This is a genomic window from Dyadobacter luteus (assembly GCF_003383615.1).
GTDB lineage: Bacteria > Bacteroidota > Bacteroidia > Cytophagales > Spirosomataceae > Dyadobacter > Dyadobacter luteus.
Window position 1 is genome coordinate 1 of sequence record NZ_QNUL01000022.1, and the last position, 57,671, is coordinate 57,671.

52 protein-coding genes and 1 pseudogene are annotated in these 57,671 nt (G+C 42.6%); 15 read left to right on the forward strand and 38 right to left on the reverse strand.

Annotated elements, in window-relative coordinates:
• Window positions 1-65 precede the first annotated feature (65 nt).
• The 4 genes from DSL64_RS21335 to DSL64_RS21350 all read right to left on the reverse strand — a co-directional run bounded on the left by DSL64_RS21335 (window position 66) and on the right by DSL64_RS21350 (window position 4,532).
• The gene (locus DSL64_RS21335) at window positions 66-2,429 is read right to left on the reverse strand and encodes a TraG family conjugative transposon ATPase (protein ID WP_115832971.1); all 2,364 of its coding nucleotides are present in this window, start codon (window positions 2,427-2,429) and stop codon (window positions 66-68) included.
• Window positions 2,430-2,485: 56 nt separating this feature from the next.
• Window positions 2,486-3,499 carry a DUF4133 domain-containing protein gene (locus DSL64_RS29330; protein ID WP_229217178.1) on the reverse strand — a complete coding sequence of 338 codons (1,014 nt, stop codon included), beginning with the start codon at window positions 3,497-3,499 and terminating at the stop codon, window positions 2,486-2,488.
• A gap of 107 nt (window positions 3,500-3,606) precedes the next feature.
• Window positions 3,607-3,909, reverse strand: coding sequence for a DUF4134 domain-containing protein (locus tag DSL64_RS21345; RefSeq protein ID WP_115833052.1), 303 nt, complete (start codon window positions 3,907-3,909; stop codon window positions 3,607-3,609).
• A gap of 107 nt (window positions 3,910-4,016) precedes the next feature.
• Window positions 4,017-4,532, reverse strand: a complete 516-nt coding sequence (locus DSL64_RS21350; protein WP_115832972.1) for a hypothetical protein — start codon at window positions 4,530-4,532, stop codon at window positions 4,017-4,019.
• An 850-nt stretch (window positions 4,533-5,382) separates the two neighbouring features.
• Between DSL64_RS21350 and DSL64_RS21355 the strand changes: the two genes are divergently transcribed.
• Window positions 5,383-6,702: an outer membrane protein assembly factor BamB family protein gene (locus DSL64_RS21355; protein ID WP_115832973.1), complete on the forward strand. Its 1,320-nt coding sequence runs from the start codon at window positions 5,383-5,385 to the stop codon at window positions 6,700-6,702.
• A 168-nt stretch (window positions 6,703-6,870) separates the two neighbouring features.
• On the opposite strand, the gene DSL64_RS21360 is transcribed toward DSL64_RS21355, so the two are convergent.
• The 4 genes from DSL64_RS21360 to DSL64_RS21390 all read right to left on the reverse strand — a co-directional run bounded on the left by DSL64_RS21360 (window position 6,871) and on the right by DSL64_RS21390 (window position 11,501).
• Window positions 6,871-7,206 (reverse strand): HU family DNA-binding protein, encoded by a 336-nt coding sequence (locus DSL64_RS21360; RefSeq protein WP_262512420.1) that lies wholly within the window; start codon window positions 7,204-7,206, stop codon window positions 6,871-6,873.
• A 168-nt stretch (window positions 7,207-7,374) separates the two neighbouring features.
• Complete coding sequence (locus DSL64_RS21365) at window positions 7,375-7,821, reverse strand: hypothetical protein (protein ID WP_115832975.1); 447 nt, start codon at window positions 7,819-7,821, stop codon at window positions 7,375-7,377.
• 2,494 nt (window positions 7,822-10,315) lie between these two features.
• The gene (locus DSL64_RS21385) at window positions 10,316-10,960 is read right to left on the reverse strand and encodes a hypothetical protein (protein WP_115832979.1); all 645 of its coding nucleotides are present in this window, start codon (window positions 10,958-10,960) and stop codon (window positions 10,316-10,318) included.
• Window positions 10,961-11,108: 148 nt separating this feature from the next.
• On the reverse strand, window positions 11,109-11,501 hold the full coding sequence (locus tag DSL64_RS21390; protein WP_147300395.1) for a hypothetical protein: 393 nt from the start codon (window positions 11,499-11,501) through the stop codon (window positions 11,109-11,111).
• A gap of 191 nt (window positions 11,502-11,692) precedes the next feature.
• Here DSL64_RS21390 and DSL64_RS28990 point away from each other — a divergent pair, with 191 nt between their 5' ends.
• Complete coding sequence (locus DSL64_RS28990; RefSeq protein ID WP_158547957.1) at window positions 11,693-11,851, forward strand: hypothetical protein; 159 nt, start codon at window positions 11,693-11,695, stop codon at window positions 11,849-11,851.
• 149 nt (window positions 11,852-12,000) lie between these two features.
• Here the strand turns inward: DSL64_RS28990 and DSL64_RS28995 are convergent, their stop codons facing one another.
• Window positions 12,001-12,141, reverse strand: coding sequence for a hypothetical protein (locus DSL64_RS28995; RefSeq protein ID WP_158547958.1), 141 nt, complete (start codon window positions 12,139-12,141; stop codon window positions 12,001-12,003).
• Between the two features lie 422 nt (window positions 12,142-12,563).
• Between DSL64_RS28995 and DSL64_RS21395 the strand changes: the two genes are divergently transcribed.
• Window positions 12,564-13,574 carry an IS110 family RNA-guided transposase gene (locus tag DSL64_RS21395; RefSeq protein WP_115832981.1) on the forward strand — a complete coding sequence of 337 codons (1,011 nt, stop codon included), beginning with the start codon at window positions 12,564-12,566 and terminating at the stop codon, window positions 13,572-13,574.
• Window positions 13,575-13,738: 164 nt separating this feature from the next.
• Here DSL64_RS21395 and DSL64_RS29580 read toward each other — a convergent pair whose 3' ends face one another.
• Window positions 13,739-13,861 (reverse strand): transposase, encoded by a 123-nt coding sequence (locus tag DSL64_RS29580; RefSeq protein WP_115832982.1) that lies wholly within the window; start codon window positions 13,859-13,861, stop codon window positions 13,739-13,741.
• Between the two features lie 195 nt (window positions 13,862-14,056).
• Here DSL64_RS29580 and DSL64_RS21405 point away from each other — a divergent pair, with 195 nt between their 5' ends.
• A complete protein-coding gene (locus DSL64_RS21405; RefSeq protein WP_147300396.1) occupies window positions 14,057-14,557 on the forward strand; it encodes a hypothetical protein in 501 nt (166 codons plus the stop codon).
• 587 nt (window positions 14,558-15,144) lie between these two features.
• Here DSL64_RS21405 and DSL64_RS29000 read toward each other — a convergent pair.
• The 7 genes and pseudogenes from DSL64_RS29000 to DSL64_RS21440 form a co-directional block, all read right to left on the reverse strand.
• The gene (locus DSL64_RS29000) at window positions 15,145-15,294 is read right to left on the reverse strand and encodes a hypothetical protein (protein ID WP_158547959.1); all 150 of its coding nucleotides are present in this window, start codon (window positions 15,292-15,294) and stop codon (window positions 15,145-15,147) included.
• Between the two features lie 532 nt (window positions 15,295-15,826).
• A complete protein-coding gene (locus tag DSL64_RS21415; RefSeq protein ID WP_115832985.1) occupies window positions 15,827-16,183 on the reverse strand; it encodes a hypothetical protein in 357 nt (118 codons plus the stop codon).
• Between the two features lie 373 nt (window positions 16,184-16,556).
• Window positions 16,557-17,096, reverse strand: a complete 540-nt coding sequence (locus tag DSL64_RS21420; protein WP_115832986.1) for a hypothetical protein — start codon at window positions 17,094-17,096, stop codon at window positions 16,557-16,559.
• A 3-nt stretch (window positions 17,097-17,099) separates the two neighbouring features.
• Window positions 17,100-17,306, reverse strand: a pseudogene (locus tag DSL64_RS29425) (RHS repeat-associated core domain-containing protein); the annotation flags it as partial.
• An 83-nt stretch (window positions 17,307-17,389) separates the two neighbouring features.
• The gene (locus DSL64_RS21430) at window positions 17,390-20,620 is read right to left on the reverse strand and encodes an error-prone DNA polymerase (RefSeq protein WP_115832988.1); all 3,231 of its coding nucleotides are present in this window, start codon (window positions 20,618-20,620) and stop codon (window positions 17,390-17,392) included.
• A gap of 6 nt (window positions 20,621-20,626) precedes the next feature.
• Window positions 20,627-22,126 carry a Y-family DNA polymerase gene (locus DSL64_RS21435; protein ID WP_115832989.1) on the reverse strand — a complete coding sequence of 500 codons (1,500 nt, stop codon included), beginning with the start codon at window positions 22,124-22,126 and terminating at the stop codon, window positions 20,627-20,629.
• Between the two features lies 1 nt (window position 22,127).
• Window positions 22,128-22,862 carry an ImuA family protein gene (locus tag DSL64_RS21440; RefSeq protein ID WP_115832990.1) on the reverse strand — a complete coding sequence of 245 codons (735 nt, stop codon included), beginning with the start codon at window positions 22,860-22,862 and terminating at the stop codon, window positions 22,128-22,130.
• A gap of 72 nt (window positions 22,863-22,934) precedes the next feature.
• Between DSL64_RS21440 and DSL64_RS21445 the strand changes: the two genes are divergently transcribed.
• Both DSL64_RS21445 and DSL64_RS21450 read left to right on the forward strand, forming a co-directional pair.
• Window positions 22,935-23,753, forward strand: a complete 819-nt coding sequence (locus DSL64_RS21445; protein ID WP_115832991.1) for an XRE family transcriptional regulator — start codon at window positions 22,935-22,937, stop codon at window positions 23,751-23,753.
• A 702-nt stretch (window positions 23,754-24,455) separates the two neighbouring features.
• A complete protein-coding gene (locus DSL64_RS21450; RefSeq protein ID WP_115832992.1) occupies window positions 24,456-26,069 on the forward strand; it encodes a hypothetical protein in 1,614 nt (537 codons plus the stop codon).
• Between the two features lie 57 nt (window positions 26,070-26,126).
• Here DSL64_RS21450 and DSL64_RS21455 read toward each other — a convergent pair whose 3' ends face one another.
• From DSL64_RS21455 to DSL64_RS21465, 3 genes are read right to left on the reverse strand one after another with little or no spacing between them, the layout of a single operon-like run.
• The gene (locus tag DSL64_RS21455; RefSeq protein ID WP_115832993.1) at window positions 26,127-27,383 is read right to left on the reverse strand and encodes a Y-family DNA polymerase; all 1,257 of its coding nucleotides are present in this window, start codon (window positions 27,381-27,383) and stop codon (window positions 26,127-26,129) included.
• Window positions 27,383-27,826 carry a LexA family protein gene (locus DSL64_RS21460; RefSeq protein WP_115832994.1) on the reverse strand — a complete coding sequence of 148 codons (444 nt, stop codon included), beginning with the start codon at window positions 27,824-27,826 and terminating at the stop codon, window positions 27,383-27,385. Before DSL64_RS21460 ends, DSL64_RS21455 begins: the two co-directional genes overlap by 1 nt.
• Window position 27,827: 1 nt before the next feature.
• The gene (locus tag DSL64_RS21465; protein WP_115832995.1) at window positions 27,828-28,241 is read right to left on the reverse strand and encodes a hypothetical protein; all 414 of its coding nucleotides are present in this window, start codon (window positions 28,239-28,241) and stop codon (window positions 27,828-27,830) included.
• Between the two features lie 273 nt (window positions 28,242-28,514).
• On the opposite strand from DSL64_RS21465, the gene DSL64_RS21470 reads away from it, so the two are divergent.
• Window positions 28,515-29,237 (forward strand): SOS response-associated peptidase, encoded by a 723-nt coding sequence (locus DSL64_RS21470; protein WP_115832996.1) that lies wholly within the window; start codon window positions 28,515-28,517, stop codon window positions 29,235-29,237.
• 14 nt (window positions 29,238-29,251) lie between these two features.
• Here DSL64_RS21470 and DSL64_RS21475 read toward each other — a convergent pair whose 3' ends face one another.
• From DSL64_RS21475 to DSL64_RS28850, 9 genes are all read right to left on the reverse strand, one after another.
• Window positions 29,252-30,496 (reverse strand): DUF6161 domain-containing protein, encoded by a 1,245-nt coding sequence (locus DSL64_RS21475; RefSeq protein WP_115832997.1) that lies wholly within the window; start codon window positions 30,494-30,496, stop codon window positions 29,252-29,254.
• A gap of 95 nt (window positions 30,497-30,591) precedes the next feature.
• Window positions 30,592-30,879: a hypothetical protein gene (locus tag DSL64_RS21480; RefSeq protein WP_115832998.1), complete on the reverse strand. Its 288-nt coding sequence runs from the start codon at window positions 30,877-30,879 to the stop codon at window positions 30,592-30,594.
• A gap of 60 nt (window positions 30,880-30,939) precedes the next feature.
• Window positions 30,940-31,116 carry a hypothetical protein gene (locus DSL64_RS29005; RefSeq protein ID WP_158547960.1) on the reverse strand — a complete coding sequence of 59 codons (177 nt, stop codon included), beginning with the start codon at window positions 31,114-31,116 and terminating at the stop codon, window positions 30,940-30,942.
• Between the two features lie 375 nt (window positions 31,117-31,491).
• Window positions 31,492-31,983, reverse strand: coding sequence for a hypothetical protein (locus DSL64_RS21490; RefSeq protein WP_115833000.1), 492 nt, complete (start codon window positions 31,981-31,983; stop codon window positions 31,492-31,494).
• A gap of 908 nt (window positions 31,984-32,891) precedes the next feature.
• The gene (locus DSL64_RS21495) at window positions 32,892-35,453 is read right to left on the reverse strand and encodes a KAP family P-loop NTPase fold protein (protein ID WP_115833001.1); all 2,562 of its coding nucleotides are present in this window, start codon (window positions 35,451-35,453) and stop codon (window positions 32,892-32,894) included.
• Between the two features lie 34 nt (window positions 35,454-35,487).
• Window positions 35,488-35,802, reverse strand: a complete 315-nt coding sequence (locus tag DSL64_RS21500; protein WP_115833002.1) for a hypothetical protein — start codon at window positions 35,800-35,802, stop codon at window positions 35,488-35,490.
• Entirely contained in the window at window positions 35,799-36,290 is a 492-nt protein-coding gene (locus DSL64_RS21505) for a hypothetical protein (RefSeq protein ID WP_115833003.1), read from the reverse strand. The genes DSL64_RS21500 and DSL64_RS21505 overlap by 4 nt, the downstream gene beginning before the upstream one ends.
• A gap of 78 nt (window positions 36,291-36,368) precedes the next feature.
• The gene (locus DSL64_RS21510) at window positions 36,369-36,896 is read right to left on the reverse strand and encodes a helix-turn-helix domain-containing protein (protein ID WP_115833004.1); all 528 of its coding nucleotides are present in this window, start codon (window positions 36,894-36,896) and stop codon (window positions 36,369-36,371) included.
• Window positions 36,897-37,233: 337 nt separating this feature from the next.
• Window positions 37,234-37,413, reverse strand: coding sequence for a hypothetical protein (locus tag DSL64_RS28850; protein ID WP_147300397.1), 180 nt, complete (start codon window positions 37,411-37,413; stop codon window positions 37,234-37,236).
• A 55-nt stretch (window positions 37,414-37,468) separates the two neighbouring features.
• On the opposite strand from DSL64_RS28850, the gene DSL64_RS21515 reads away from it, so the two are divergent.
• Genes DSL64_RS21515 through DSL64_RS21525 form a run of 3 tightly spaced genes read left to right on the forward strand, consistent with a single transcriptional unit; the run spans window position 37,469 to window position 43,421 of the window.
• Complete coding sequence (locus DSL64_RS21515; protein WP_115833005.1) at window positions 37,469-38,830, forward strand: TlpA family protein disulfide reductase; 1,362 nt, start codon at window positions 37,469-37,471, stop codon at window positions 38,828-38,830.
• An 11-nt stretch (window positions 38,831-38,841) separates the two neighbouring features.
• Window positions 38,842-42,057: a SusC/RagA family TonB-linked outer membrane protein gene (locus DSL64_RS21520; protein ID WP_115833006.1), complete on the forward strand. Its 3,216-nt coding sequence runs from the start codon at window positions 38,842-38,844 to the stop codon at window positions 42,055-42,057.
• A 17-nt stretch (window positions 42,058-42,074) separates the two neighbouring features.
• On the forward strand, window positions 42,075-43,421 hold the full coding sequence (locus DSL64_RS21525) for a RagB/SusD family nutrient uptake outer membrane protein (RefSeq protein WP_115833007.1): 1,347 nt from the start codon (window positions 42,075-42,077) through the stop codon (window positions 43,419-43,421).
• Between the two features lie 104 nt (window positions 43,422-43,525).
• Here DSL64_RS21525 and DSL64_RS21530 read toward each other — a convergent pair whose 3' ends face one another.
• From DSL64_RS21530 to DSL64_RS29010, 5 genes are all read right to left on the reverse strand, one after another.
• On the reverse strand, window positions 43,526-43,774 hold the full coding sequence (locus DSL64_RS21530) for a hypothetical protein (RefSeq protein WP_115833008.1): 249 nt from the start codon (window positions 43,772-43,774) through the stop codon (window positions 43,526-43,528).
• A 132-nt stretch (window positions 43,775-43,906) separates the two neighbouring features.
• Window positions 43,907-44,323, reverse strand: coding sequence for a MauE/DoxX family redox-associated membrane protein (locus DSL64_RS21535; protein WP_115833009.1), 417 nt, complete (start codon window positions 44,321-44,323; stop codon window positions 43,907-43,909).
• A 174-nt stretch (window positions 44,324-44,497) separates the two neighbouring features.
• Complete coding sequence (locus DSL64_RS21540; protein WP_115833010.1) at window positions 44,498-45,058, reverse strand: Crp/Fnr family transcriptional regulator; 561 nt, start codon at window positions 45,056-45,058, stop codon at window positions 44,498-44,500.
• Window positions 45,059-45,077: 19 nt separating this feature from the next.
• Window positions 45,078-46,268, reverse strand: a complete 1,191-nt coding sequence (locus DSL64_RS21545; RefSeq protein ID WP_115833011.1) for a hypothetical protein — start codon at window positions 46,266-46,268, stop codon at window positions 45,078-45,080.
• Window positions 46,269-46,426: 158 nt separating this feature from the next.
• Window positions 46,427-46,570 (reverse strand): hypothetical protein, encoded by a 144-nt coding sequence (locus tag DSL64_RS29010; protein WP_158547961.1) that lies wholly within the window; start codon window positions 46,568-46,570, stop codon window positions 46,427-46,429.
• Between the two features lie 380 nt (window positions 46,571-46,950).
• On the opposite strand from DSL64_RS29010, the gene DSL64_RS21550 reads away from it, so the two are divergent.
• Genes DSL64_RS21550 through DSL64_RS21565 form a run of 4 tightly spaced genes read left to right on the forward strand, consistent with a single transcriptional unit; the run spans window position 46,951 to window position 49,958 of the window.
• Window positions 46,951-47,868, forward strand: a complete 918-nt coding sequence (locus DSL64_RS21550; protein ID WP_115833012.1) for a helix-turn-helix domain-containing protein — start codon at window positions 46,951-46,953, stop codon at window positions 47,866-47,868.
• A gap of 12 nt (window positions 47,869-47,880) precedes the next feature.
• Window positions 47,881-48,546: a Rossmann-fold NAD(P)-binding domain-containing protein gene (locus DSL64_RS21555; RefSeq protein WP_115833013.1), complete on the forward strand. Its 666-nt coding sequence runs from the start codon at window positions 47,881-47,883 to the stop codon at window positions 48,544-48,546.
• A gap of 9 nt (window positions 48,547-48,555) precedes the next feature.
• Window positions 48,556-49,446, forward strand: a complete 891-nt coding sequence (locus DSL64_RS21560) for an SDR family NAD(P)-dependent oxidoreductase (protein WP_115833014.1) — start codon at window positions 48,556-48,558, stop codon at window positions 49,444-49,446.
• A complete protein-coding gene (locus DSL64_RS21565) occupies window positions 49,443-49,958 on the forward strand; it encodes an RICIN domain-containing protein (RefSeq protein WP_115833015.1) in 516 nt (171 codons plus the stop codon). The genes DSL64_RS21560 and DSL64_RS21565 overlap by 4 nt, the downstream gene beginning before the upstream one ends.
• An 89-nt stretch (window positions 49,959-50,047) precedes the next feature.
• Here the strand turns inward: DSL64_RS21565 and DSL64_RS21570 are convergent, their stop codons facing one another.
• The 3 genes from DSL64_RS21570 to DSL64_RS21580 all read right to left on the reverse strand — a co-directional run bounded on the left by DSL64_RS21570 (window position 50,048) and on the right by DSL64_RS21580 (window position 55,243).
• Entirely contained in the window at window positions 50,048-51,202 is a 1,155-nt protein-coding gene (locus DSL64_RS21570) for a sensor histidine kinase (protein WP_115833016.1), read from the reverse strand.
• A complete protein-coding gene (locus DSL64_RS21575; RefSeq protein WP_115833017.1) occupies window positions 51,195-52,037 on the reverse strand; it encodes a LytR/AlgR family response regulator transcription factor in 843 nt (280 codons plus the stop codon). The genes DSL64_RS21570 and DSL64_RS21575 overlap by 8 nt, the downstream gene beginning before the upstream one ends.
• A gap of 134 nt (window positions 52,038-52,171) precedes the next feature.
• Window positions 52,172-55,243 (reverse strand): lantibiotic dehydratase, encoded by a 3,072-nt coding sequence (locus DSL64_RS21580; RefSeq protein ID WP_115833018.1) that lies wholly within the window; start codon window positions 55,241-55,243, stop codon window positions 52,172-52,174.
• A 634-nt stretch (window positions 55,244-55,877) separates the two neighbouring features.
• Here DSL64_RS21580 and DSL64_RS21585 point away from each other — a divergent pair.
• Entirely contained in the window at window positions 55,878-56,936 is a 1,059-nt protein-coding gene (locus DSL64_RS21585; RefSeq protein ID WP_115833019.1) for a DUF932 domain-containing protein, read from the forward strand.
• A gap of 266 nt (window positions 56,937-57,202) precedes the next feature.
• Here the strand turns inward: DSL64_RS21585 and DSL64_RS21590 are convergent, their stop codons facing one another.
• On the reverse strand, window positions 57,203-57,487 hold the full coding sequence (locus DSL64_RS21590; protein ID WP_115833020.1) for a hypothetical protein: 285 nt from the start codon (window positions 57,485-57,487) through the stop codon (window positions 57,203-57,205).
• Window positions 57,488-57,671: the final 184 nt, after the last annotated feature.

Consider the following 57,671-nt stretch of genomic DNA (forward strand, 5'->3'; position numbering starts at 1 on the left):
TCGGATGTTGATGGGCGTTCTAAACACTTGCCCAGTGGTTGCCAAACCACATTCACTATATGCCCTTATGGGCGCACCAAATACTCCTCAGCGCTCACTTCTGTCCGGTAAACCTTCGAGAGCACTCCACCCAGACTGATAAATACCTCCTTGTATTTTCTGAGCGGATCATTCGCCTTGTTCACCGACAGCACCAGCGCCTTTTCCTTTTCTGTCAGTCCCAAAAGCTCCTGAATCTGGTCAAACTTATTCTGGTATTTGGATTGGTCTAAAAGAATCTTGCAGTCTGAATTATTGATAATCGCCTGCTTGACAATCGGGGAAGAAATAATGTCTTCCACCTCCTGGGTGACCACAATCGCCTCACCAAAATACTTCCTAACCGTTTTGAAGATGTACTTAATGTACTCAGCCATACCCTCTTTGGCAATGGCCTTCCACGCCTCCTCTATCAGCAAGACCTTTCTGACCCCTTCGAGCTTACGCATCTTACTGATAAAGAGCTCCATTATGATGATCGTTACAATCGGAAAAAGAATTACATGCTCCTTAATATTGTCCAGCTCAAAGACGATAAAGCGCTGATTCAAAAGATCCAGGTTCCGCCTTGCATTCAGAAGATAGTCAAACTCGCCACCCCGGTAGTAGGGCATCAGAACGTAGAGAAAATTATGAATGTCAAAATCCTTGTCTTTGACCTGATCCGCCTGGATGATGCGCACAAACTCCGTTTTTAAAAACTCATAGAAGCTGTTAAAGCAGGCAAAAATCTGCGGGTTTTCATCCAGGTGCGCAAAATACTGCGTCAACGCGTTCGAAAGCGCTACATACTCACTTCGCTTGAATGTCTCATCATCCTTTTTCCAAAGTGACAAAAGCAGCGTTTTAATACTTTCCTTCTTTTCAGTATCCAGCTGCTCACCCTTTGGAATATAAAAAGGGTTAAATTCAATCGGATGCTTCTCGTCGTAGGTGAAATAATAGCCCCCTACCATATCACAGAGTCCCTTGTAGCTGTGCCCAACGTCCACCAGCACAATATGCGCCCCGGTTTCAAAGTAGCTTCTGACCATATGGTTGGTAAAAAAACTTTTACCAGATCCCGAAGGCCCCAAAATAAACTTGTTTCTGTTCGTGCATATCCCCATTCTGACTGGCTCGTCAGAAATGTCCACGTGCATCGGTCTTCCCGTAAGTCTGTCACCCAGCCTGATACCAACCGGGCTGATCGAATTACGGTAGCTGGATTCCAGGTTCAGAAAACAAGCCGCCTGCTCGGTGAACGTATCAAACGTCTCGTTCATCGGAAAGTCCGCCTGGTTTCCAGGAATCCCTGCCCAATAAATCTGGGCGGCACCCGTGATCTCCTGACGCGCGCTGGTGTCCATTTGCGCGAGCGCTGATGTGGTCATGTTTTTAATTTCCTTCAGCTCGGAAAGATCATCACTCCACACCATCAGATTAAAGTGGGCCTTCACCGGCATGCGTTGCTCTTTGATCGCCTCATTTAAAAACTCGTTGGTAGCATCCAGTGCCAGATGGTTCTCCCTGGCATGCATCGACAGAGACTGCAACCTGAGCCGTTTTCCCTCCAACCGCTTCAGGGTTTTGTCTGCATCTTCAATGAAAATAAACTGATTGTAAATATGATTGCACGACAGCAGCTGGCCCAGACTACTTGCGAATCCGGTGCTAAACTTGGTCCGGTCACTCGAATACTTCTCGTAGTGAATCCCCGCGCTGCAGCTCGCCGGCAGATCCGAAGCGTCCGCCAGCGCATACAGCTGACAGTACTGATCGCCAATCTTAATCCCTTTTTCAAATTGTATGTCCCTCAGCAGTCTTGCGCTGCTGTCGCCTGACAAATACAGATACCGCTCTACCAGCCCCTGCTTGCTGGCAGTACTCAACAGCTCCTTATCTTCCAATACACGCATCTTAACAAACCCTGAATCCTCCATAATTCTTTTGAATTGTCCCACGCTGCCGCGGAATTCCTGCAGGGCCTGCTCATTGAGCGTCTCTTTCGGAAACAAACTTGGTCTTAGTAGATTTGAGAAAATCGAGCTGGACGGCTTTCTGTCAGAAGGCTTCTTGGTGATAAAAACATAGCATTGATGATCCAGAAACGGCCGCTCGTTAAAAAAGCGCTCTGAGCTATGCGTAAGAAAACTCGTATCCTGTTTTGTGAAATCTGCCTTATACTCGCTTTTTAAAAAATAGTCCTGTTTGTGAAAAACGCTTCCGACAGGCAGCATCTTCAGCGCCTTCACCCATGCCTGATGAAAGCCCTCATATTGCTGATCTGAGAGTGTAAAAATCTCAGGTAAATCGATCTGAAAACCCATTGTCACATCACCCTTCTTTGAAAGAATACACCCCTGGGATACTTCCAGAATCGGCATTAAATCTTCTAAATACTTTTCCATTTCTGATCGTGGTTTTGCTTGTAGAAAGCCATTCTAATATTCATTTTGTAAAATGATTACCTAAAAATTCTTCTGGAAAAAGAGCGCACGCGCCTGGGAATCTTTCTTTTGGCCAGCGCCTTCTCTAGGCCGTGCTCGCCGTACTGAGCGTTCAGATGATATACTCCCGCTGCTATCAAAGCACCTAAAGAAACGGTCAGTAGCAGCGTCACGTAGGTGTTCACTTTCAGCATATACAACACTGCGTAGAAGACAAGGTCTATTAAAAGCCCTAATCCCATATAGCCGATGTACTGCGCTTTAAGCCCCTTGAACACGATGCTTTTATTTATTCCTTTATTGATTGGATACTGCTTTGATGCCATGCTATGTGTGGTTTGACTTGTTTCAGAAATAGGTGGGCATACTACGCTGCCTCGTTTTGGTGCCTTGCTTCTCACAGCACCGTAGTTTTCCAGTAGTGCGCTTTTGAAATAGGTTGTCTCTTTAATTTTAACGGGATTGATATCAGCTGTTTGTATGGTCTCTGTTACCGGTACAGCCACAGCGGTAAGTACCTGGGGTTCCTTTGGCTCAATAACTGGCTGGTTATCCTGAACTCTTACCTCTAATACCGGCCTGGCCAGCTCGCACCTTCTTTTTCTTTTCAGATAGTGGCCGATAAAGTTTTTTACCGTCTGGTAAATGCTATGCTGCTCTGCTTTCTGTGAATTAAATTTGAACATGCAGAACACAGGCTCACAAGCGTTTACCACATCCAAAACCTGCTCAGCCAGCTCATCAATTCTCACCCATCTCAAAAACGTCTTGGGAAACTCACTTGCAATCACAGCGCATACATATCCGAACCTGGATGGCCTGAGCTCTTCTGTGATCAGCTCCACGCTTTGATCGATGATCTCCTGTCTGCAACTGCCTGCCACAATCATGGCCATGATCCGGTCACTTGTTTGTTTGACCTTCCTTTTGAGAAGACGCGGCCTTGTGAATAGCTGAGAATCCTTGATCAGGATCTCGGGGTTATCCAAAAAAAGATAAGCATGGCTCTCTGCCATAAATAGCTCTTCCATAATCATTAAAGTTTAAACCACTTCCAAGAAGGGTTGACTAACAAATTGATTACTATTTCGATTTTCAAAAAGGCCGGCGTGCGGCAGCGCTACACGCCGGACACTGCTTACACCCCGAAGAAAGATTGTAAAACTGTCGCTACTACCACCAGAAAGATGCAGCTGCCAAACCAGGCTGCCGCCACTTTGTTCGTATCCTGATCACCCGCATTCCATTTCTGAAACACCTTTACTGCCCCCACCAGGCCTAAAACTGCTCCGATCGCATACATCAGATTAGTCCCCGGTTCAAAGTAAGATCTTACCTGCGAGTCGGCTTCAGAAATCCCCGCCGCCCCATCCTGGGCTTTGGAAATAATCGCCCCAAGCATAATAACCCCTGTCAGCAGCCAACGTCTGCTTTTAAACATTCCCCTCACTCTCATCTCCTCTATCTGTTTAAGTTGAACATGCACTTCATTGATCCGGTAGGAATCTTCCCGCAAAGCGCGGGAAGTTTACCTACGGACCTGCCCCATCAATCGACCTGATTCCACATCCTCACCCTGTCCTCACTGCTCAGGTGGATGGAGCCGTATTTTTCCAGTTCCGCTTCAATCAGATTGTTGACTGAAAGCTGGAACGGTGTGCCATATATGGCATCATATTCTTTGAATGTCATTTGAAAAAGAAGAATGAATTCCTCCTTGTTGTATCCGCTGTGGTGCGCCTGCTTTATCGCATCTTTCAGATGAAATGACAGCTCTTCCACCTTACTCATCATAACCTCGTCCCCGAATGGCTCCTGCACTTCGTCTTCGTCTTGTTCGATAATCTCCGCCAGATCATCCTCAGCGGTATCGGCCGTAACATGCTCCTTGGTCTGTTCTGGTTTCAGTTCAGGATCTGCGGCTCTGACCGGGGGATTTTTCCAACTTGCGATTTTAGCCTTCAGATCGTGCCGGTAGAAAATAAAACCGACTGCAAGGTAGTAGGCTGATAATAGTGGGGTGACAACTGATGCATACACCACCCACGGGTTAGCTGTTAACATGGAACATCTGATTTAATGAACAGTTTGGATCTTCGAGCCCGTTTGCTTTCCGTTTGAAAGACGCCCGGTTCGTTTTTGATGTCACAAAGTAAATGCGCAGTCAGGGTAGCAATAAAGTCCAACTTTTTCTGGACCCTTTTATCACGTTGAGAGGATTGTTATGTAAGATGCTGGATTTCAAGGGCGAGATTTTGTCAGATTTGATGCCTTTTTTGCAGGAAGAGCTTGAAAGGTAGCAAAAGGGTACAACTTTGAACAAACCTAGATATGTCAGGAAACGTATACTGTGTTTTTGATTTGAGATATTATAATAGCACCCTTCGATAATTCCCAGATTTGCCACCTAAAAAAGCCAGAAATGAAGTTTGAACCTTGTTTCAAAAATTCACCCCTTTTCAAAATCATAAGAGATTTTAACGTCCAACCGAAACATCAGAACATTGAAAACTTAACTCACAGCTCTGGACAACCATTAATCTGGGCAGATATGTCTCGCAATAAAATTATTAAATAAGTGCATTATAGTCCGCCAATCACAAATTGAAATAAAACCAGTATAAACATTACATTAAAAAGAAATTGGAAGGGAAATAATAAGTAAATAATAGTTACTAGTTAATAATCTGATATGTATATTACAAATCATTACTGCCGTGCGGTATGGTAGTAGGCGTTATCCTGTTCGTCTACGCATGCTTAACATGCAGGTTGGTGGGGTACTAAAAGAGAAGCCAGTGGAGTTAATCACAGGGAAATGCGAACAGTAGACAGAATTGAACCTCACTTAACCTGGGTATTAAATGGAGGATCAGATCCACTCGTTTTCAGAATACACAATTAATTTCAATTCATGGACCTACAGATCAGCGTTTTAATCTGCTTTGTATCCTCGTTTCTGCTAATTTCATGCAGAAACGAGGATGTACAAACCCAATATGATAGCGACGGAGTAGCAACACAAATTCCTCATGTTTGGCGAAGCTCAATATCCGATGGCGCATTCGGGCAAAAACTATACAATGGTTACACAATCGCAGACAAAGGCATACTCTGTGAGTTAAAAAGAGAATCTGATGCCGATAATTCAAGCTGGAAATCTTCTCTGGCATTAAAGGACGTCGAGACTGGTGAAAATTTATGGGTGTGGGACGATTTCTACGACAACAAAATTGTCTGGACCTTAAACGATGATTTTGCAGTTATTAATAATAATTTGTGGGTGCATGATTTGATGTCAGACTATTACATTGATGCCAATAACGGTAAAACAATCTGGAGACATAAACGAACATTCCCCTCCTATTCCGAGGCAGCCAATATTGAAGAAAAACTTTTTTTCATAGCAAATGGCCAGGCAGCCAGAAGCGAAGGAAAAATTGCAGATAGTTTTTTCAAATATGACCAGTCAGGTCAGTCATTTACAGAAATCAGTCACCCTCCTTACAGTGAAGAATTTGCATTCCATAACGGGCTCGGTCTGGCAGTTGGCAGCTTGCAAGATATATATGCTTTCAGGTATGAAAACATAGACTACTTGTTAGTGCCTTACCTGGAAAGAGGACCCATGACGGGCTCTGAACAAAATCAGCCAACCAACAGGACGTTTTTAGGACTTTTCAACCTCACCCTTAACAAATGGGTTTATGACAGAAAACCAGTAAGCTTTGAAGGCGAGTTTGGGATGCTCAGCTTAAAACCAATCGTGAATGGGCAGGATGTTTACTTAACCTCCGGAAACTTTGCACTGTGCTTTGATTTGTTCAGCGGAGAAAAAAAATGGCACAGAAGACTGACCTCAGAACGGACCGTACCAGTTGATATGTTATATGCTGATGGCAAACTATTGGTTAACATGGCTAATGCTACTTTATACTGCCTGAGCGCAAATGATGGCAGCAATGTCTGGTCTCAAAAATCGAACAGTCTGTCCAGTGACCTGTATCATCAAAATGGGGTCATTTATTGGATCCCTCTTGGTAATTTACGGGCTGTAGATCTACAGACGGGGAAACTTATCTGGAACTTGAATACAATTGAGCGAAGTACCAGCAATGGCCGCAGGTCTGAATGGCATGGCTTTGTGACAGGCATCGAAGGTAAAAACGGAACGAAAGGCAAGATTTTTGCTACGACCGATCACTACCTATACTGCTTTGATGCGGCAAGATGATTCATGCTGCCAACCATTAGTTTCTGGCTACTATTATCATGATTACAGAAGGATAATGGTAGCCAGAAAAAAACCGCCTCATTCCGCGTACAAGCTTTAAAAGTGGCAATAATTGTGACAGTAATTACCTGGCTCAACACGATTTACCTTCACAAGAAAGCAAGATTCTTACGCAGACTGTAACTGCCCTTCTTTCACCTGACTCACAAACTCATCCGAAGGTTTAAAATGGGGAATAATATGGGCCGGAACAATCACAGCCGTGTTTTTAGAAATATTCCTGGCTGTCTTCTCCGCTCTTTGTTTGGTGATAAAGCTTCCGAAGCCCCGGAAATAAACATTCTCTCCCTTTGCCAGTGAATCCTTAATCGTAACAAAAAATGACTCCAACACGCTTTCAGCATCCTCCTTGCTAACCCCTGTTCTGCTGGTAATCTTTGCTACTATGTCTGCTTTTGTCATGTTTTTTACTTCTTGAAATGAATCAGCAAATGTAGGGGTAATGAGCTAATTATCAACAGGAAAGTAAAGAGTATTCTAACAAGATGCTGCCGTCACCTCTTGGCCTACTGCCAATGAGGCACAGGCTATCACTCATAGTCCTCACTGCATTGCGGGCTAATCCGTTCTATCCCTGACGGGAACATTACTAACAAAAATGTAATCTATAAGCTATCTCAATTTTGCAATAATCTTTTGCTCAAAAACTCCTATAACATCCTCCATCCCAGCTTTGTCAATATGAAATCCACCCACTTTATTCTTAAAGTCGTAAGCTCCTATTAACTCAATTTTACTGTTATACGAACTATTTAAAATTGAATTATACGAAAAATAACTTATTATAAATTTATAATCATATTCTTTGAATTTCATATCAACAGTCAATATATATTTCGGCTCATCATCATTTCTACTAATAGTATCTATCTTTACACAATTATACTTTAATTCATGCTGCAAAATGGATTTTATATTACTATCTAATAACGAAATATTCTCGTATCTTTTATATTCCTTTAAAGCGGGAATATTTCCAACCAATTTACTAATAAACCATATATACGAGCCAATTACAATGGCAAGACCTAATAAAATAATATATACCTGCCCTTTCATTAAATAAGTAACCTTTTCCTATAAATAACCTCCATTAATCAGTATCAAATTGCTACGATAATATACACTTTGTAGTCTCACAAAGCAAATTTTCACTGTCACATATCCATTCAAGGCTATGCGAATACTTATGAGTAGACTGCGACTAATACCTCACAAACAATTGATTATTAAAATATTAATACAAAAAGTAAACGTAGCGAACTTGCCTTTAAAACGTCAAACTTCTTAAGGCAGTTAGCCCTTCAATTGCTCAGCAAGGAGTTGTTTACTATATTATATCTCACCGGCTGACTTTAGCAAAAGATAACTACTAATAAAAAAAACGACGGAAACCAAACACACTAGGATCGAAATTCCATTTTTCACCAGATACTTGTTTTTAATCTTGTGATCCCTTATACGACTTTCAGGTATTGACAATATTGGAAATATCGTCACCAGGACAAGTAAGACTAGAAATACCAGTTTAGTTCTAACCCATGGCATATCTTCCTGGCCACCTTTTGAATAGTAATTGTATAATATCTTCAGTAGCGTTTTCATTTTTGGGTTTGAATATTACCAAAATTAAATGCTAAACTCAAAATTTGCTAATCTACTGGTCATCAAAGTGACAACTGGTGGCTGGGATCCATTAACGGATCCAGGACAGATAGTAACCCGAGTGTTTGAACGAGGGTGAACTCTTTCCAGAGGACCGGAGCACCCTCAACCTTTACCGTTGGCCTGAAATGCTGGTTTTCGCGAGCTGTGGCCCCAGTAAAGACTACAAAGAGAATGATATTACAAAGGAAACATTGGCAGAATGGCTTAACCTAAGAACCATCAAGATTGAGTAAACAGATAACGACAACGTTGGCAGACAACACGGTGGGAAGACAAGGTTAGCGCAAAACATTCACCTTTCCAACTGGAAATTCATATTCAATAAAGTTGCAACCACCATTACCCATTCGTAAATAATCTTTGGTAAATTTAAAGCGATAATAGGACAAGCCAGTATTCCAGGCACCTATAGTTAGTGCCGTTTATATGTTAGGTGCTGGGAGTGATAAGTTATAAAAATGCAGAACTTGTACTTAAATTTAAAGTAGCAGTTAAAGATAGGAAACTATGAAATATAGATATATAAGCACTAAAGGTTCCGTTTTGCAAATTAGGTTAACTATGTCAATTGTAATTTTTGGCTCCATATTTTTGGTATCCTCCTATTTTATAGAAGATGACAGTTCTTTTGTAAATATATTTTTGGCCGTACTCTGTATACTTGTAACGTACATTTCGTCCCGGTTTTCCAACATCAAGTATAATTCTGAAGAAATTGTAGTGCAAAACTTTTTCGGGAGCACTCGATTTGAAAAAAGTGATTTCGTCAAAATTAGGGCATTTAGGAGCTATTTAAACTTCTATGTTATAGTTTTTAAAAACAATCGATCCTACTTATTTGGTCAAGCTTCTTCAAAAATGTTTTTAACGGACTATGCTAACGAAGATGCAGCTGAAATGGAAAGAGAGTTGTTTTCAAATGACAAGTAATATAGTGAACTGCTATTTGCATGAACTGGCCTTATTCCGGTGATTGAGCTCTAGTTTTGATTTACTCTCCAACCAGACATTTCTAGTAGCTGGTCAACTATGACGTGAATTCAGGGAGGATATAGAGATGATCATTCCATTTAATGAAATATGGTTCTCGATTCACCGAGCATATTAGCACCGTTTTCGATTCTGTCAGTATCCAAATTACTTGTTGGCTCCCTTCCTTCAGCAACACATTAGACTTTTTAACATATATGCGTATTCACCGTTGAGCATTAACCCGGGAGCGGAGCGGATGTCGACTAAGAAGGATACGCTTGGTGCGTCTACACCATTCATTTCCTCCGAGTACAAGGCAGTGTCGAACGATAGAAAGCTTTTCCCTAGGTTTAAGATATGTTTGTTAACTACCTGGATTTTATCAGAATTGTAGTGCCTGAAAACATAGCTGTAGATCGTCTTGATCAGTGAGGCTATAATACCGTACCATAATTCACTGTTAATCAGTTTCTTTATGAAATCTAATAGCCCTAGAATTGAGGTATTCGTAATTTTTCTCATTTATCATTGAGTTTTAATCTTCTGGATATTCCGGAGCATGTTGCCCCCCAAAAAGCCGGAATGTTTTGGAATGTTTAAGTAGCCTGATTCGCTGGAATCGGCTGCCATTCCGGCATACGTTGACCCCCTTGAAAGTTGAGAACGGAACGTACCGGAGCATGTTGACCATTCTAAAACGGATTTCGACATGGTGTACCGGAGCATACCGCCCCCTCTTAGCGTTGCTGGTCACAAAAAGCGTGAGTACATAGGCTGGCGGAGAACTGAAGGCACCGACAACAAGTTGAGTCTGTACATTGAGAGTTCTCAAACCCAAAGGCATATCTCAGATACTCTGGGAATAATTAAGTTGACTCAGGATCCAATTTTCTTTCTAAATGACAGATAGATATCATACTATTTTGTCACTCGTGATAATTTCTAATAATTCTTTGTCGTCATAGTTGCCATTTATACCACCTTTGCTTCTCAAATATTCTAAAATTGTTTTGTCGTCAAGATTATGAGCTTCTCTTATACCCCTACTAATAGTTTCGATGTAGTTTTTACTTGGTTTTGTCAACTGTTGCAAATCATTTTCGTTTGTCAAGGTGAAAATAGGATAACCATTTTGTGGTCCTAAGTATACTATATTACCATACGAAGACGGTCGCTTAAATATGTATGAGCCGTCTTCAATTGCTCTGTCAAAGTCTATGGTTAATCCTTGTTTTGTATTTGTTTCTTGTCTGGCAATGTCAGTTAACTGTCCTTTTGTGACTAAATATATCCTTCCAATTGTCGATACACCTGGCTCAAACGAAGTTCTAATAAATGCAACACCACCGTTTTCCCAATTTTCCGATTCCTTTGCAAAATAAAGTTCAGAACTAATATGAAAGTCTTCATTGGCATCAGGCAATGTTTTGTCGCCACAACCATCATAAGTTCGCTTGGCTCCATTAGGTTGTCCACCTCTGACATAACATAGAAAACGTTCTTCCAAAATGTTTGAACCATAACATGCATACCAAACTTTGTCGTGTAGATTTTTCATAATGGCTGTATTAGAATAGATGTAACGTTTTCGGGCTTTGCACTTGGGCAGTATATTGAGCACAGACGTTCATTTATTACCACGGCAAGCACAAAGCCTCAAGTGAAACGTCAACCATCCTGAACCAAAACCCGTGTTATATGCCATTTTATTCATACATATCAAGTGCAAATCTTACATTGTCGTTATTCAAGTCTTTTAATTTCTGTAAAGCGCTGTTGGAAACGGCTGAATTAATTGTTTTCAATGCATGAACACATTTTCTTAACGTCGCTTCGAGTTCATCATCATACCATCGAAATCGCTCCTTATTCAACGCGATATTCAATATTGGATCCACAAATCGATCGTCAATTAAATTCTTTAAGTAAATAGTGTTTACTAAATCCTCATGGTGATTATGCCATGTACCAACAAGAGCTTTTTCAATATATTCATAGCAATTTCTGTCAAACTTTCCAAAACGTGTCAAGTCCAGACATTTTATAAGTTTCTGCTCATCCTCGCTTTCGACGGCACTCTTTAATTCTTTTTCCATCATTGTGTGTTGTTTCGGTATTCGGAAAATGGTATTGAATGTTGTGGTGCTGGCCACGAAGGTAGCGCTGTCGAAATTCCATCTGTCAAACCACATTAAGCCATGGCCACTTATATATGTTAAGTTTTGAATAGTAATTGTATAATATCTTTCGTATTGTTTTCGTGTTTGTTACAGAATTTTAACAAAAATAGATGGTCACCTCAAAGTTTGCTAACATCCTGGTCACTAAAGTGATTACTGGTGGTTACGATCCAACAACGGATCCTGAGCATGTAGTGACACAAGTATGGGATGATAATGAGATCATCGCAGAACACCTGACCAACCCTGAGAATGTATTGGGAAATTAAGTTTGGGGCATTTCTCGAATCCTTTGTAACATCAACTGAGTATTTGCTAAATATAGCCAAGCTACCGAAGATGATATTGTATATTAATAATCTTTAACAAGTCTTCTGAAGTAATTTGTCCATGCAACGGTCCTTTCGACTACCCAACGCTATGCGACAGGTACGAATCCCTGCGTTGACTCAGGCTGGGAAGCCCTTTCAAATCCAATGCCAAATTCCTTCATTTTCTTGGCAAAGACACCATTATACGCCTGGTCTCCGTAATTTTTTTTAGCCGTTCGTCTAAGCATAAAATGTCAGCGGTCAAAGTTAGCGTCGTGTGTGCATGAGCGGCCCAAATTCGACCGCCACTAGCAACCAATAACTGACGTTTTCGGCCGTTTACTTTTTTATTTGCATCAACCCCCTACTTTCATAAATCGTAGGTAAAAGCTTAACACCGCTTCGGCCTTTAGATTTATACTATGTAACAATTCTTAGAATACAATTGAAAAGTTTTATTTTAGAATACTGTTAAAATGATAGTAACCAGCCCCAGTGGAGAGTGCCTTACCGCCTTCGGCTGAGCTAACGACTCATGGATCGATTCAAGGCTCCACTGGGTTACTGTAACACAAGACTCAAATAGAAATTCAGGTTTAAGACCTATTAGCAAGGTATTGAGTGTGAAACAGTTTGCCGGTTTAAATAGACTAAAAATGCATCTAAAATTATGGAAAAGTTTCTGTATTTCGTTGGTATTGATATCTCAAAAGCCACGCTAGATTTTGCAGTAGTAATAGCTAATAAGGTCTTATTTCATTTTCATTCCAGTAACGATAAGGATGGAATAGAAACATTTGTTAAACATCTAAAAGCGGCATGTCCAGAATCCAATTTGCACAATAGTTTGTATTGCATGGAGCATACAGGTATTTATAACAATCACCTGCTCAACTACTTGAATTCTAAAAAAGCAAATGTCTGGGTAGAACATCCGGTCAACATCAAAGAAAGTTTAGGCATGATTCGGGGTAAAAATGATAAAGTAGATGCCAAGCGGATCGCTTTTTATGCATACAAAAATCGTGATGAAGTTCGCTTGTGGCTTCCCAAGCGGGAAGTTATCCAAAAATTAGATCGTTTGACTGCCACACGTAACCGGCTAATTAAAGTTCGGAAAATATTACAATCCCCCTTGACCGACAGCCAGGACTTTATTACTAAAAAGGATCACGATGACGCTCGAAGAGCTTGCAAAAAAACAATGGATTCCCTTAAAAAGGATGTTCAAAACATTGAGAAGCTAATAAAAGAAGTCATCCAGAGCGATATCTACCTTAAGGAACTGTTTGAATTTATCGAATCAGTAAAAGGAATTGGCCCAACAATTGCTGCTGAAATTTTAATTTCAACCAATGAATTTAAAGATATAACAGATCCAAAAAAGTTTGCTTGCCATTCCGGAGTTGTTCCTTTTGAGAATCAGTCTGGAAAGTATAAAGGCCGATCCAGGACTAGCAACAAAGCCAATAAGCAATTGAAAGCGCTATTACATAACGGAGCTATGTCCGCTATTCAACACTCCCCAGAACTTAGGGAGTACTATTTACGTAAAACGGCAGAAGGAAAAAACCAAATGCTTGTTATCAATAATGTCTGTAACAAACTTATTCATCGAGTTTTTGCCTGTGTCAGAGAAAAACGAAAATATGAAGATTCTTTTTCCCTTTTAGTTGCATAGATCATAGAAATCGGTCCGATTTGACTGTCAATACATAATACAGAAGGCCATTCTTCCCTTCTCTGCGCTTTTCGATCCGATTTATTAAGTGCTAAATTTATCTGATGTAGTAGACCGTTTCTCTTCCACTTGTCAAAGTAATAGTGAACAACCTGCCAGTTAGGTCAATTGGACGGCAAATTACGCCACTGACAGCCAGTAAGAACTATGAAAAGCAAAGCGTTAACGACTTCTCGAAGGTCTAATTTTCTTTTTCGTTTTAAATTGAAAAAACACGAAATTGCCACCCATTGGGGATCGCGGGGCGGCCCGTGCCGTCAGTTTTAAAAACTGTTTGTTCGAATCTTTGGAGTCTGGCCACAACAAAGTTGATACGATCCCCGATATTCTCAATTCCCCAACACATTCTAGATCTTTATTTGAGATCCGAGGGATCATCAAATGGTTGTTAGAAGATATAACATTATATGGAAATGATGAATATGAAAATCCTATTTCTATTTATTTTATTGGCAGGTTGCCAACAAAAGGAGGAGGTCAAGTACTTAGTTTTTAATACTGACATTGACAGTGTTCAAGATAGTATAAAGAAATTTGAGCGTATTTTGGAGAAATTACCTGCTCCTAATGATCCTGAAAAAAATTTGGGATACTATATTATGATTGAAAATACAGACACTTTGTTGTATGTAAATCAAGAGAAAATTGGTCAATTTAATGATATTTCGTTACCACAAAAACTTCTTCAATTTGGTTTTCCAAAAGAAGATAGTAGGACATTTGTTAGAGTAGCAAGAATGCTTTTTTCAAATAAAATTTACTTTGCAAATAGACAGTGTGGTTTTTGGGAATTTGTATATCAAGGGAGTAATGATCGAGGAAGATATAGAGGAATAGTTAATGATGAAAACAGATCATATAATTACATTTCCTGTCATAGGGAGGTAGCTGACTCTGTTGGTAGCCTAAAACTTGTAAAATAACTTATTTTGCTGAACCTTGATTAACTCGCTTCTAGCCAGTTCTGTGGCTTGATCTCTGTCACTTTCCCAGAATGTTCCGGATAAAGCGCGTTCAGTTGGGTATTACTCAGCTAGATCCAACATTATTATTCCTTCACTTTACAGATGAGTAATATCTATTTTGTTCACCCCTCAGTTTATTTGTCAGTTCTCGCGCACAGTATTGCTCGTCTGATTTTAACCAGAGTTTAAGATTTTCTGCCGGATTTATTCTAAACTTGTATGTTTTTCCATTTCGAAGATATAACTTGTACTCATTCCTGAATAAGATTGTCATTAAAATCTTATCAAACTCCTCTATGATAACACTCTCACTATTATATACATTACAGAATTGAATAAAATTATTCTCATACCAAATGTTCCACAATTTAAAATTTCCCTTTTGAAATATAATACTGAAAGCTAAAGCAAAACCTAAAATTACTACTAAGTAATAATTGAAATTTAAACATATCCTTATAAGAATGGGCACAAGGAGGCTTAGGGTAAAAATCCAGCCTATAATTTGAAGTAATCGTGCATCACCACGACTAATTTTAATCAAGTTATTCATCGTTACGTATTTTCCCTTGCCTATTTCTCTCTGTTGAAAATTTCATAACAGCTACCACTGGCAATGCGCTAGCAGGAGTAGGAGCTGCAACATCAGCTACACCGACATCAATTTTCGCCAATGATGATATTTTGCCTTTCATACCTCTGTTGAGAAGTTAACGACTGGACGGTCGTTGCATACACATGATATCCCTTTTTCATATTCTCTAATCAGCAAAGCGCTTTGGTGCATTAATTTACCGAATGGTCCTCAAATTGGCGACGATTTAATTTGCATCCGTTTTTTTTGGATTTTTCTAAACTCGGAAATGTCATAGAATACTTGAATCCTAGACCGACCGGTCGGGTGTCTTACAAAGTTGACTATCAATACAATCAGAACAACTATCCGATCAAAACTGAGCAAATCACAAAGAATGATACAGTCCTGCTTAGTTGGGTATATATATGTCGTTGACTTCAAATTCATTTGTGAGCCTTTGGCAAAAGTTCTAGAGGTAAAAGAAGACCTTCAATACGTCTTCATTCTCTAGTTATGCAGATTATTACTGCGTCTGTAAAGCGGTTTCTCTGATTTTGGGCACATGAGTGTTATTGGCAATACAATAAAACTATTAAATGATAAGCAGCACCCATCTTCTCCATAAAAAGGCTCGTAGATCCACATCTAATTCAGTTGAACTCTTCACCTCTGCACTTAAATGGGAATACTAAAATAGTATCAGCCTTATGAATGTAAAACTTTAATTCACCCTTACGTTTAACTACCGTATCTCCTACAGCTATATCCTTAATAAACGGCTGGGACCATGTGTAGTTTTGCCTAAGAAACTTCCCCTTCTTATTGGTAATTGGGTTGGTGCCTTCAAGCCTTAGCCTATAAGCACTCCCTGAAGTACGTTCTATAATTAAATTTAAATCATCTGGTCTATTAACTTCAGCTGCGTCTTCGCATGAAGCCTCGCGAAAGCAAGAGTACAGTAAAATAGAACCTAGTAGAAAAATTATTAGACTGTTTTTTTTTCTCATCTTTTTCTAGAGTTTATCTGCTTGGAAGTCGCTATCGAATATGTGCGCCTATGCCCGCACTCTAACGAAAACCTATAATAGCCCAAACCCACCAACGTCACCTTCCAGCGTTTCTTCAATAACTCGCTTATGCGACTGGCCAAGAAATCATTGATGCCACGCCTCTTGAACTGCGTCAAAAAGTATTTTGATAATTTTTTTTTCGCTAAGACTAAATTTTCTGCGAAATAAAAATCTGTGTAAAGTTAAAAACTCCGATTTCAACTTTACACAGATTTTGAGATAGTGTCGTTTTTAACTCACAAGGGCGATTTATAATTTACTTACTTCCCAGATAAAATCAGCCATATCAAGCTGGTCTTCAATACTTTCATCAATGTCTGTCTTCACCTGTTTTATCTATTGCATAATTCTCATCTATATTGATAATTAGATAATCAACACCCTCATTGACATCTTTAAATTTAGTTGCACTTGGTTTATAAAGTAATGCGCCAAGGGTATCTGAATATTCCACAAACTCCCACTTCCCAGTCGAATCGTTTTCAATCGAGTACATTTTTCGATTAGTTCGTAGGTTACCTCCATCCCTCACTATTATTTTATCAGAAAATCCTTCGCCATTGGAAAAATATAATGTCAAAAATTGTCTGCTAATCGTTTTAATATGACTTCCTGTTGGCTTTTCGTCACTTTCATACCTATCTGGTATCAAGTATACCTCCCCATTGGATTTCTTCCAAACAGTAACGCATTTGTCATCGGAGAGACAATAAATGTATTTGACTCCATCAGACATTAAAACACTTGCCATCAAAAAGACAAAATATACTAAAATCGCAACTACTAGTATTTTACCTATTTCCTTTACCATTTTGGCCGAGCTAACGCCGGATTTAGTGCCTTGTTCCATTTTCTACTGAATTGCTCCATCTTCATTCCTGGAAACGTCAATATGTATCGGAGCCATGCCTGTTGGATCAGTCATGATAATGGGACTGCTCATTGTGTAATTGTAAAGCGACCAACTTTGAAATTTCTCGGCTAAAGAATCTACAGTTACCCATCCTCCAATCTCAGCCATATACATCCTTGCCCCGTAATCCAGCCAACCGGTTTCAGGGTACTTTTCTTTCCGGTTCTAAAAGTATTTATTAACTGCATCATTCCCATTTCTAATTACAATTTCTCTCTTAGACAAACCCCCTACCTAAAATTCCGCCCCGAAGGAAAGATCTCAGTTTGCACGCCTGGCTTTCTGACCTGTGTCCTTTTATTAACTGCCTGCGAAGCATATTCATCTTTCTCATCTGCCCGTGAAAGTGTCTGAACCGCCGGATCGGCTTGGTTTTGGTGCATTTCTTTCAGAAGATGCGACATATCATAGCAGTGCCGCACAATCACATGCGTGACCTGCCCTTCTCTTTGCAGCTTGCCTTCTACCATCAGAAGTCTGGCCCTGAGAATCTCTTTTCGGTACTTCTCAAAAAGGCTTTCAAAGAGCACCAGATTACAAAACCCGGTCTCATCTTCGATGGTGATAAAACAAACCCCTCCTGCCGTTCCTGGCCGCTGGCGAACCAGCACAAGCCCAGCTACGCGTAAGATCATGCCATCTTTGTAAAGGTCCAATGCGCTGGTGGGAACAGCCCTTTGCTGTGCAAGCCCTTCTCTGACAAAACTGACGGGGTGCGCCTTCAAGGAAAGTGAAGTGGAAGCATAATCCTGCACGACGTGCTCTGAAGCGCTCATTTTTGGAAGAGTTACATCCGGCTCAAAATCACTTTGGGACCTGTGTCCTTTGAAAAGCCCATCTGGCCGGTCAGTAAGCGCTGCTGCTTCCCACAGCGCCCGTCTTCTGTCAAGGCCCATTGAGCGGAACGCGTCTGCATCAGCCAGCTTTTCAATCGCCTGCTGGGACACGCCTGTATCCCGGATCTGGTGAATGCTGTTGTAGCCGCTGTTTCTACAGGAGAGCAGAATCAGCATATCAGTTTGGGCCAGCCCTTTCACCTGCCGGAAACCAAGACGGATGCTTTTGTATTTGTCCCCTTCATCCAGCAGTGTATTATCCCAGTCAGACAGGTTTACATCAATAGGCAATACCTTCACCCCATGTTTTCTGGCATCAATCACAATCTGAGCAGGCTGGTAAAAGCCCATCGGCATACTGTTTAGAAGCGCCGCTGCAAATACATCGGGGTAAAAACATTTCATGTAACATGACACATACACCAGCAGCGCAAAACTGGCTGCGTGGCTTTCGGGAAAACCGTAGCTTCCAAAACCTTCCAGCTGCTTGAAGATCCGCTGGGCGAATTCAAGACTGTAACCGTTGGCGAGCATACCATCGATCAGTTTCTTTTCGTACTGCGCCACCAGTCCCTTGGCTTTAAAGGTAGCCATGCTCCGCCGGAGCCCGTCGGCTTCAGCGGGCGTGAAGCCCGCCGCCACAATCGCTATTTTCATCGCCTGCTCCTGAAAAAGCGGAACACCCAGAGTGCGTTTCAGGATCTCTTCGAGCTCTTTGGAAGGGTACTCAATCTTTTCTTCACCGTTACGTCTTCTCAGATAAGGATGCACCATATCTCCCTGTATCGGCCCGGGCCTAACGATGGCCACCTCAATAACCAGATCATAAAAGGTCTTCGGCCTGAGCCTTGGCAGCATCGACATCTGCGCGCGGCTTTCGATCTGAAAAACGCCGAGTGTATCCGCATCACTGATCATATCATAGACCTCTTTGAGATCCTGCTCAACACTGGCCAGCGTGTAATTTTTGTTGTAATGCTTTTTAGCCAGATCAAATGCTTTTCTGATGCAGGTCAGCATGCCCAGCGCCAGTACATCGATTTTCAAAAAACCCAGCGCGTCAATATCGTCCTTGTTCCATTCGATGTTGGTGCGGTCTGCCATGCGGGCATTGATCACCGGGCACAAATCGGTGATCTTGCCTTCGGTGATCACAAAGCCTCCGGTATGCTGGCCAAGCTGCCGTGGAAAACCCATAAACTGCGAGGTAAGCTCCAGGACTTTTCTCAGGTGCGCATCATCCGGGTTAAAGCCGTGTTCACTGATTCTTTTTCCATCAAACCACTCATCTGTAAACTCCCAGATCGAATTAGCAAGCCTTCCGATCGCATCCTGGGACATGCCCATTGCCTTGGCTACATCACGGATCGCGCCCCGCTGGTGCAGCTGGGTGACTGTGGCCACAATCGCCGAACGGTCACGGCCATACTTGTTGTAGATATACTGTATAACTTCCTCGCGCCGCTCGTGCTCAAAGTCTACATCAATGTCAGGCGGCTCGTTTCTGGCAGACGAGATAAAGCGCTCAAAGAGAAGATCAAATTTGGTTGGGTTTACAGACGTAATCCCAAGACAAAAACAGACCGCTGAATTAGCTGCAGAGCCCCTGCCCTGACACAGAATACCCTGCTCTCTGGCAAAGCGCACAATGTCATAAACTGTCAGAAAGTAGGAGGCATAATTCTTCTCTTCTATGAATTTAAGCTCATACTCCAGGGTCTGTTTTACTTTCTCTGGGATCGTGCCCTCAAAGCAGTCCGGCGCCATCTTCCAAGTCAGATACGTCAGCTGTTGCATGGGTGTTCTGCCCTCGGTAGTAATCTCTTTGGGATATTCGTATTTTAAACTGTCTAGCGAAAACAGGCAGGCAGCTGCCAGCACCTGTGTATTGCTGATGGCATCCTCATAAGCCCTGAAAAGCCGCAGCATTTCCGTCTGAGGCTTCAGATGCCGCTCCGCGTTCTGGTGCAGTCTGTAGCCTGCATCATAGATGGTACACTTCTCTCTGATGCAGGTGACAATATCCTGAAGCTGTCTTCGGTCCGGATGATGGTAGTGCACGTCGTTGGTAGCTACCAGCGGCACACCCAGATTATCTGAAAGTTCTCTGAGCCGGAAAAGGATTTTGGCATCATCTCCACGGTAGGCCCTTCTTACTGCCAGGTAAAGCGAGTCTGCCAGTTTTTGTTTGTATTCTTTCAGGTGGGCAGCAAATGAGCTGTCGAGCTCAAAGAATTCATTAAGTGATTCCGGTGGCAATGCTACAAACTGCATCCCTTCTTTATAAGCATACACATCCGCTTTGTAAAGCAGACACTTGCCTTTTTCAGTGCGCGAGTTGCCTAGCGAGAGCAGAGCCGATAACCTGCTATAAGCAGAGATATCGGTGGGATAAGCCAGAAGGCTGGGCCCATCTGCCGTGTTCAGACGGCAGCCAACGATGATACGAATGTTTCTGGCTTTCGCTGCACTGTGCGCCCTGACTATACCAGCCAGCGTGTTATGGTCTGTGATGCCAATCTCTGTATATCCCAGATCAGCCGCCTGCGTGATCATCTCCTCAGGATGCGAAGCGCCCCTGAGAAACGTAAAATTGGTCGTGACCTGTAGTTCTGTGTATTTCATAGCTGCTCAGGGAAAAAAGCCATGTAGGTACCATTCGGGAAAATCCTTTCCGTAGTGCCCCAGACGGAAAATCCAGTAGCGGGCTCCCTGATGGTCTTCGATGATGTAATAGTCCCGGTGAAGGCCAGCTTGTATCCACCACTCCTGCTCTATTCGCTCAGGGCCATCTGCCTTGATTACATTATGGATCATGCCCAGGTAACGAAACAGCATCGGCGGGTAATCCGGCACGGGCGCTGTTACATGTATTTTCTCAGGCGTCGTTAGAAGACTGATCGGTCTGGGCCGCTCTGTCGGCCATTTAAAAACAGGCATCTGCTGCAAAGACCCCGCCACTTTTACCGAGCGCTCCGGCCAGTAGTGCTCATCGGGCAGGTAACGGCTGACACTCCCCTGCCCTGTTTTGGCAGTGATCGTATCGAGCAGCTCTGCGATCTCAGCGCTGTCTCCACTGGCAGACTGAGCGAACAGCATTTGGGTATGCTGCTCTGTATCTTCCAGCATCAGCGCCTCTAATTCAAAAAGCTCAAAGCCCAGATCGGGCCGTAGTTTGGGCACCTGCAAAACAAAGAGTTTTAAAAGATGCTGGGTGCTGCAGCTTGCAGCGTGCGTACCGATCTGGATCTGCTGGCTGCTGCCATCCATTCTGTGGGCAGTGAGCAGTGCTTTTCTTAGTCCTTTTGATTCTTTTGAGAGTCTTTGACATATGGCTTCTAAAAGCTTTTGCACCGCTATTTCAATACCTGCCCCGCTTCGGATAGCTTCCAGACAAGGCAGGGTTTCTCTGTAGGGCTCATCTGGCTCGATCGCCGTAATCGGCTCCGGGGCCTGTCCCAGCACCTGGTCTAACCTCAGCAAAAGCTGCGGACCGAACCGCCGTCTGAGCATGCTGCGGGGCATACCGATCAGTCCTGCCAACTGGTAAAAACCGAGCTTTTCCAGTTTCTCTATTACCGGCGGCTCTACTCTAAGTGCTGCCGGAGGCATCACAGAAATCGCCTGCGCCTGCCCCGCTGGCTCAATGATGGCTTTCTGTCTGCCGTAGCGGCTATTGGCCCAGGCCGCTGCCGGCGTATCAGCTATAGCGCAGCGCACGTGGTAACCTTTTTGATTTAAACGCTGATTGATATCTTGCAGGTAAAGTTTTTCTGATCCCCACAGATGCGCGCAGCCTGTGATGTCCAGTAGCAGGCCATCAGCTCCGTCTACAGCTACGATGGGCGTAAATCTGAGCGCCCACTGGCCAATGCTGCCTAGCAGCTTTTCGGCCAGTCCGGGTTTATCTTCCAGTACGGTCAGCTCAGGAAACACCGCCCTTGCATCAGCAAGCACCATACCTGGCAGGATCCTTTTCTGTTCTGCATCAACGCTGCTGGCGGTAATGAGCATACGCCCCTTTCTGGGAGCGGCTAGCACAAAGGCTGTCTCTTTGAGCTCAGGCATGCGCACTGCACGCTGATCGCAAAGAAGGTTTTTAAACCAGATGGCTGCATATCGGCTTTGCATATCAGCCCGCTTTTAAAAGTGCTTCTTTCCCTGGCTGAGCCGCATTGTCTTGGGTGAAATGACCAGGCATCCACTGTATATCCCAGCTTCCCGGCTCCCCGTTTCGTACTTTCAAAAGCTCTACATGCCAGCGGAAAAACCCCACACCCGGCATGCCATCACAGAGCGTGCTGGCCACAGGTGTGATCCTCCAGCGGGCAGCGGCGGCGGTACTGCTGACCACCGAAGGATTAATCCGGTGCATCAGTCCTGTAACACGGCTTTGCTCTACTGCCAGCTGAAGACGTCTGGATTCTGTCAGGCCAATGTCCTTAAGCTCTGTGATCACAGCTGAAAGCGCCTGGCATTTCAGACACTGCTCTGTGATCCACAAAAGGTCTTTCTGGTTTTTTACATCGATGAATATAACCCGGTCAGGATCCACGCCAAAGCATTTAAGCCCCGGGGCAAACACGGTCCTTGCCGTGCTGATCCACACGCTCATGCCGCCCGGCCTTGTAATCTTGCCCAGCACTGCGGCCATAAACCCGCTGGCAGCTGCCGCCTGCTCGCTGCTGTGACTGACCAGCTCATGCACGCAGCCTACCGGGAAGACCCCATTGGGAAAGGACTTTTCAATCTGCCCAAGGCCCATCTCCACTTTTCTGTGACGGGTACTGCTGTGGTAGCCCTGGCGCTCTAATATGTCGCGGCGGAGCTTTGTTACAAGCTCACTTTTGTTTGCCAGCTGTTTCATATTCTTCCATTTTTAAATTACATTTGATACAAATTGTATCAATTTATTGATTGTAATTATAACAAACATATTATGGATAGTCAAAATATATTTTTCCATAGCAACATTAAATTCCTGCGGGAGCGGCTAAAAATGAGCCAGGAAACACTCGCTGAAAAAGTAAATTTGACGCGCACTAAACTGAATGCACTCGAAAACGGGCATACCAAAGCGCCGCAGCCGGTGGACTATCTGAACTACTCGAATTTCTTTAAGATCAGTGTGGACAGCTTGCTCAGAGTGGACCTTTCCAAACTCTCTGAGCTGAAACTTCGGGAACTGCAAGCCGGAAACGATGTGTATCTGACAGGTGGACAGGTAAGGGTGTTGGCTATTACCGTCAACACCGAGAATAAGGAGAATATCGAGTATGTACCTGTGAAGGCCAAAGCAGGTTACCGTGCCGGGTATTCGGATCCGGAGTATCTAGCCACACTTCCCAAGTTCTCGCTTCCCAATCTTCCCAAAGGGCAGACTTTCCGTATGTTTCCTATCACAGGTGATTCAATGCTACCACTTCCCGACGGCGCGGATGTGATCTGCCGGTTTGTGCAGGACTGGACAAGTCTGAAACCCGGCACACTATGCATCGCGATCCTTCGGGGCGAACAGGACTTTGTCTTTAAAAAAGTGACAGTGGATGCAGGCGCAGGAATGCTGATTCTTGAATCTTTGAACCCTGCCTATCAGCCCTATCAGGTAGACCTTGACCAGGTGCTTGAAATCTGGAAGTACCATAGCTATCAGTCCACCGCTGTGCCCGAGCCTGCGGCTGATGTTCAGCATATATCGGCAACGCTGAATGAAGTGCTGAAAAGGTTGACGCTGATTGAGGGAAAGGTTCAGGGGTGATGGGGCCAACTGTGTTTGAGAATTAAGGTTCTGCTGAATACAAATAAATTTCCAAACATTCCTCTACATCGAATGCTAAGGTATATCATTAAAAAACCTACAGCTGTACCTGGCAGCAAATCGAAAAAACAGAGTAATTCACATCATACAATCTTTACGACCTTACATCAATTTTGAGGATGCAAGGTGGGACCATTTCATATTCGGCTCAGACTTATAGCAATCAAAAACGAGTGCAGGTATGAATTATAGAAATTTAGCCGCATTAAAAGCATGTGGGTTGACCGGCAAAGATTACACATTGTATTCCTGGAGGCATTCTGGTGTTGTGAATTCCTATCTGTCCGGAGTTGGCATAAAAGCGTTGCAAGATATGTTGTGACATTATAGTCTCCTAGAAACTGCCATATATCTCAAATCTCTTGGTCTGAGGATCGATCCGAGCATTGAAAACTATAACTGGTAAGCCCATCTTTCAAAGGTGGGAAACATTTACAGCTTGTAGTTAGGTATAGTACAGTTAAGATAACTAACATTTATCTAAAAACACTAGGACTTCATACCGATCCGCAGATTGAGAGTTATAAATGATGATTTTTGATACTCGCCTAATGAAGAGTTTTTAATATAAATTTAAATTTACCTATAGGAAATTAATTCTTTCAGAAGTATTTTTCGTAAATTTTTAACTCCTCAAAATTTATGAAAAAACTTCTTCTCTTCATTGCTTCTTTATGCCCCTTTGTGTCATCCGCTCAAGCGTTCGAAGACCTTTCTTGGGATTATCGAAAAAAAATTGAATTCAATAAAGACACGATGCCTCTTACACCAAAAGCATTTAATAGGTTTCTAATAAACCATTATAACTATACCCTTCTAGGCTCTTCTACTCCTTCGACAGGAATAAAAGTTGAAACAGATAAACCTAGCATTTCGTTAAAAGGAAATATTTGGTCATCGAAGGATAGAGAATGGATTGTAAATATGGAATTACGAGCTGGCCTTGATAATGGAGTAATGCAAGTAGTATCGGGCGACAAGGTAAATACGCTCTTTAAAGCTAATTTCGGCATCAATAAGCTATGGGGGAATAATAGTGCTTGGTATACTTCTCAAAACAAATATGTATTACGAGCACTGCATAACGACGCAGTGATTAAATATTCTTCACTGAAGGAATATATAGATACAGCAAAAGTATTGAGTGCCCTTATAGATAAAACCTTATTCAATACACCTACTGTTTCAAAACTTGATACCTTATTATTTTTCAAGCAACAACAAGAAATAAAATTTATTAATGATAGGACATCTTTTTTAAAAAAAGAGATAACAGAATTAGAAAGTTCAGCCAAACCTAAAGAGTGTGACAAAGAAAAAATAAATAAAAAAAAATCAGAGATTAAACAAATTATATTAAGATTAAATGACATAGAATATACAATAAACAATAAACGGAGAATTGTCTTGGATGCGCTCAGAGAATTTGACATTCCTGGCGATGCATTATCAGATAGTATGCTTGTACATTATGTTAAGATTTGGACGACATCAGATACTATGTTGCTTGAAAAAAAATCTTTTATAAATAAGAATAACAAGTATAACATTATAGCAGACGGAGCGGTAGATAGTTTGTTCAAATACGAAATAGAGGCCGTTGCTCATATGTGGAATAGCAAAACAATAAAATGGTTTAATTTGTCACCTTTTGTTTCTAATGTGAACTTTGTACATTATCAACCTGATTCGGTTAGGTTGACTGACAAAAGTAGTTTTTTATGGGGCGTTAAGTTTTCTGGGAACATGCTAATAAAATGGAAAGAGCCAAATAGGTTTTTTTATTGGTCTGCGGGCTTGGTCGGACAAAGAGTAAACTCATTGGAAGAAATGACTGATTACTCTTATAAAAAATCTGTTCAGAAAAAAATCACCGAAACAGAAACTATTTCAGACGAAAAGACCGGAACTGCTTATGAAGGATTGTTAAGCACCGGATGGGGAGTCTCTATTCCTATCGAAATATTCTATGTTCCTTGGAAACAGGCGTATATCCCTGGTTTTTATTTGAATATAGAAGGACGGTGGGGAGAGAAATGGATTAATGATAAAAAGTTAAGTTTAGCGGCAGGTATCATTTGGAATGTCACTAATGGAGATAAAGATGCAAAAAATGTCTTAACTATAATCCCGTATGCCAAATTCTCAAATGTTGTCAAAGAATATACAGATGTTGCTAAACAAAACAAAAAGGCACTTCATGATTTATTTTCTGCTGGAGTTCAGGTGGGAATTCCTATCAATCTAGGAAAGTAATTATATCACTAATGAAATTTGAAACAAGTTTTAGCTGGCCTTTTGCAGAAGGTAGTGCTAAGATTTTATCGTGACTATCTCACTCATACGTGTGGTATACCTGGGCGACAACCTTTCTCGTTTCATCTTCCAAACTCTGTCCAGATCCTGGGAAGCCAGCTTTACTTTCTGCTGGCCTAACGCATGATTAAATTTGTCAACTACAGCCATTAGATTTCCGTGCTTAGGGTTGCTGTTGTTAAAAATCATAAGTTGGGCATCGGCTGCGGGTGTAAACTCCATCACAACAACCCCCGCCTTTTTATAGCCGAAACCTGATTTATAAATTCGTTTCAGTGCATCTTCTGCAAAGTGGGCCAGCTCAATGCCTGAATTGGTTGGGTAAGGAAGTTTAACGGTTGTTGCAGGTGTATACTGCGGCTGATCCGGACGAAAAGAATTTGTGAGCAAGAAAACCTGAAGGACGTTACAGCAAGAGTCCTGCTTTCTCAAACGCTCCGCGCATATGGTAGCGAACGTAATTACACGCTCCTTTACCCATTCGTAGTCATCGTAATTTTCATTGAAACTTCGGGTTACGGCAATATTTTGCTTTGGTTTTACATCTTCCAGATCCAGCGTACGTATTCCCTGCAATTCATGTTTTAACCGTAAACCGACAACACTCATTTGTTTTTTTACCCATGCGTCGGGCAGTCGGGTAAAGTCCTGAACCGTCCTGATCCCCATTGCCTGAAGCATTTTAAAATGCCGCGGACCAATACCCCAGACATCATCAATTGTGAATTTGGCAATCTCTTTTTCTAATCCTTCCCGTGTATCAATCACAAAAACGCCTCCGGTTTCTGTGCGTTTCTTTGCAATCTTGTTCGCCATTTTCGCCAGCGCTTTTGTAGGCGCGAAACCTACAGAAATTGGTATACCCGTTCCTTGTGTTACCTGTTGTCGCATTTTTCTGCCAATTTCCTGAAGACTGAAATAATCGAAGCCATCAAAGCGTAAGAATGACTCGTCGATGGAATATACTTCGATATCTGGTGTATACGAACTAAGCATATTCATGACCCGCGCGCTGATATCGCCGTATAACGCATAGTTAGAAGAAAATACGTGTACTTTCTGATCCTTAAAGAGTTTGTCAAACAGGAAAGCTGGCGCACCCATCTTTATCCCCAGATCCTTTGCTTCCTGGCTACGGGCAATCACACATCCATCGTTGTTGGAAAGCACAACTATCGGCTTTCCTACAAGATCAGGCCGAAAAAGACGTTCGCATGATGCATAAAAATTGTTACAGTCAACCAGTGCAAACATCAGAAAGATTTGATTACGTGAACAACTACACCCCAGATTTGAAAGTTGTTTCCCTCAGTTACCCAGATTGCCGGATATTTAGAGTTTTCTGCACATAACCAGCATCCGTTTTTTTCAACCCTGATCCGCTTCACAGTAAATACACCGTCTAGAAAGGCGACAATGATTTTTCCATCACTAGCTTTCAGGCTTTTGTCGATCACGACAATATCGCCATTGCAGATACTGACATCTTTCATAGAGTCACCCTCTATCCTGGCGAGGAATGTACTAGGCGGATTTTTGATCAGTTCCTTATTCAAATCAATAGTGAGATCGATAAAATCGGCAGCAGGAGAAGGGAACCCGGCGGACAGGCCAGGTATAAGAAGCAGATCCAGTGACGTTTTAACGTCGGCTGGAAAAACTTCAATTGTTCCGGAGTCTGAGAGTGAAAATGTCATATCAGCTCTCCATTAGCATTCCGATATAATCGGAATAGATGTAATCCTCAATAACGTCGAGCTGTCCGGGCGTCAAATCTGCCTGCTCCCTTATACAAATCTTCATTTCTTCTGACTGAATAGGACTTAGGTCAAACATCCTTTCATATCGTAGATGGCTATCCTGACCCTGAATTTGCAATGTGATGTTTACTGGTACGCTATATAATATTGCGGATTCTGAGACAAATCTGATGGGGAAAATGAGTGGCTGACTCTGTGTCTGAAAGCCAAAAATCAGGATTGGCATGCTGCAAAAGATATCAAGTCTAAATGTCATCCGGGAGAATGAAATGCGGTCGATATCGTTATCCTGGAACTGGATGATCAGCCCTGTCTCATGTTCTATAACGTTGCTTTCGTGTATCATTTTCATATTTTTCGTTGATTAAAATTAAAATTTACCCGAGTATATAAAGGATTGATTTAGAGAACTTAAAATTAAAATGATACGTTTAGTATCAACTAAATGATGTAATCAATACCAAGTTTAGCGTTTTTGAGAACGGTTAGCAAGCAGTATCGAAATTTTATTTTCGACGTATACTACTAATAAGGAGTGTTCGAGTCTGCGCATTTTTCGCGAAATTCACTCGCTGGCCTGATTTTAGATTAGCAGTATTTCAACAGATGAAAAACTTTGAAAATTATGTGTTATCACGTATCCAATGAGCTGGACGCTGACGAGATTGCGAGAGAGTTCAGACTACCAGCTGCCAAGCTGGAGAATTTCAAAAAGGGATTTGACTTGAACGGATTTGATAAGCCGTATTTACCTGTGATCAGTAAAGAGAGTCCGCGTGAATTGACGACCTATCGCTGGCGCCTGGTACCTAGCTGGGTAAAAGAAGAAAAGGACTGGAAAGCAAATACATTAAATGCCAGGAACGACGAGTTATTTACAAAGGCGTCGTATCGAGATTCCTGGCAGAATCGTTGCCTGGTGCTTTGTACAGGCTTTTTCGAACCCCATTATCCCGTGCTTGGAGGTAAGGAACATGAATCCTGGTACATCAAGCCTACCACAAAAAAACTGTTTGCTTTGGGTGCTATCTATTCAAAGTGGAATGGAATGAACACCTTTGCCATCGTAACTACAGATGCGAGTCCTAAGATGGCTCAGATCCATAATGATGGTGTGAGACAACCTTTGATCCTGACAGGTGACGCAGCGCTGTCCTGGCTAATTCCGGATCTTACCCAGAATGAAATGTCTGATCTTATGGAGTTCAAATATCCGGACGATAAAATGGAAGGTTACCGCACCATTGATGGTATATACAATGCGCGTCAGGATACGAATGTCCCGGAAGCCATTCAGCCGTACGAACGGCCTCCGTTTGATGTTTTGGAGATGTTTGGGGCGAAGTAGTACCATGGTTGCTACTACTTTGACACAATTTTTTCGATAAGCCCTGGCATTGATGGAGATGAGTCATCTTTGAGAAGGCCCGTATCCGCTCTACTAAATAGGGACTGCATTATCAATTGTTTTTCTTCTTTGTCAATGGTAGTATCTTTTTTGAGAGACAAATAAAAATAAGTTAATGTGTGACGCTCGTTGCAGTCACTAGCCAAGTGAAATGCACTAAACATCGCTTTGGTTAGTGCTTTGACAGCATAAGCAATAAATGATATAAATGTTATGAAAATGATTGACCACCTAACTGCTGCACTTTTGTCATCACCTAGAAAGCTTAGGAAGATAGTATCAGGAAGATGCCACAGAAGAAAGCCAAGAAAAATGCCTGTGCACACTACTAGGGCTATCAAACAGTGAGCAAAATCCCAACCACGTTCATTCATTTTTTTTGCCCGTGTTTCCCAATATTTCGCGGGCTCTTCCAGTTTAAGTTTTTCCGAATAAAGATCTTCTAGAGCTTTAATTTTCGTATTGGAATCGGTATTGAATGTTCCAAATGTATCAGAGGTAGAAGAAAACCAATCATTGTAGAGCTTTTCTTTCTGTGATTGAAAGTCTTCAATACCTCTCGTAAAATCTTGGTACTTTTTTTCAGTATTACTGATCTGTTGGACGAGTAATGTTTCAGCGTCATTATAGTATTTATTAGTCGCCTCTTGTTGAAACGCGATAGATGTCTTTTCAGCCTTTTTGCGCTTTGTGATTTCTGATTTTCCCTTAGTATCAAATTCGTAGGCCCATAGATAGCCGATAAAACTATCTCTTGAAAGGTCGCTAGCTCTGATTGATTCAACAAAATATTGGTAAGCGGTTTGCAGGCTATTAGGGAAGTTAGTTGCTATATCAATAAGAAAAACCGTTTCAGGGCAATCATAGGTTAAAATCTTATCTGAATTTTGAATGCTATTTTTAGCATACGAAATTAGGTTTCCTAGATCACCTTTCGTGTAATTCAGAAATCCAGTTTCCAGGTTCTTGAAGAAGTTTATGGAAGTTTTGAATTCGTCATTGTTTTCAAGAGACGGGCGATCAGTTAACCATTTCTGCCAACCCTGGTTCTGCTTATAGATAAATTGATATAATGATGATATTCCCTCAAAATCAAGCTTAATTTTGATTTTTGAAAAATTTAATGTGTGTTTGAACGAGTTTAGCGATTCAGCATGATAAGATTCACTGATTAATAAGGTAAATTCAGAAGGAGTCATGGAGTGGGGTTCGATTTTGTTATTAAATGAGTCGGGTAGAACCCAGTTTTACAATAAGGCACTAAAGCCGGTATATCTACCGGCTTTACTATAAATCAATCAGTCAGCTCCCTAACATGGTAATCAGGATAGATATCCTGGTTAAACCTCTCGTTCCTAAGATGCAACTGAATTTTTGTTGCTCCATGCTTCAGTGCTTCGCGGATCTGCTCTGTAACTTCACCCTTTATGCCATTTTTTATCCATCCCTGGCCGTAGATCCAGAACTCCTCAACGCCGGTCGGGGTGCAGTAAGGATACAGCCGATTCACATTTCTAAATGTTATGGAGCGTTTAGAATAGTGGTCAAATTTACTTTCTGGCAGTTCTTCAATCGTGTTCATCTTATTATTGTTTAGAGTGTGAGATTTACAATTAGGGAGGCTTTCGCCTCCCCTTACTATTTAATATGGCAGCACCATATCACAAACCTGCTGATGCAGCTTGTACAGTAGCGAGTATTTGCTTTTCAGAATGACTTTGGCAGCTGGTGATTTTGCTGTGTGTAGTTGCTTCTGAACTTGTGAGAGGTCTGAGGAAAGACTTTTTTGTAGTGCGAATAGTTTGTCAAGCGTATCCATGATGCTGTGTGTTTTATCCTCCCAGTACCGCACTGGGATTGCGGTCTCTACAGGTGTTAGAGCCGGATACATGCAAGGGCGAATGGAAAAATACTACCCGACGTCAGGAGGGTGGAGATTTTTCTAATTCGGCGCAGCGCACCCTTGCGTGTTTCTGGCCGAGCCTAACTTTCGTAATACCTGTGTGGTAAGTGAGCGACCAAGATGCGGCATCTTTTGCAGGAGCCGCCAACGCCGTTCCGCAGGGCGGCTAAAAAATGTTAGCACGGTCAACCAAACCCGGCTGGTGCAGAGCTGCGCGGTGGTCGAGGCGTGGAAAAGCGACCTAAGCAGGCGGGAAGAATTATCCTGATGGTCGGAATTACTATTTGAAAACTATTTCTTCGAAAGCTGCTCTATCAGCCAATTTTCAAATCTCCCTGTAGATTTTCCTTTCAGAGTGTAATCGCTTGTGAAAGCTTTTGTATCGTATAGTTTAATGCGAATCCGGGTTGTTCTGCTGTCGACCGGTACTATTAATAAATTCCAGGAAGCGGTAAAAGTAAATTTGTCCGTACGGTCGGGGTACTGGTCTGAATACCGCTCAGCGACAATAAATGCGTCGGGGTTTGGAACACGTCCGCTTTTACTTTCGAACCCTCCGTGTCTGGGAAACTTAGTCGGGCCGACGGTGATCAGTCCAGACCTGGCATCGCTACTTTCTACCGGATAGCTATTTTCCACAGCAAGCAAAGCGAAGTCGTCCAGAACATCTTGTAGCGGTCTGCTTATTACAGCAATACGCGACTGTTCGTCGTACTGATTTTTAAGTGGTACTAATCTGGCGCATGATGTGCAAAGCAAGGCGATTAAAAATAGCTTTTTCATTTTTTTACTGGTTTAGTGAAATAGAAAAAAGGGATTGAAAAATATTCAATCCCTTTCCCGTTACCCTCCTTCATGGCAGCAGCGGCCATATTACTTAAGACGCGATTCTACAAACTGGTCACACTAACAACCGCTTTATTTTGAAGGTTTTGCAAGTCTGAGTAGCGTGCTGTGATTCCAGGCGCGTCCGCTGGTGGGCTGTGCGCTGGCGCGGGAGGGAAGGGATAACAGGACAAGCAACAAAGGGGCGCTAATCACCAACAATATTTTATATATGCACGATTAGCGCCCCGACTTGCGCAGGACTCGCGAGCAGCCCGCCAGACAGCTATTAGCGGGGGTTCGGGGCCGCTGGCTGGCGGGCGACAGGGCGAGCATAATTATGAAGGGCAGGCGGCACACAACGGGCCCCGAAAATAATCCAGTGCCGCCTGACCGCGGACTGAGGAAGTGAAGAGAAGAGCCGACGAAGGAGGGCACACTGCCCCAGTGGCATGACTGACGTGAGGAAGGCGTGACAATGGACGCAGTGCCTGAACGTAACGACGAAGGAGACCGCTAATCCCGTGCGTAGGGTGTGGGCGTGGTGCGGGTGTGGTTCTGCATAGGTAAATAAAATATGATATCCGTACGCCTGTGGCCGAATATGCGCTAACCTGCGCTTTGAAAATTAAATTGTCCGGTCAGGGTTGCTTTTTCGCAAACTGACCGGACTGTTTAATGTGCGGCTGGAGATGTTGGAAATCTGTGTGATGCTGCACTGCGTGGGCAAGCCAACCGCTTCTTAAAAGGTTGTGCGGTTGGGAAGGGGTTGGCTGTGGGAAAGATAGGAATGAATTGAGTCATAAGTTAATAAATGTCGAATTATGTATGGTATCGTATTCACAGGGATTAACATTATGAATGTTCTAAAGCTGATGCTCGTTAAGCACTTTATAATATACACTGACAGGGAATATCACATCATCAATCTCGTTATAAGTTTCCAGAATAGGAATAATCATATCATTGAGCTTAGTTCTATTCATTTGTTGAAGCATATTAGAAAGAGTTTTGATTTCACTTTCGGACTTTTTAATGCTTCTAATAAATGCTATGATATTCTTATCCAAACCTAAATGTCCACTATATTGCGTTATCAATTTGCTATAAAAAACACTGTTATTATTAATCAAATACTCTCTATACTTAGAATTCAAGCTAAATAGGTCTAAATTTTTACCTCTATAATTATAAATAATGGATGCAATAAAATGGTACAAGTCATACTCTTTAACTTCTGCTTCAACGTCGTCAAAATTCTCAAACAGTCTTGCTGCGCAATAATAAGATAAATGGCAAGTAAAATCTGTATCGAAAAAATCGATTTTTGCAAGCTTGGATATAAACTCGTAATCAACATCTGAACTATTAAAATTGAACTTTAACTCATTTAGAACAGTATCATACTTCTCATCCTTAACTTTAGATGTTTCATTGAAATAAAGAATAATTTGATCTGGTATCTCGACGTACTTGGTAATGTTTTGTAATTTAAATAGAGATTTAACTAATAAAATAATATCATTTTCACTGTGTATTTGCTTAATAAATAATTCGTAAAAATGTTTTAAATGTCTTTGATTTTTTAGCTGAGTAATACTAAAATCTAGTGGATCTTCGTAAGGTTCTATTTTAGAGGATAATAGAATATACAATTCTTCAATTCCCTTGTTTTTAGCAAAAATAATTTCGTTTGCTGAAAAATCACCAAATAGTCCGTGATTAAAATACTTTACATGATTATCAATATATAATATTGAACGTATACTTCGAGATTTCTTTTCTTTAAAAACATCGCTAAAATTCAAAGAGGATGTACTTTCTGTTGAACAATACAAGTCGCCTATTATCTTCTTAATAATAATAGAGTTATTTTCATCATATTGGTTGCTTTTTATGAAATTGTCTAGAGATGTATTATCGACCTTAAATCTATTTCCATCTACTTCTAAAAAGCTTCCTTTTGATAAATCCATATATACTACTGAAAATTTTAATTTCAGTAGTTCTAATAGTATTAGATCCTTAATGATAAGATTATTTTTAGATAGATGAAGAGATAAAAAGAATGAATTTAAAAATAACTTAATATCCCTGATATTACCTATACATAACTCTAAAATACCTCGTTTGTTTATTGTATTTATATTTGGAATTAAATTAGCTATCTCAGGGGAAACACCTAGAGAAAAAATAGCATTATTAAATTCCTCTGTAAAATGAGGATTGCTTATAACTATGCTAGGGTCATTATTTGTATACTCTGAAACTTTATCTATCAATATTTCAGAAATACTCTCCATCCTAACTGGAGATAAAACTATCTGAAGCTGAAATATTTTTTTTAAGTATTCTTCTATATTACCAAGTTTATTATCTCCTTTGAGGGAACTTTTAATGTAATCAATGTCAAAAGCAACAATAAAAAAAGTATTCTTAAAGTCTGCGGTATTCCTGATAAGTCTAAATACTAGCAATATTTCTTCAGATGATAGTCGGTCTAAGTCATCTATGAATACAACTATTCGCTTTTCTATTTTTGATATTGTATTGTTAATAATCTCTTTTCTATATTCTACTGTACTTCCATTAAAATTTAATAACGACCCTGCAAAAGAGGTAATCATACGATCTACGAGGTTGTCTGATGGATTACTATTAATTACTTCATAGGAATACTTATGTAGATCCGATGCGATGTCTGAATGATATCGTTTAAGATTTTTCTGTAAAATGTCAAACAAATTCATAATAATATTATTGTCCTGACTTGCTACCCAAGGATTGAAATCAATAATTATAACATTCTCAGAGCTATTAAGTGTACTATTGAGTTCACGTTTAATAAAATCCATAAATACCGTCTTTCCATTTCCCCAATTTGAAATTACTGAAATATTTATAGCTCGTTCTGGCTTTGTGTTTGTTATCGCTCTCACTAATGACTTTGCCTGCTCTTTCCTGTCCAACTCATCTTCTACTTGTAAATCGAAGTCTTCTGAAATGAATTTATTGTCCGATAACTCATTATTAGGTTCATAAATATATGATGTTGATTTCAGAAATATTACAATAAATAATATGTCAGTTATTAAAAAACGATCATCATTGAAGATATTGTAAAAATATATTTCTTTATCATTTGTTATATATTTATAAAGTATAAACACTATGACTACATTATAAATGCTAAATTTGGATATTTTTTTATTTGAATTATATTTTTTAATAGATGAAAACAGATAGTATATAAGTAGAGATAGAAAAAAATATGATCTTATATATGGGCTTGTGTCAACTTCTGGAAGGTACTCAAACAACTTGCTTGTTACTGGAAGTGCAAAGCATTTTATTGGCTTGTAAAAAATATATAATAAGCATATAATGACAGGAACTTTAAGCCATTTTTTTAATGAAATTTCATTCATGTACTTCTTGGTTTAAGCCGGAGGTTTACTAGTTTTAAAACTCCACCGCCCATCCAAACCTACCCCTATAATCAATCACAGTATCAACACTAGCAGCTTGCTTATTCATTTCTGTCTGCACTTCTATTCGCAGGCGACCGTCAGGTATGTAGCCTATGTGCAGGCTTTCGCTGTAAGTGCGGTCGAAGTATTCTGTTGCTATTATTGTGCTGTCGGGATTGTAGAACCGGACGGTGGCAAAGTCGACGTTCAGGACAATGATTTCAATATCCCGGTAAGGGCCGATTTGGTCTGAACAAGATAGGCAGAAAAAAAGAAAAAAGGGGGCGGATTTGAGTAAACGGTTCATAGCTTCAGATGATTGATGTAACCGGATAGTTTAATTGGTTCATTCTCAATTGGCAACGTTTTGACATTGATTTCATCAATTTGTAACCGAATTTTTTGAGCGTTGTCCTGGATATCGGGGAAAGATGCCAGTTCGCTGTTCAGTTTTTTCAATTCCTGTGTTGCTTTCTCCCGTTCGTAAAGTTCCAAGCCGGGAATTTCCTTAGTCAGATTTTGTATCCTGTGTTGTAGCAGCTGTCGTTCTGATCGCTGCTGTGCCTGGCGGCTGAGCTCTTTTGAAAGTTCGTACTGAAGTATTTTTCTGCGGCTACTGGTAGTATCCGTTTGGGATTTCGGCTGTGCTGGCTCGAAGGTAAAAACAGGGTTTATTACGAATTCCAGTTCCGCCTTTTTGCCATTCTCCGGCAGGTTTTCTTTTTGGTAATTGAATTCCGTATTGGACTGTACGGTAATATTGATTAGATGTTTTCCTGATATCAGGAAAGCCAACCCCGTGATACATTGTAAAATGATACTCTACGTGAAAGATAAATATACTTATAGGGGAAAGGATTACATGTAACTGACTTATAAATATTTATTATACAAGAAACTTCTATAAGTATATGTCCGCATCTTAAGTTCATGCTCTTCTATTAACACTTTATCCGGCATCCTTTTTAAGGCATTTTGAATTGATGTTCCCAAGTATCTCCAGCCAAGACGCTCAAAGAACAGCTTTATTTCATTAATTTCTCTTGGTGATTCAAAGAAGGTAGATTCTAACAAATGATAATTTATGGCATACACCAATGCCGGCGTCTCATTGAGAGTAGCATAGTTACTTAGGTCTGCTCTGTGATGATTTACAAGGATTTCACGTAAATTCTTGGGGATTTTCAAATCAGTACTGCAAATCTGTTCAACCTTGTAATTAGAAAATGTTGAAATTCTATCCAACAAATTGATATTATAACCTTTATCTCCTGACTCAATATTGACCACTGAAGCTCTGGATAACCCAGTCAACATGGCAAATTTAATTTGCGAGAGTCCCGAAGCCTCTCGTATTTTGCGAACGTTCCGTCCGATAGTTTTCCTTATTGCAGCGTCCATTGAGCAAATAGACCACTGTAAATCATTTCAAATTGACTACATAATTGTATAATTTAAAATGATTTAGTATGTTTGTGATGTAAGTCCCGTATATCTTTTGATATGCGACTTTAAATTTTACTAAGGTATTAAACTAAAAGTCTTGCAATCGCCTTCTGACGCCGTGATGTAAGACAGCAGATTAATACCCCATGACAACTTTATGTGCTATATTGCACCTGAACGAGTGTGGGGTCTGCTGTAAATCCATATCACGTAAGGCGTCAGAAACTTTAATGCGATTATGGTTGTGGATCCTACATTTGTACTTCCTACCCACAAAGACTCACAGTAACAATTACATAATGTCCATGCTCTCCACAGGAGCCAAACCATTGTTACGCGTATGAGTAATCGTCTTGTCTTTAAATTGATCATCCGTAAGCCTCAGTAGACCCGGCTCATCCTGCATTTTCGAATCTTTAGGATCTATTGCTGAGTTTTGGATCACGGGGTCGGTATGCCATTTTCTCTGCAATCCTGAGGGGTTTGCAGGGTGTAATTACATCATTTTCACTCCAATCTTTTTTGCAATGAACTCACGTTTTTGCTCACCAGGGAAGCTATTGCCATACCTGTTCTATCTTTTAGTCTCTTTTATACTGATGCTTTGCTGGCGGCCTGTTCAGGCGCAGCAGCGTGTACCTCTCTCTATTAGTGACAGTGTGCCGGATATTACAATTCAAAATGTATTGAATTACAAATCATCAACTGCTAAAATCTCTGATTTCCGGGGAAAATTATTGATTCTGGACTTCTGGGCGACCTGGTGCAAACCGTGCGTGATGATGATTCCCAAGATGGACTCACTTGAAAAACAATTTCATGGCCAGGTGGTGTTTCTGCCAGTTAGCTATCAGAGCAAACAGGAAATATCGGTTTTCCGGGAAAAACTTGCCAAACGTACAGGGCAACGTATAACGGGACCGGAAGTCGTCAGTGATGTGAATCTGAAGGCCCTTTTTCCTCACAGCGGCGTGCCTCATTATGTCTGGATTGGTCCGGATGGAGTGCTTCGGGCGATCACAAATCTGGATGAAATCCGCACTGAAAATATTCAAGCCGTTCTAAATGGCAACGGTCGCACTCTAGCTGTTAAGAAGGACGCCAAGCGGTTAACCTACAACCGTCAGCAAATGGCACTGAGCGATTTCTTGGTAGAGAACAGTGACGTTTTGGCCGCTAATACCCACAGAAGTGTCCTGACTGGCTACATAGCCGGGATTGGCGGAGGCGGTACATTACATAAGCCAGTGGACAGTTTGGATCACTGGCGGGTTACCTTTACCAATCTGAATCCGCAAACGCTCTTTGCCAATGCTTACGGCAAAGGCAGGCGCTTTTTTTCTTCCAATACAGTTTCCGTTGAGGTTAAAGACAGCCTTTCCTTTTTTCACATGGGACAGAAAGCCCGTGACTGGATGCCACTTCATTGCTACTGCTACGAGCTGATTGTGCCATCAAGTCTTGCCGACAGCGGCTATAGGATTATGCAAAAAGACCTTAACAGGCTTTTTCCTCAATATCAGGCAACGCTCGAAATACGCCAGAAAAAAGTTTTGGCGCTAATCAGGACCTCTAAAATAGATAAAGTCAAATCCGCTTCAGATACTTACAGCGATAGCTATGACGGATTCACCTACAAACTTCGCCGCGGGAAACTTGAACACTTTGTGACCGGGCTCAACGGAATGTACATGCAAAGTTCACCCCTGGAAATCGTTGACCAGACCGGTTATGAGGGTTATGCTGATCTTGACATGGAAGTAAAATTCTCAGATTTACAAAATGTTAATGCAGCCCTTTCCAAATACGATCTTCAGCTCATTGAGAAATCGGAGTCTCGTGAAATTCTTGTTATCCGCGACCGTATTGCTTATTCAACTACCAACTAATCGCTCCTATTATGAAAAAAGTATTTATCATTTTTTTGCTGTGGATGTCAGCTGTGTTTTCTACAGCTACAGCTCAATATGTCGTGGTAGGTAAAGTAGTCACTTCGCCTGATTCTGCAGCATTACCCGGCGCAGTAGTAGTTGTCAAGGGAGATGTAACATCAGGAGCCACATCGGATGAAAACGGAATATTTAAGCTCAGTATCCCTGATTCCTCCGCCGATCTGCTTATCTCTTATATCGGATATAAACCCAGGCAGGTCCATGTAAGCTTCCCTATTCCATCTGCTTTAATTATTTCACTTGAAGCGGATGCCAACCAGCTGGGAGAAGTAGTGATATCAACAGGCTATCAGAACATTCCGAAAGAACGAGCGACAGGTTCGTTTTCTACCGTCGACAACACGCTTCTTAGCCGCCGAGTGAGTACTGATCTGATCAGCAGGCTCTATGATGTAGTGCCAGGTCTGATTTCCAATCAGGGAAGATCTAACGCACGAGGGCTTTTAATACGGGGGCAAAGCACAATTTCTTCAAGCACTCAGCCATTGATCGTCATCGATAACTTTCCTTATGAAGGAGATTTAAGCACCATCAATCCTAATGATGTTGAAAGTGTGACCATTCTCAAAGATGCTGCCGCGGCTTCCATCTGGGGCTCGCGTGCAGGAAACGGGGTGATAGTGATTACGACTAAAAAAGGCGCCTCGGGCACTCCTACGCAAATCAGCTTCAATGCGAATGTGACTACGTCACAAAGACCCGACTTGTTTTACCAGCCCCGAATCAGCTCTTCGGATTTTATCGATAACGAAATCCGTTTTTTCGATCTGAGTCGCTACAAGGCTTTAGAGAACAACATCAATCAGTACCCGTTCACACCCGTAGTTGAGTTAATGATCGCCGGACGCGATGGAAAGATATCCCCCCAACAGGCTCAGCAACAAATCGATGCGCTCAGAGACATTGATGTAAGAAATGATTATTCCCAATACCTCTACCAGCCGGCGGCAGCCCAGCAGTACGCACTGAGTCTTCGGGGTGGAAACGACAAACAGAAATTCTTTTTGTCCGCCGGATATGATAGAAGCCAGGCCGCAGAGGTAGGAAACAGCGACCAAAGATTTACGATCAATGTCAACAACACTTATACCCTCAGTAAAAGACTCGATATTTCTGCAGGTATTTACTATACCGGGACCGTAAGTAAGCGAAACGCTCAGCAGATACCAAACTATACAAATCCCTTAACCGGATTGACTGGTGGGGTGATGTACCCTTATGCAGCCCTTGCCGATGCTGCGGGCTCTCCCCTTCCGCTAATCAATGAGTACCGGCTGTCTTATCTTGATGCCGCTGTGCAGAAAGGGTTTCTTGACTGGAGCTATCGCCCGTTGCAGGAGCTTGCAAACGCAGACAATACATCTCGACTAACAGACTACAGGCTCCAGACCAGTATAAATTACAAGATCACCGAGGGATTGAAATTCACAGGTCTGTATCAGTATAGCAGAGGCATCAACATGGGACGCAACCACTACAGTGCAGATACCTATCTTTCCCGTAGCCTGATCAATACCTTTACTGCTATCGACGCTGGAGGAATACTAACAAGGCCTATTCCCACGGGTGGGATTCTAGATAAAACAGAAAGTAGTTACAGTGCCCAAAACCTTCGCACCCAGCTTGATTATTCACGGACAATTGGTGCGGGCGAGCTGACTGCACTCGGGGGCTTTGAGCTAAGGGAACTAACGCGGGTAGGTAGCACCTTCCGATCCTATGGTTATGATGATCAGTACGCATCTGCAAAAGCTGTCGATTATGCAACAACCTTTCTTTACTCTGTTAACCCCGCTATCAGCTCACGCATTCCCAATGTGGACACGCAGTACGAGCATGCTGACAGATATCTTTCTTATTATCTGAATGCGGCTTATACCTTTCGGAAGCGCTACACCCTTTCAGCAAGCGCCAGGACCGACCGAAGTAATCTGTTCGGAGTGAATGCGAATCAAAGGGGCGTACCACTTTATTCCGTCGGTGCTGCCTGGCAACTCAGCCAGGAATCCTTCTACCATGCAGGCTGGCTCCCTTACTTAAAACTTCGCGGCACCTTTGGTTACAGCGGAAACAGCAATAAGAATGTTTCTGCTTATACAACAGCCTCTTTTGGCACGCGCGGCGATATAAACACGGGTGCTGCCTTTGCCACAATTCAAAATCCTCCTAATCCAGAGCTTCGTTGGGAGCGTGTTAAAACCATAAATATTGGCATAGATTTTGAGACCAGCCGCCGGACTCTGAGCGGAAGTGTTGAGTACTTCACCAAAACAGGACTTGATCTGATCGGCAGTATGCCCTACCCTGGCAGCTCGGGCGTGAAGACCTTTACCGGCAATTACGCTGCTACCGCAGGCCATGGCATCGACCTGACTGTAAACAGCCGAATTTTTGATCGTGGCTTTAAATGGTACTCGGATTTTCTTTTAAGCCAGGTCACAGACAAGGTAACTCGCTATGATGTGAGCTCAACATCTATCTTCTATTTAAGAAACGGGGATGGCGTAGGCACTTTTCCTTTGGAAGGAAAACCACTCTATGCAGTATATAGTTTGGACTGGGCCGGACTTGATCCATCTACAGGAGATCCACAAGGATACCTCAACGGAGAAGTCAGTAAGGATTACGCGGCACTCTTAGCAATTACCCCTGATGAGCTAAATTACCATGGCCCTGCCCGCCCGAGTGTCTTCGGAGCGCTGCGTAACACATTCTCGTGGAAATCACTATCGCTCTCTGTCAACATCAGCTATCGATTAGGCTATTTCTATAAAGATCAATCCGTTTCCTACAGTCAGGTCAATACATCAGTTCCTACCCATGGAGACTACAGCCGGCGCTGGCAAAAGCCCGGTGACGAGCTTAACACCACTGTCCCTTCGATGCCGGCTGTCGCTAACAGCAACCGTGACAGTTTCTACATGTACTCTGACGTCTTGGTGCGAAAAGGCGATCATATCAGATTGCAGGATGTCAATCTGAGCTATACAATCAACAAGTCCAATTGGAAGAAAACACCCTTTCAGTCAGCACAGATCTATGTGTACGCCAGCAATCTGGGCATTGTCTGGAAAGCTGCCAAGGGAAGTATTGATCCGGATCACGCATGGTCCATGTTCCCACCAGTGCGCACGGTGAGTGCCGGAATTAAATTTGACATTTGACCAAACACAAATTAGAAATGAACAATCTACAACGTTATATATTGCTCTTATGCCTGATAAGTTTAACACTTGGCTGCGACAGTGATTACTTAGAGAAGAAACCCCAAAAGTCGCTTCTCGTACCTACAACTCTTAGCGACATGCAGGCAATGCTTGACAATAGCCGCGAGCTGATGAATGTCTCTCCATATCTGAACATCATCAGTGATGGTGAATTCAGAATGCTGGATGCAGGATTGAACGGACAAGCCCGTGCAGTTCAAAATGCATACGTTTGGAGCAGTGAAGAGTCTGCAACCATGGCAGACTGGGATATACCTTACAAACAGGTTTTTTACGCTAATGTTGTACTTGACGGCCTTGCAAAATTGTCACACCAGGATTCTCAGGAAGAATTTAATAGGATAAGAGCGGACGCGCTTTTCTTTCGTGGGCTAGCCTTTTTTAATCTGGTGCAATTATTTTGCGCTCCATATCAACAGGCTTCCGCTGAACAGCAACTCGGAATTCCCCTTCCTGTATCCTCGGACGTCAACCTTAAAATGCCAAGAGCAAGCCTGAAGGCTTCTTATGAACAAGTTCTCAAAGATCTTTTGGAGGCTGCTCCTCTCCTTGAAAACAAACCTTTGTATCTGACCCGTCCCTCCAAAGCAGCTGCACGTGCTCTATTAGCCCGGGTGTATCTTTTAATGGGGAATTACACCCAGGCCCTGCAATATGCAGAGAATGCACTGGAACTTCAAAATGCACTGATTGATTATAACTCAGTCCCTACCCAAAGTGCTATCTCTTTCCCGCTACCGCTTAACACAGTAAATCCCGAGGTCTTATTTTACGTCAGAGCGAATACATCATTCTTAAATAATGCTTCAGTATTTGTTGATTCTGCACTCTACAATTCCTATGCTGAAAATGATCTGCGCAAGAAAATCCTTTTCACCAGCGCGCTCAAATACAAAGGCTCCTATGTCGGTACAGCTAACCCTTTTCAGGGACTTAGTACGAACGAGCTATATCTGATCAAAGCTGAATGTCTGGCAAGAGCTGACGAGACTGATCTGGCCATGAACACACTTGATGTATTACTACAAAACAGATGGGTAAGTGGAAGCTACAAGCCACTGAAAGCTAACAACCCTGACCACGCTTTGGAAATCGTCATTTACGAACGGCGTAAAGAGCTTGTTGCAAGGGGACTTTGGTGGCAGGATCTCAGACGGCTGGCAACAGATTCCAGATTTAACTTTAAGCTGGAAAGAACGTCCATGGGTGTGGTGCATCAGCTTGCTGCCGGAGATGATAGATACGTTTATAAGATTCCGCTTGATGAGCTGGCAGGAAATCCGTTGATGCAAAACCCATAATACTCAACTCTGCCATTATTGACACTTCACCTTGTTTGGTACGGTTTGTTTAAACACAAAGATCCCCGACTCAACGATTGAGTCGGGGGCTTGAAAAAAAAGTGTTATTGTGCTCTTCCTTTTTCAAAGTCGGAGAGAGCACCTTCACTATTACGGAACGCTTTGCAATTAATTTCCTCGTGCTCCTCACATTCTATACCTCCTGCTGGAAGCGGAGTCCAGGTTTCGGACGGGCCATCAGGTGTGGCGTTATAAACGTTTGGCACATTTGTCATTGCATCATTAGCCACCGCCAATCCGCCGCCCAGTATTAAAGCAGCAGCAAACATGAAATCAATTCTTAACTTTTTCATAACTTTTAAAATTTAAATGGTTAAAAAAATGAAAGGATACTTGATTGCTTACTCTGTTTTCAGGTTTTCAGCAGCGCCTGGCGCAGCAAGGGCAGCCTTCCCGGCTGAGCCTTCTGTGACTCTTGATACTTTTCAGTCCGGAACGCGTCTGGCATGCAGCCAGATTCCGGTGATTGATAGCAGAAGAAAAAACAGGTTGAAAACAAAGTGCACCTCAAATCCCATTGATTTGAGAACACCTCCGCAGCTACACGGTACCCTGTCAAAAACATCTAAGAGCACCAGTCCCATGTACATCGTGAAAACAGTCATTAAGAGTGCTGCTCCCTGAAGTCCGCGGAGAAGGAATCGGGGGAGCAATAGCAATAAGACTACGACAAGTTCAGTGGCCGGAATCAGCCACACCAGCAACGGTATTGACCAAGACGGAAGCACTTGATTACCCAGTTCACTTTCAAATCTGTTTAGATTTGAAAGTTTAGCAACCGCAGTATAAAACAATAAAAGGATGAGCGCTGCGCGCGCAAGTCTTAGTAATTGCTTCTTCATCTTAGCTAGTATTTATCCTTGATCCTGCAAGTCAATAGTTGTAACTGTATGCTACCTTGCCTGCCATGGAATAAAACTAGAATCAAAAAACTTGACTCAACTTATTGTTTAGTAAGCAGATATAAGTTTCTTTTTTATATGAGAGCGGATTTTACCTGGTTAATTTGTCTGTTTTTATTCCGGATTTCTGCGAATTACACTTATTCTTCCGGGCGTAGTCTCCAGATAACTGGCAATATCCTGTAACAAGAGACGCTCAGACGGGAAAAGTTGCTGAAACTGCTCGTAACCGTGCCGGGTAGGTAGTGAACATAAGAAAGATTTAATTTCACTGTAGTTGCGGTCATTGAGAATAATCTTGTTAGAGAGCTTGGCAGCCTCTGCGAAGGTGTGATACAGATAAAGGACACTGCTGTCAGAGAGTGTGGTAATCCGGCTGTCTTCGAGTAGCATAATACTATCGGCTGCCGTTTGATATTGGTTGCCACCGGTCAGAAGCATCACCTGATCTTCTTTCCAAAAACGGGTGACCCGTTCATTTCCTTCCTGATCCTGATAATAGCCCTTTGCAAGACCATGCTCAATATACCAGATCATGGGCGTCTGACCGTTTTGTCTTAAAATATCGCCTTTACTAAACTGTTTGTAGGTTAACACTTTACTCAGTGCAGAGATGAACGGTTTGCCAAGCGGGTAGAATGCCGCAAAATGGGCAGTGAGTTTTGAATCGTACATATGTGAAGTAGTTTTGATTTCAGTATTCTTTGATCCAGACAATCACAGATTCGAGTGCTTTAATCACCGTCTGTTTGTCCTTTTCTTCAAAGCTGTAGGATTTCGAGCGCATGCTGTCGTAGGAGATTTCCGCCTTGCGGGGCGTAGACAGAAATGGTACGATACACTCAAAGACGGTGTTCATTGAGCGGGCTTTGATGATTCTGAGTGAATCAAGCGCTCTTAAAAAAAGACCGATCTGATCTACCGAGAGTAGTACCATCAATTTAAAAGGCTCAGTTTGTGTCGACCGGACAGCCGACGGGTACTCATCAACATACCTCGGCCCGGAGCGCTCTCTGAGGTAGCCGATTTCCTGAGTGAACCAATTCGAAACATACTTTTTAACATCTGAATCTGTCGGACTGAGTTTAAGACCAGGCTTTCTGTGCATTTGCTTAAAATTCTTGTAGTCCAGCAGAAGCTGATGTATCTTTTCTCTGGCAAGTTTGACGCCTTCTATTTTTTGCGCCATGTGCCGGGTATAATAGTCCATAAAGGCCCGGCTGTTAAAATTCAAATAGATCAAAAGTTCGACCAGAGCATCATCAATACTGCTTTGTCTGCCTGAATCAAGCATTTTATCAAGTCCATGCATCACTTCCCGCTGATAGAAAACTGTCCGAAAAGTTGGCCTTCTCTGATCTTCAGCAGTGGAAACTTTGACCGCGTCCAACACAATAGCAATCAGCTCCGGGTTTGAGCCTTTTAACTTGAGCTGCTTTTCTATTTTATTGATTCGGTACTGGTGCTGGCGGCCAAACTCAGCGAGGTAAGCCTCAGGAGCCCGCTCGTCCAGATCCAGGTACTCGCAGAAACTGCTTTCAATAAAACCCAGAAGCTCATATACACAATTAAGAATTTTGCGAAGTGCATCCCGGGTAAGCGTATTGAGCAGGTTGACCTTTTTGGCTGCTGCTTCTGCCTGATCAAGCAATATCAGAAGTCTGCCATGATGCTCTTTTACAAGCTGACTGATATTTTTTCCCGATTGAACAACCATACGCTGACGGTTAAAGAAAGATACATACTCGCGTTTCCTTTCACGTATTTTTTCGGTCATATGCCCGTACTGCGCTTCACTAAGCGTATTCACTTCGGATTCACTGAAATCAAGGGCAATGGTGATAATAAAATCCAGCCATTCAAGAGTATTTTGCTTTTCTATCATGAGAACATCAAGTTTAAAACTGAAGATTTTCAATTCTAGATGAGAAGGGAGCTTTCGTGGTCTGGGGTGCAGGTCTTTAAGGCATTCTGATAAACAGGCAAAGTCCGAGGAAGCAACTTTTCCCGGCTGCTTCTTCGGACTTTCTTTTGGGATAGACGCTACTTGCGGCCGATCAGAGTACAGATCATCCCACTGGTTGTAATCGGATCCGGCTCAGATTTGCCTGGCTTTTTCTGCCAGATTTGTTTTTTGAAATGATTCAGCGTAACCAGATTTAAGACAAGTTTTTGAGGCTTTTCCATAGTCTTATTTTGTTTTGGTGAAAAATTGAACAACCCCCAAAAGAAGTATCGCGGATTTTAGCGTTCAAATTTTTGTGACTACTGGAAATCAGCTTGGTGTGAATAGCTGCAGCTCTGCTTTGAATGGTACATTGGGACGAGAATTCCTGGGTGAAAAGTTATATTCAATGCTATTACACGTAAAACAGCCTGATAAACAGGAGTTTTTTTTCGAATTTAAGCACTTAAAAGCGTCCATTTAGGCTCTAAAATGTAAGTATAAAAACAGGACAACCTTTTGCAGACTTAACATATCCAATTTTTGGATACAGTTTTCAGAGATTTGGATAGTTTTTCAAAATGATATTATCGGAAATTTGTAATACTAAAACCGAGCAGCTATGAAGCGAGAAAACGATATCACAACATTATCCATTAAAGACGAACACCGGATACTGGGCCTTTCCAAACCAGCTCACCCTCTGATCAGTGTCTTGCACTTTGAAGGTATTGTGCCCCAGGAAACATTTCCGGAGCGCTTCTTTTTCGACTTTTACAGCATTTCCATTAAAAAGAATGTCAAGGGCAAACTGCGTTACGGACAAAAGCATTTTGATTTCGATTCCGGGATTATGACATTTATGTCTCCCAATCAGCTCATAGCCCGTCCGGCTGACAAAGATGAAAACCTGGTCGGAGAAGGTGTGTGTCTGAACATCCATCCTGATTTCTTTTTGGGATATCCTCTTGCCAAAACGATCAGGGAATATGGATTTTTTTCCTACGAACTCAGTGAAGCGTTGCATTTGTCGGATTCGGAAGAAAAAGCGGTGCTGGGTATTATGAATAGTATAGAAACCGAGTACAGTAATAATATTGATCGGTTTAGCCAAAATGTGATGGTTGCCCAAATTGAACTTCTTCTGCAATACAGTGACCGCTACTACAACCGCCAGTTTATCACCCGTAAGCCCTCCAATGACCAAATCCTGGTTCGCCTGGAATCGTTGCTGACCATTTGCTTCGATGATAAAAATCTAGCAGAAAATGGACTACCAACTGTCCAATATGTATCCGAGCAACTCAATGTTTCTCCAAATTATCTTAGCGATATGCTCCGCTCGATTACCGGTCAGACTACCCAGCAGCATATCCACAACAAATTGATTGAAAAAGGCAAGACACTTTTGAGCACCACGCATTTGTCTGTAGCCGAGATTGCCTATCAACTCGGTTTTGAGTACCCACAGTCTTTCAACAAGTTGTTTAAGAAAAAGGAAAGTCTTTCTCCGCTCGAATTCCGGGCTAGCTTCAACTAAAATCTTAAAAGAATGAAAGTAATCATCACAGGAACGACAGGAATGATTGGAGAAGGGGTGCTACTGGAATGCCTTTCCAATCCCAAAATATCGGAAGTATTAGGCGTGAGCCGAAAACCTTCCGGAATTATTCACCCGAAACTGAGCGAATACATTGTCCCTGATTTTCTGTCGCTGCCAGAAAACGATCCGAAGCTGGCCGGTTACGATGCCTGCTTTTTCTGCGCTGGTGTAAGTAGCGTGGGTATGAGTGCTGAGAAGTACAAACGGCTGACCTATGACACAACCATTCAATTTTCCAGGGCTATTCACCCAAACCCCAAACAGTCATTCGTGTACGTAAGTGGCGGAGGTACGGATAGTAGTGAAAAAGGCATGTCAAACTGGGCCCGCGTTAAAGGCAAGACTGAGAACGATCTGATGAAAATGCCATTCAAGCAGGTATTTGGTTTCCGTATAGGCTTTGTAAAACCTGCTGATGGACAAAAGCGGGTACTCAGCTATTACAAATACCTCTCCTGGCTCTTCCCATTTATTACCGCAGTCTTTCCACGGTTCATCAGCAGTATGCGCCAGGTGGCAGGTGCCATGATTGAAGCGTCAGAAAACGGCTACACGAAAAATGTAATTCAAGTAGAAGACATTACAATTCTATCCAAAAGGAATCTCGTTAATTAATACAAAAAAATGAAAAATAAGATTATCCTGATCACCGGTGCCACAGACGGCATCGGGAAAGAAACCGCTATGTCTTTAGCCAAACAAGGTCATACCATCATCATCCACGGAAGAAATCTGCAAAAAGCAGAAAATGTCAGAGACCAGATTATCGCCGAATCAGGCAACTCAGATATCGACATCCTTGTTGCGGACCTGCTGCTGTTGGCGGATATCAAACGGGCAGCTGATAATTTTCGAAAAAAATACAAGCACCTGGATGTGCTCATCAATAACGCAGGCGCGTTCTTTAACAAACAGCGCGAGACAACTCAGGAAGGATTTGAAAAAACAATCACCCTGAACCTTTTCGCCCCCATCCTTCTGACCGAGCTGCTGCTCGATCTGCTTCAAAAAAGTCCATCAGCCAGAGTGATTAACCTCTCATCTGAAATGCACAAACGAGGAGGAAAACCTGATTTTAACGATTTTCAGTTGGAGCAAAGCTACAAACCTGACCGCGCCTACGGACTTTCAAAATTGTACCTGATCTGGGTAAGTCAGCAGTTAGCCAAACAACTGACAGATAAGGGCATCAACAACATTACAGTTAACACCTCTCACCCAGGAGCAGTCTCAACCAATTTTGGTCAGGATGCAGACAAAGGGTTTTTCATCAATCTGGTTTTCAAAATTGCCTACCGATTTATGGACAACGTCCAGGATGGCGCAATGACAAGTATTTATCTGGCTACATCACCACAAGTGGAAGGTATAACCGGCAAGTTTTTTGATAACAGAAAAAAGATGGTAACGCCAGACCAGAAACATTATTCAGATGTGAATCAAGAGACCGTCTGGAAATATGTGCAAAGCATCATTGAGCCGTATTTGCCATCCACCAAAGTTTTGCTGTTATGAGCAAGGGTGTACTTATGGCGATTGCATCAGTGGCTATTGCCGGTTGCATCGCCCGTCTGACAATATTTTCGAGCACAAAACACATGAAGGATATTTATGCTATCCAAAATGTCAAAACCGGCAAAGGTCTCAGACCTTACAATGCCTACCCTTGGAATGGAAACAAAATCGTTTTGCACGATTCTAATGACTGGAAATGCATGACCTGGCGCTTTATTGCTTCAGGGGAAAATACCTATCAGTTGCAAAACCTCTCCACCAAGAAGACATTTGAAGCATCATCTCAGGCAAGATCAGGCATTAATCTTTGGCAACAGCCTCTTAGTAGCAAGGACTCACAGCAATGGATTTTCGAGAACCAACCGGATCAGTCATTTTTGATCAGACAAAAAGGAACTGATTTATACCTTACCATCTCTGATCAAGAGACAGACACAGACATTATTATAATGCCCTTTCAAAATTCAGAAACGCAGCTATGGCGGCTGGTGGAGCAGCACCCCTGGCGGTAATTATGTCACTATGTTGTTAAGGGATATATTGGAAAAAATTATTTAGTTGATCCTATTTGAAGTACTTGATAACAAAGGGTCATTTAGTTTTACCCGGGGGACTGCTCTGATCTTAAAGGAAGGCTAAGCTCAATGGAGTACTGCTGCTCGTCGTCTTGTTGCTTTATAGTGTATTCATTTTTCACGCTGAGTTCCAGCCGCTGTTGTACATTGTTCAAACCAATCCCTGAGTTATTCGGGTTATCAGCATTGAAATATTGAACCGGTTTGCTATTGCTAATTTTAAATGACAGTTTATCTGCTGTCACATTCAACTCAATATACACCCAACAGTCCTCTATGGTTGAATACACTCCATGCTTAAAAGCGTTCTCCATAAGTGTAAACAAGATCAGTGTTGGAATCTGAGCGCTTTTGGGAATCTGACCGTTTTGTCTGACAGTCAATTTCAGACGGTGCTGAAAACGATCTGCCTCCAGCTCGGTAAAACGTAACAATACGTCCCATTCTCTTTGAAGGTCAATCATCTCAGCAGAAGCCTCATAGAGCGTAAAACGGTAGATCTCTGTCAGTTTAACCACATACTCCGCTGCCTTTTCGCTTACTGGAAGTAGCTCTGCCTGAACTGAATTAAGCGTGTTTAGAATAAAGTGAGGAGCCGGCTGTGATTGGAGCGTCGCCAGATCATTTTTTAGCTTTTCTGTCAAAAGATCTTTTTTCTCAAGTTGCTCGCGAAAGCCGAATTGCATCATCTTTAATCCTACAGGCAAAAACAAAAGCTGCATTTCTGTTACATCATAAATCAAAAGCATCGACCAGTCATCAAACTTATTTTCACCTGGTGGCCTGAGATACATATGTCCAAAATGATCAAACGAAGGAGAAAGAACTGCCAGCCCATAAAACTGATCCAGCAGAAAAAATACACCCACGTTAGCTGCATGCATCAAAAGCACCATACTTACACCTGTAAGTACGATCAGACTTTTGCCAAAATACCTCTCTTTTAAATAGCCAAAAATCGCTACCGTTAGATAATACACCGGAACAAATCGCAGGTAAAATACAGCGTAGGAAATCACCCAACTGGTCTCGAAATAAATCTTCTCCTCTGACCCGGCAAAATACAGAAGGTGAAACAAAATGAATACAACCCAAAACCCCAGGTGGTAGCCGACCCGCTCGGACCTGCTCTGAGGATTGAGCATGTACCTGACAGGAAAGTGCTGCGCATGTCTATCCATAAAGCGGTCCAAGTTTATCTATCACCTCTGTTCTCAGATACCTGGAAATTTTCGCAACCTGCTTATCTCCACTCATCACAATTTCAGTTCCTTCAAGGGTCTTGACCAAATAACGGTTAATAATATACGATCTGTGCGTTTGAATAAATTGATCAGGTAAACCCTCCAGCAGCCGTGCCATCGAAGTTCGTACCAAATGCTTTTTCCCTTTGGCATATATATTGACATAATTACCGCTGGCTTCAATCATAGATAATTCTTTATAGGGTATGGGAAGAATTAACTTTCCTACCCTGATCCACATCCTTTTTTCATTGAAAACCGGAAGCTGTCTGGGGTGAGGTAGCAACTGATCCTCTCCGCTTCTTTTTTGCAGAACCTGAAAAGGATGAAGAGGATCACAAGACTGGGCCGGCTGCTGTAAATAAATAGGATGGCCTGCTTTGCTTGCCCGCAAATTACGCACCTTTTGAACGGCTACCAGAAACCGCTCCAGCGAAAAAGGCTTCAATAAAAAATCTGCTACGTTGTGATCATATCCGTCAATGGCAAACTCGGGGTGCGCGGTGGTCATCACGACCGATGCTGTGATCCTGCCAACAATGCGAAGAAACTCTACCCCCGAAATATAGGGCATATCCACGTCCAGAAATATAATGTCAAAATCCTGTCCTGCAACTAATTCAAGCGCCTCGACAGCATTCATGCACCCTTCCGAGAACTCCATTCCCGGCACCTGATTGATAAAGTATTTGATGTTCTTATGAGCTGCAATCTCGTCGTCTACAATCAGACATCTGATGGGTCGGCTGGGTTGAATAGTTTGTTGAGTCATGGTGTATCAGAATTATATGAATAGATATCTTTCCTGCTGAATGCACTACTGGCCTGCGATCAATTGCGTGGAGACAGATAAACATAAATAAATTTTCGGTTACATACTACAACTTGAAGGAGTATCTTGAGTTTCTACAGTGATTTCAGCCTGGAGGTATAATACTTCTTAAGATAATGATATACAGCAAATTCCTGTTTACGTTGCAGGGTGTCAAACCAACGGTTCAAAGAAAGGTGAACAAGATCTGAGCACAATTTCATTTTTTGATCCTGATCAGAAGACTCCAGGTATTTTAACGTTCTTTTCACCTGTTGATCCCGGGATCTGAAGTAAGCTACAATTCGCATTTTAAAGTCTGTGTTCTCTTCACCAAGAATCTGTATGATTTCGCTCTTCTGTGCCCGGTAATTTTGATCCATTTGTATCCGGACTGTTCCTGTTTTATCCAGTTCAGCTGAAAACTGTTCATGGGCTGCTCTTATCACATTCTCTCTGCTGCTCATATCAAAATCAAAGCTTTTCAGCAGCAAATCAGTTCCCAACAATGCCCCCTGCCAGCGCAGCTCTGAGTTGTTTGCCGTTAGTTCTAAAGCCTGCGTCACTGCCTGACTGTCGCAGTGAAATAGGGACTCAACTCTCTCGTAGATGCTGGGTTCAAACCGCTCCAACTCCCTTTCATAATTATCTGTATGGATACTCCGGACCATACCGCTTTCAATAAGCGGCGCTATCAATTTGTACAGTTGGGCCAGAATAGCGCTCCAAAAGTCTGTCTTTTCGCTGTGAAACCTGATTCTCAGATGCGGGTCGGGATCTCTGTAACGGATAAAAAACCACTTGTCAATACTGCCATCTGCCTGAAGCCCTATTACAAAAGGCTTCAGGACTGTACTGATCAGCGTATCAGAGAGTTTTTCCGCGCAGTATATTTTCACATACAACCACGATGAACCGACATTGAAATACCGCGCTATCTTATTGTCGCTGCCGGCAACAGTTTGCCTGGGCTGCTTTTTGAAACGCTGGTCTTCTTTGTTTAGGAATGGGATCACAAATTCATTAGAAAAATACGCTCCTGCCTCCCCTAAAATGCCTTCATCAGGCGTTTCAAGCGACTCGGTGACTCGCACCTCACCTGACCTTTTAAGCACTTTGGCAAGCAATGCCAACGACTGCTCATTTTCACTGTCGATCAATAACGTCTGATCCATCTCTCCCACAGTAAAGTAACGAGGCGTACCCAGTTTGTCTGCGACATCTTGCCACCATGCCACTTTACTTGCAAAAACTTCTGGCGGCTCAGCTGTCAACAGCCAGCTCGCTTTGCTAAGCACTATCTGTCGGTACTGCACCCGCGGCAAAAAAGCCGCATCGCTATAATGTCCCCAGTCCCATGCGAGCGCAATGCTTTTTTGATTCGCCAAATCACAAAGAAACCGGTATACCGGAAGCCCTCCCGAATAATGGTGAGCACTTGTCAATAGCGGCATGATCTGCTTTCCTAATCGCGGACAGCTTAAGACCAGATTTTCGCCATCCAGACAGCTCAGTTGTAAGTCGCTGGCAGCAATACTGTTCTTGCCCGCACCGGCTGACAGATAAGTGATCTGATACGGAGTCAGATCAGGTCTTTGCAGCACATTTCCACCCTTTCCCGCCGGCAAATGAGCTATCTCTGCGTAAATCAGGTTTTCTGATTGTGTCTGCTCAATTTCTGTCAGCTTCTTTACCTGGCTGCTCAACTCAGGATCGCCCACGCAAAACCGCGTCAGAAGATCACAGGCGCCCGGGCCAGAAAGACCTTTAAGCTCAAAAACAAAATCACCCTTATCCAAAGCACCCTGTGACTTGCTGTGAAAGCTCCCTATAACATAAAAGCTTTCCGCCAATGGTTTACTTTTAGCTGGTCTATGCTTATCCAGAAGCCGGTCAGTGAGCATCACCGCTCGGTCTTCCACCAAAAAGGCCTGCTCGTAGAGCTTGCGGGAAAGGTCATTTCTTTGAGTAGCTTGATTTATTTCGCTACCTGGACTGTACTCGATGCCATCAAGAAGGCTTCCCGCTGGCTGGGTCTGGCTGCTAAGCGCCCCATAACCTACTCCATACTCATAGTCCAGCGCCACCAAAAGCGGCACACTCCGCTGCCAATAGCGGGCAGTGAACCGGCGCGTAAAATCTTTGAGCTCCTGTCCATCCGTTTCTTGCCTCAAAAATCCGATACGGCTAAACTGACTTGCTAGTGTTGACAAAACCTTACTACTGATACTGGCATGTTCAGTCTGAAATCTGAGCGTGGTATGTATTGTCTGCTCCAGCCGAAGCGGCTTTCCCAGGAGCTGGCTGACAGAAGTATTAATTTCTGTTACTGCCGCATTTTCTCTGAGCTGTATTTGAATGCCTCTGATCTTTTCCGTTAACTTTTCCGCTACTTTCAGCTCAGTCAGCCTGTCAGCCAGACGGCTCAGATAATCTTTTTCACCGATCACACTGATCTCCATGCTGCTGACAAGCATCTGCGCCTGGATTAGCGAAGCTATATATGCCCTGCTTTCCTGATCGCTAAAATTTTCAGCTTGCACGAGCCCGGAAAGTGCCGACAGCCGCATTCCCCCTTTCACCTCGTTTAACAACTTTTCTAAAACAGGGTGATAGGCGGCTTGCTTGAGAACAAAGCTGGTATGCTCTTCATCTTTTACCCTTTTCATGTAGCGGTAGTAATTCCCTACCCTGTAAAGAGAGCTGCTTGGATAAAAGTGCAGTGCCTTTCTTACATCGGTATACTCAAGCAGTTTTTCTTTAATAGCTTCAAGCGCTGCTACATCAAGCTGATTATGCCTTATGGCAGGATACTGCCTTTGAAAGCTAACCTGGGTTGTGTCAGCAGTTTCCATTATAAAATAGCCGGCAAAAAGCCCGAAAGGTATCGGCCGGCTAGATGCCCTGATCAAAAATTTGTATAGACTCTGCAATACCTTTTCCTTTCCCTTTACTGGCTGGTCCCTGGTAAATGCGCTCACCAAATCGTAAAGCGGGCCGCAGCTAAGCGCGAGTCCTTCAAGAAGGTCAGAATCAGAAAAAATTCTCTTTAACTCTGATTCAAACTTTTCCGGATGCCTGTTTATAAGCGCGTTAAAATCTTCCAACACATTTCTGGAAAGAACTGGCCTTCGCACCATGCAAAAGCCCTGAGCCTTAATTTTCATAAAGACGTTTTTTAAGTACAGCAATGGCTGTAAAGTTTCAAAGACGCCTCTACGAGCAAAAATTTATGTTTCAGACAGCTTGAAACCACCTTTCACAGAACATTATCAGGATTTAAGTCGCTTTCAGACAGGGCTAAAAAGCAGGTTTTTTATGCCTGCTTTGGTTTGACCCCGAAACAAGCTCAAAAGGGCAGCTAAGGTAGTGTCCCCATTGTCTGAGCCTACCTGAAAGCAAAGCCAAAACGGTTCGGCATAATGCCGGCTCAATAGCTGTCTTATTTTTTATTGTTTCTTTTCGCCGGCACACTGCGTGACTTATTCCGCATTCCCTTTTGGCCCCTGGATGGGGACACTGATCCTTAGGCTTTCTTTTTTTTCTTGTTTTTTCTTTGGGGTCAAACCATATGTTTTTTCTCTCACAGAAGGCTTGAAAAGGAAAGGCGAAATCAGTTTTTCACTTTAAGCTTTGTCACACATGCGAAATTCAAAGTATGCTACAAAATCCGTTATGGATACGCATCTCCCGAGCCTGTCCCCCCCCACCTGGCCAACGCGCCGCCGCAGCTGCCAGATTCGCGGGCAATTTGCATCACTACTTAATTCAATTTTTAAACACTTTAATTCCTTAGAAATCATGGCGCATAACATTCATTTCAACGAAAACAACGGCAAACACAGTTTCTTCTCAGTAAAACAGAAAGCATGGCACGGGCTTGGCCAGATCCTGGATGATCATCCCACCAGCGCAGAGGCCATACAGCAGGCAGGGCTTGACTATACCGTTGAGAAAGTGCCGCTTTACACCGGGGCAGGCCCAGAGCGTATAGCTTTAACCGGTAGTACGGATGACAGCGTGCTGATCCAGGTGCCAAACTTTTTTGCAAGTGTGCGCACCGATAGCTGCAAACCCCTGGGCGTTGTAGGCAAAGACTACCAGATCGTTCAGAATCAGGATGCCTTCACCTTCTTTGATGCGATCGCCCAAGCCGAGGGCATTCGCTACGAGACCGCCGGGGCGCTCGGTGATGGTGAACGCATTTTTATTACCGCAAAGATGCCCGGGGAAATCCGTGTAGGTAAAGACGATCTGATCGAGCGCTACATCTTTCTGACCAACTCCCACGACGGTTCAGGAAGTATTACAGCCGCCTTCACGCCCATCAGAATCGTTTGCCAGAATACGCTCAATGCCGCTCTGGATAACAAATCCTCCGTAGTCAGAATACGCCACACCTCCGGCGCACAGCAGCGGCTCGCACAGGCGCACAGTATCATGGGCCTTGCCAGCCGTCGCAGCGAGCAGTCCGAAGCCGTTTTCAACCGTTGGGCGAAAGTGCGCATATCAGACCCCGAACTTAAAAAGCTGATCGCGATGGCTATGGCGCCAAACCACGAAACGCTCGGAAACCTTCGCGACGGAAGCGTTGAGCTTTTATCTTCCCAGTTCTTAAACACCGTTGAAGACGTCTATGAGTACGCGCTCACAAGCCCCAGTCAAAACCTTCCGACTACTGCCGGTACGGTCTTCGGCGCCTATAACGCGGTGACGGGCTACTACCAAAATGTCAGAAACTTTAAAACTGATGAAGACAAAGTTAAATCCCTTTACCTGGGCGGTACCGCCCAGCTCAGAGGACAGAGCGCCTTTAACTTTTGCGAGCACTTCGCAAACGGTGCGCTGATCCTGAACTGAGCCTGGGGCACTGAGACCAGATTCCGGGGAGCTCTGACAGGCTCCCCGGATTACGTGTGACTGATGTGCTTGCTGGCTAAAAAAAATTTGCCCCCGCCTGGCGGGGGCATAATCGGTACAACCGCTGGGGGACAAAGCCAGTAAACCTTTCTTTCTTCCCCAGCGGCGGAAGGTTTTTCTGCGGGGCCTTCCCTGCCCGGAATTCTCCCGTCTTTCTCAGGCCACTCAAATACATGTGCAGACTATTGAAAGTACATACCCGCAATTTAGCTCTGCTGCAGGTTTTTGAGTTTGCTGTGAAGCCCTGAGAGGTCTGATTTTGAAAGGATCTCACCCACAATTTTTTCTAGCTCCTCTACAGTCTCCATTTCGAAGAATCCTTTCACAGTGGCTGCATCCGCATTTTCGTTTTGTAGCTGGCTTTCAACAGCGGCTGCCAATAGCAGCAGCGCCTTTCGTGAAACACGCATATCAAGCTTCACTGTGTCACTCATACCCGGTGAACACAGCAGTGTTTCGTAAACCAACGCCATTTGCATTTTCTTTTCCATCTTAGCTTCCTGTTTTGAAATGGTTTTTATACAGCCGCGAAACTAAGACTACAGCACAGATTTCACCCATTTAGAATTTGAAAGGGTAAAAGCCCTTCTCCCCAGCTTAGGAAAGATGCTGAAATTCCACTTTTCTGAGCGATACAAACACTCTAACAGTACAATTCCACTGTTTTATTTAACA

Bases quoted from the DNA above. Each gene is read 5' to 3' on its own strand.
- DSL64_RS21335 (WP_115832971.1), bottom strand. From the start codon at position 2,429: ATGGAAAAGTATTTAGAAGATTTAATGCCGATTCTGGAAGTATCCCAG.
- DSL64_RS29330 (WP_229217178.1), bottom strand. From the start codon at position 3,499: ATGGAAGAGCTATTTATGGCAGAGAGCCATGCTTATCTTTTTTTGGAT.
- DSL64_RS21345 (WP_115833052.1), bottom strand. From the start codon at position 3,909: ATGTTTAAAAGCAGACGTTGGCTGCTGACAGGGGTTATTATGCTTGGG.
- DSL64_RS21350 (WP_115832972.1), bottom strand. From the start codon at position 4,532: ATGTTAACAGCTAACCCGTGGGTGGTGTATGCATCAGTTGTCACCCCA.
- DSL64_RS21355 (WP_115832973.1), top strand. From the start codon at position 5,383: ATGGACCTACAGATCAGCGTTTTAATCTGCTTTGTATCCTCGTTTCTG.
- DSL64_RS21365 (WP_115832975.1), bottom strand. From the start codon at position 7,821: ATGAAAGGGCAGGTATATATTATTTTATTAGGTCTTGCCATTGTAATT.
- DSL64_RS21385 (WP_115832979.1), bottom strand. From the start codon at position 10,960: ATGAAAAATCTACACGACAAAGTTTGGTATGCATGTTATGGTTCAAAC.
- DSL64_RS21390 (WP_147300395.1), bottom strand. From the start codon at position 11,501: ATGATGGAAAAAGAATTAAAGAGTGCCGTCGAAAGCGAGGATGAGCAG.
- DSL64_RS28990 (WP_158547957.1), top strand. From the start codon at position 11,693: ATGGTCACCTCAAAGTTTGCTAACATCCTGGTCACTAAAGTGATTACT.
- DSL64_RS28995 (WP_158547958.1), bottom strand. From the start codon at position 12,141: ATGCTTAGACGAACGGCTAAAAAAAATTACGGAGACCAGGCGTATAAT.
- DSL64_RS21395 (WP_115832981.1), top strand. From the start codon at position 12,564: ATGGAAAAGTTTCTGTATTTCGTTGGTATTGATATCTCAAAAGCCACG.
- DSL64_RS21405 (WP_147300396.1), top strand. From the start codon at position 14,057: ATGAAAATCCTATTTCTATTTATTTTATTGGCAGGTTGCCAACAAAAG.
- DSL64_RS29000 (WP_158547959.1), bottom strand. From the start codon at position 15,294: ATGAAAGGCAAAATATCATCATTGGCGAAAATTGATGTCGGTGTAGCT.
- DSL64_RS21415 (WP_115832985.1), bottom strand. From the start codon at position 16,183: ATGAGAAAAAAAAACAGTCTAATAATTTTTCTACTAGGTTCTATTTTA.
- DSL64_RS21420 (WP_115832986.1), bottom strand. From the start codon at position 17,096: ATGGAACAAGGCACTAAATCCGGCGTTAGCTCGGCCAAAATGGTAAAG.
- DSL64_RS21430 (WP_115832988.1), bottom strand. From the start codon at position 20,620: ATGAAATACACAGAACTACAGGTCACGACCAATTTTACGTTTCTCAGG.
- DSL64_RS21435 (WP_115832989.1), bottom strand. From the start codon at position 22,126: ATGCAAAGCCGATATGCAGCCATCTGGTTTAAAAACCTTCTTTGCGAT.
- DSL64_RS21440 (WP_115832990.1), bottom strand. From the start codon at position 22,862: ATGAAACAGCTGGCAAACAAAAGTGAGCTTGTAACAAAGCTCCGCCGC.
- DSL64_RS21445 (WP_115832991.1), top strand. From the start codon at position 22,935: ATGGATAGTCAAAATATATTTTTCCATAGCAACATTAAATTCCTGCGG.
- DSL64_RS21450 (WP_115832992.1), top strand. From the start codon at position 24,456: ATGAAAAAACTTCTTCTCTTCATTGCTTCTTTATGCCCCTTTGTGTCA.
- DSL64_RS21455 (WP_115832993.1), bottom strand. From the start codon at position 27,383: ATGTTTGCACTGGTTGACTGTAACAATTTTTATGCATCATGCGAACGT.
- DSL64_RS21460 (WP_115832994.1), bottom strand. From the start codon at position 27,826: ATGACATTTTCACTCTCAGACTCCGGAACAATTGAAGTTTTTCCAGCC.
- DSL64_RS21465 (WP_115832995.1), bottom strand. From the start codon at position 28,241: ATGAAAATGATACACGAAAGCAACGTTATAGAACATGAGACAGGGCTG.
- DSL64_RS21470 (WP_115832996.1), top strand. From the start codon at position 28,515: ATGTGTTATCACGTATCCAATGAGCTGGACGCTGACGAGATTGCGAGA.
- DSL64_RS21475 (WP_115832997.1), bottom strand. From the start codon at position 30,496: ATGACTCCTTCTGAATTTACCTTATTAATCAGTGAATCTTATCATGCT.
- DSL64_RS21480 (WP_115832998.1), bottom strand. From the start codon at position 30,879: ATGAACACGATTGAAGAACTGCCAGAAAGTAAATTTGACCACTATTCT.
- DSL64_RS29005 (WP_158547960.1), bottom strand. From the start codon at position 31,116: ATGGATACGCTTGACAAACTATTCGCACTACAAAAAAGTCTTTCCTCA.
- DSL64_RS21490 (WP_115833000.1), bottom strand. From the start codon at position 31,983: ATGAAAAAGCTATTTTTAATCGCCTTGCTTTGCACATCATGCGCCAGA.
- DSL64_RS21495 (WP_115833001.1), bottom strand. From the start codon at position 35,453: ATGAATGAAATTTCATTAAAAAAATGGCTTAAAGTTCCTGTCATTATA.
- DSL64_RS21500 (WP_115833002.1), bottom strand. From the start codon at position 35,802: ATGAACCGTTTACTCAAATCCGCCCCCTTTTTTCTTTTTTTCTGCCTA.
- DSL64_RS21510 (WP_115833004.1), bottom strand. From the start codon at position 36,896: ATGGACGCTGCAATAAGGAAAACTATCGGACGGAACGTTCGCAAAATA.
- DSL64_RS21515 (WP_115833005.1), top strand. From the start codon at position 37,469: ATGAACTCACGTTTTTGCTCACCAGGGAAGCTATTGCCATACCTGTTC.
- DSL64_RS21520 (WP_115833006.1), top strand. From the start codon at position 38,842: ATGAAAAAAGTATTTATCATTTTTTTGCTGTGGATGTCAGCTGTGTTT.
- DSL64_RS21525 (WP_115833007.1), top strand. From the start codon at position 42,075: ATGAACAATCTACAACGTTATATATTGCTCTTATGCCTGATAAGTTTA.
- DSL64_RS21530 (WP_115833008.1), bottom strand. From the start codon at position 43,774: ATGAAAAAGTTAAGAATTGATTTCATGTTTGCTGCTGCTTTAATACTG.
- DSL64_RS21535 (WP_115833009.1), bottom strand. From the start codon at position 44,323: ATGAAGAAGCAATTACTAAGACTTGCGCGCGCAGCGCTCATCCTTTTA.
- DSL64_RS21540 (WP_115833010.1), bottom strand. From the start codon at position 45,058: ATGTACGATTCAAAACTCACTGCCCATTTTGCGGCATTCTACCCGCTT.
- DSL64_RS21545 (WP_115833011.1), bottom strand. From the start codon at position 46,268: ATGATAGAAAAGCAAAATACTCTTGAATGGCTGGATTTTATTATCACC.
- DSL64_RS29010 (WP_158547961.1), bottom strand. From the start codon at position 46,570: ATGGAAAAGCCTCAAAAACTTGTCTTAAATCTGGTTACGCTGAATCAT.
- DSL64_RS21550 (WP_115833012.1), top strand. From the start codon at position 46,951: ATGAAGCGAGAAAACGATATCACAACATTATCCATTAAAGACGAACAC.
- DSL64_RS21555 (WP_115833013.1), top strand. From the start codon at position 47,881: ATGAAAGTAATCATCACAGGAACGACAGGAATGATTGGAGAAGGGGTG.
- DSL64_RS21560 (WP_115833014.1), top strand. From the start codon at position 48,556: ATGAAAAATAAGATTATCCTGATCACCGGTGCCACAGACGGCATCGGG.
- DSL64_RS21565 (WP_115833015.1), top strand. From the start codon at position 49,443: ATGAGCAAGGGTGTACTTATGGCGATTGCATCAGTGGCTATTGCCGGT.
- DSL64_RS21570 (WP_115833016.1), bottom strand. From the start codon at position 51,202: ATGGATAGACATGCGCAGCACTTTCCTGTCAGGTACATGCTCAATCCT.
- DSL64_RS21575 (WP_115833017.1), bottom strand. From the start codon at position 52,037: ATGACTCAACAAACTATTCAACCCAGCCGACCCATCAGATGTCTGATT.
- DSL64_RS21580 (WP_115833018.1), bottom strand. From the start codon at position 55,243: ATGAAAATTAAGGCTCAGGGCTTTTGCATGGTGCGAAGGCCAGTTCTT.
- DSL64_RS21585 (WP_115833019.1), top strand. From the start codon at position 55,878: ATGGCGCATAACATTCATTTCAACGAAAACAACGGCAAACACAGTTTC.
- DSL64_RS21590 (WP_115833020.1), bottom strand. From the start codon at position 57,487: ATGGAAAAGAAAATGCAAATGGCGTTGGTTTACGAAACACTGCTGTGT.